This is a genomic window from Cyanobium sp. BA5m-21 (assembly GCF_024346235.1).
Taxonomy (GTDB): Bacteria; Cyanobacteriota; Cyanobacteriia; order PCC-6307; family Cyanobiaceae; genus Cyanobium_A; species Cyanobium_A usitatum.
The window spans coordinates 1-54,345 of the sequence record NZ_JAGQCO010000004.1; the positions used below are offsets into that span (position 1 = coordinate 1).

The 54,345-nt window shown below is 65.2% G+C and carries 54 protein-coding genes, 1 tRNA gene, 1 other RNA gene, 2 pseudogenes and 1 riboswitch (1 of these 59 only partly in view); of the genes and pseudogenes, 33 read left to right on the forward strand and 25 right to left on the reverse strand.

Annotation, left to right across the window (positions count from 1 at the left end; genetic code table 11):
• Together KBY72_RS01980 and KBY72_RS01985 are read left to right on the forward strand one after the other, a co-directional pair.
• Window positions 1-917 (forward strand): toprim domain-containing protein (locus KBY72_RS01980; RefSeq protein ID WP_254992989.1); only part of this gene is annotated, 917 nt, incomplete at its 5' end.
• Entirely contained in the window at window positions 917-1,240 is a 324-nt protein-coding gene (locus tag KBY72_RS01985; protein ID WP_254992990.1) for an SH3 domain-containing protein, read from the forward strand. The genes KBY72_RS01980 and KBY72_RS01985, both read left to right, overlap by 1 nt.
• Window positions 1,241-1,335: 95 nt before the next feature.
• On the opposite strand, the gene KBY72_RS01990 is transcribed toward KBY72_RS01985, so the two are convergent.
• A complete protein-coding gene (locus KBY72_RS01990) occupies window positions 1,336-1,806 on the reverse strand; it encodes a glutathione peroxidase (RefSeq protein WP_261361127.1) in 471 nt (156 codons plus the stop codon).
• A gap of 87 nt (window positions 1,807-1,893) precedes the next feature.
• On the opposite strand from KBY72_RS01990, the gene mgtE reads away from it, so the two are divergent.
• Window positions 1,894-3,276 (forward strand): magnesium transporter, encoded by a 1,383-nt coding sequence (mgtE, locus tag KBY72_RS01995; RefSeq protein WP_254992992.1) that lies wholly within the window; start codon window positions 1,894-1,896, stop codon window positions 3,274-3,276.
• A gap of 165 nt (window positions 3,277-3,441) precedes the next feature.
• Complete coding sequence (locus KBY72_RS02000) at window positions 3,442-4,410, forward strand: RpoD/SigA family RNA polymerase sigma factor (RefSeq protein ID WP_254993014.1); 969 nt, start codon at window positions 3,442-3,444, stop codon at window positions 4,408-4,410.
• Here KBY72_RS02000 and KBY72_RS02005 read toward each other — a convergent pair.
• The gene (locus tag KBY72_RS02005) at window positions 4,395-6,047 is read right to left on the reverse strand and encodes a dihydroxyacetone kinase family protein (RefSeq protein WP_254992993.1); all 1,653 of its coding nucleotides are present in this window, start codon (window positions 6,045-6,047) and stop codon (window positions 4,395-4,397) included. The two genes, KBY72_RS02000 and KBY72_RS02005, sit on opposite strands and share 16 nt — an antisense overlap.
• 86 nt (window positions 6,048-6,133) lie before the next feature.
• Here KBY72_RS02005 and mutT point away from each other — a divergent pair.
• A pseudogene (mutT, locus tag KBY72_RS02010) lies at window positions 6,134-6,568 on the forward strand (8-oxo-dGTP diphosphatase MutT); the annotation flags it as partial.
• A 50-nt stretch (window positions 6,569-6,618) separates the two neighbouring features.
• Here mutT and tsaE read toward each other — a convergent pair.
• Window positions 6,619-7,206: a tRNA (adenosine(37)-N6)-threonylcarbamoyltransferase complex ATPase subunit type 1 TsaE gene (gene tsaE / locus KBY72_RS02015; RefSeq protein WP_409995475.1), complete on the reverse strand. Its 588-nt coding sequence runs from the start codon at window positions 7,204-7,206 to the stop codon at window positions 6,619-6,621.
• Between tsaE and ahcY the strand changes: the two genes are divergently transcribed.
• Entirely contained in the window at window positions 7,194-8,633 is a 1,440-nt protein-coding gene (gene ahcY, locus KBY72_RS02020; RefSeq protein WP_254961017.1) for an adenosylhomocysteinase, read from the forward strand. The two genes, tsaE and ahcY, sit on opposite strands and share 13 nt — an antisense overlap.
• Before the next feature lie 10 nt (window positions 8,634-8,643).
• Complete coding sequence (locus KBY72_RS02025) at window positions 8,644-9,303, forward strand: DedA family protein (protein WP_254961018.1); 660 nt, start codon at window positions 8,644-8,646, stop codon at window positions 9,301-9,303.
• 12 nt (window positions 9,304-9,315) lie between these two features.
• Here KBY72_RS02025 and KBY72_RS02030 read toward each other — a convergent pair whose 3' ends face one another.
• Complete coding sequence (locus tag KBY72_RS02030) at window positions 9,316-9,705, reverse strand: single-stranded DNA-binding protein (RefSeq protein ID WP_254961019.1); 390 nt, start codon at window positions 9,703-9,705, stop codon at window positions 9,316-9,318.
• A gap of 129 nt (window positions 9,706-9,834) precedes the next feature.
• Here KBY72_RS02030 and KBY72_RS02035 point away from each other — a divergent pair, with 129 nt between their 5' ends.
• Genes KBY72_RS02035 through KBY72_RS02065 form a run of 7 tightly spaced genes read left to right on the forward strand, consistent with a single transcriptional unit; the run spans window position 9,835 to window position 16,212 of the window.
• Window positions 9,835-10,881: a rod shape-determining protein gene (locus KBY72_RS02035; RefSeq protein ID WP_254992994.1), complete on the forward strand. Its 1,047-nt coding sequence runs from the start codon at window positions 9,835-9,837 to the stop codon at window positions 10,879-10,881.
• Between the two features lie 5 nt (window positions 10,882-10,886).
• Window positions 10,887-11,627, forward strand: coding sequence for a rod shape-determining protein MreC (gene mreC, locus KBY72_RS02040; protein WP_254961021.1), 741 nt, complete (start codon window positions 10,887-10,889; stop codon window positions 11,625-11,627).
• Window positions 11,624-12,127, forward strand: coding sequence for a rod shape-determining protein MreD (locus KBY72_RS02045; RefSeq protein WP_106632917.1), 504 nt, complete (start codon window positions 11,624-11,626; stop codon window positions 12,125-12,127). Before mreC ends, KBY72_RS02045 begins: the two co-directional genes overlap by 4 nt.
• Before the next feature lie 4 nt (window positions 12,128-12,131).
• A complete protein-coding gene (locus tag KBY72_RS02050; RefSeq protein ID WP_254961022.1) occupies window positions 12,132-13,481 on the forward strand; it encodes an ABC transporter substrate-binding protein in 1,350 nt (449 codons plus the stop codon).
• A 54-nt stretch (window positions 13,482-13,535) separates the two neighbouring features.
• Window positions 13,536-14,345 carry a response regulator transcription factor RpaB gene (gene rpaB / locus KBY72_RS02055; RefSeq protein ID WP_396121833.1) on the forward strand — a complete coding sequence of 270 codons (810 nt, stop codon included), beginning with the start codon at window positions 13,536-13,538 and terminating at the stop codon, window positions 14,343-14,345.
• Between the two features lie 39 nt (window positions 14,346-14,384).
• Window positions 14,385-15,905 (forward strand): lysine--tRNA ligase, encoded by a 1,521-nt coding sequence (lysS, locus tag KBY72_RS02060; RefSeq protein ID WP_254961023.1) that lies wholly within the window; start codon window positions 14,385-14,387, stop codon window positions 15,903-15,905.
• A gap of 43 nt (window positions 15,906-15,948) precedes the next feature.
• Window positions 15,949-16,212 (forward strand): hypothetical protein, encoded by a 264-nt coding sequence (locus KBY72_RS02065; protein ID WP_094559041.1) that lies wholly within the window; start codon window positions 15,949-15,951, stop codon window positions 16,210-16,212.
• 48 nt (window positions 16,213-16,260) lie between these two features.
• On the opposite strand, the gene KBY72_RS02070 is transcribed toward KBY72_RS02065, so the two are convergent.
• The 5 genes from KBY72_RS02070 to egtB all read right to left on the reverse strand — a co-directional run bounded on the left by KBY72_RS02070 (window position 16,261) and on the right by egtB (window position 20,048).
• On the reverse strand, window positions 16,261-17,088 hold the full coding sequence (locus KBY72_RS02070; RefSeq protein ID WP_254961024.1) for a YdcF family protein: 828 nt from the start codon (window positions 17,086-17,088) through the stop codon (window positions 16,261-16,263).
• Between the two features lie 129 nt (window positions 17,089-17,217).
• The gene (locus tag KBY72_RS02075; RefSeq protein WP_254992995.1) at window positions 17,218-17,688 is read right to left on the reverse strand and encodes a hercynine metabolism protein; all 471 of its coding nucleotides are present in this window, start codon (window positions 17,686-17,688) and stop codon (window positions 17,218-17,220) included.
• Window positions 17,685-17,921, reverse strand: coding sequence for a hercynine metabolism small protein (locus tag KBY72_RS02080; RefSeq protein WP_254961026.1), 237 nt, complete (start codon window positions 17,919-17,921; stop codon window positions 17,685-17,687). The genes KBY72_RS02075 and KBY72_RS02080 overlap by 4 nt, the downstream gene beginning before the upstream one ends.
• 17 nt (window positions 17,922-17,938) lie before the next feature.
• Entirely contained in the window at window positions 17,939-18,904 is a 966-nt protein-coding gene (egtD, locus tag KBY72_RS02085) for an L-histidine N(alpha)-methyltransferase (protein ID WP_254961027.1), read from the reverse strand.
• On the reverse strand, window positions 18,894-20,048 hold the full coding sequence (egtB, locus tag KBY72_RS02090) for an ergothioneine biosynthesis protein EgtB (protein ID WP_254961028.1): 1,155 nt from the start codon (window positions 20,046-20,048) through the stop codon (window positions 18,894-18,896). Before egtB ends, egtD begins: the two co-directional genes overlap by 11 nt.
• A gap of 81 nt (window positions 20,049-20,129) precedes the next feature.
• Between egtB and KBY72_RS02095 the strand changes: the two genes are divergently transcribed.
• Both KBY72_RS02095 and KBY72_RS02100 read left to right on the forward strand, forming a co-directional pair.
• A complete protein-coding gene (locus KBY72_RS02095) occupies window positions 20,130-21,131 on the forward strand; it encodes a cysteine synthase A (protein ID WP_254961029.1) in 1,002 nt (333 codons plus the stop codon).
• Window positions 21,131-23,143: a serine/threonine protein kinase gene (locus KBY72_RS02100; RefSeq protein ID WP_254961030.1), complete on the forward strand. Its 2,013-nt coding sequence runs from the start codon at window positions 21,131-21,133 to the stop codon at window positions 23,141-23,143. The genes KBY72_RS02095 and KBY72_RS02100 overlap by 1 nt, the downstream gene beginning before the upstream one ends.
• A gap of 52 nt (window positions 23,144-23,195) precedes the next feature.
• Here the strand turns inward: KBY72_RS02100 and smpB are convergent, their stop codons facing one another.
• Window positions 23,196-23,693, reverse strand: a complete 498-nt coding sequence (gene smpB, locus KBY72_RS02105) for an SsrA-binding protein SmpB (RefSeq protein WP_254929619.1) — start codon at window positions 23,691-23,693, stop codon at window positions 23,196-23,198.
• 62 nt (window positions 23,694-23,755) lie between these two features.
• Between smpB and ruvB the strand changes: the two genes are divergently transcribed.
• The 7 genes from ruvB (at window position 23,756) to katG (ending at window position 31,502) form a co-directional block, all read left to right on the forward strand.
• Window positions 23,756-24,838 carry a Holliday junction branch migration DNA helicase RuvB gene (gene ruvB, locus KBY72_RS02110; RefSeq protein ID WP_254961031.1) on the forward strand — a complete coding sequence of 361 codons (1,083 nt, stop codon included), beginning with the start codon at window positions 23,756-23,758 and terminating at the stop codon, window positions 24,836-24,838.
• 13 nt (window positions 24,839-24,851) lie between these two features.
• The gene (locus KBY72_RS02115; RefSeq protein ID WP_254961032.1) at window positions 24,852-25,610 is read left to right on the forward strand and encodes a tetratricopeptide repeat protein; all 759 of its coding nucleotides are present in this window, start codon (window positions 24,852-24,854) and stop codon (window positions 25,608-25,610) included.
• A gap of 14 nt (window positions 25,611-25,624) precedes the next feature.
• A complete protein-coding gene (locus KBY72_RS02120) occupies window positions 25,625-26,857 on the forward strand; it encodes an amidohydrolase (protein WP_254961033.1) in 1,233 nt (410 codons plus the stop codon).
• Window positions 26,854-27,072 (forward strand): DUF3188 domain-containing protein, encoded by a 219-nt coding sequence (locus KBY72_RS02125; protein WP_254961034.1) that lies wholly within the window; start codon window positions 26,854-26,856, stop codon window positions 27,070-27,072. Before KBY72_RS02120 ends, KBY72_RS02125 begins: the two co-directional genes overlap by 4 nt.
• Window positions 27,069-27,659, forward strand: a complete 591-nt coding sequence (locus KBY72_RS02130; protein ID WP_254961035.1) for a HEAT repeat domain-containing protein — start codon at window positions 27,069-27,071, stop codon at window positions 27,657-27,659. The genes KBY72_RS02125 and KBY72_RS02130 overlap by 4 nt, the downstream gene beginning before the upstream one ends.
• A 5-nt stretch (window positions 27,660-27,664) precedes the next feature.
• A riboswitch (TPP riboswitch) is annotated at window positions 27,665-27,783 on the forward strand.
• Between the two features lie 42 nt (window positions 27,784-27,825).
• Window positions 27,826-29,208: a phosphomethylpyrimidine synthase ThiC gene (gene thiC, locus KBY72_RS02135; protein ID WP_254961036.1), complete on the forward strand. Its 1,383-nt coding sequence runs from the start codon at window positions 27,826-27,828 to the stop codon at window positions 29,206-29,208.
• A 98-nt stretch (window positions 29,209-29,306) separates the two neighbouring features.
• Window positions 29,307-31,502 (forward strand): catalase/peroxidase HPI, encoded by a 2,196-nt coding sequence (katG, locus tag KBY72_RS02140; protein WP_254961038.1) that lies wholly within the window; start codon window positions 29,307-29,309, stop codon window positions 31,500-31,502.
• Between the two features lie 100 nt (window positions 31,503-31,602).
• On the opposite strand, the gene tkt is transcribed toward katG, so the two are convergent.
• The 3 genes from tkt to acpP are packed head-to-tail and all read right to left on the reverse strand — an operon-like array spanning window position 31,603 to window position 35,142.
• Window positions 31,603-33,609, reverse strand: coding sequence for a transketolase (gene tkt / locus KBY72_RS02145; protein ID WP_254961039.1), 2,007 nt, complete (start codon window positions 33,607-33,609; stop codon window positions 31,603-31,605).
• 34 nt (window positions 33,610-33,643) lie between these two features.
• Window positions 33,644-34,891 (reverse strand): beta-ketoacyl-ACP synthase II, encoded by a 1,248-nt coding sequence (gene fabF, locus KBY72_RS02150; RefSeq protein ID WP_254961041.1) that lies wholly within the window; start codon window positions 34,889-34,891, stop codon window positions 33,644-33,646.
• Window positions 34,892-34,899: 8 nt separating this feature from the next.
• Window positions 34,900-35,142 (reverse strand): acyl carrier protein, encoded by a 243-nt coding sequence (acpP, locus tag KBY72_RS02155; protein ID WP_106632933.1) that lies wholly within the window; start codon window positions 35,140-35,142, stop codon window positions 34,900-34,902.
• A 151-nt stretch (window positions 35,143-35,293) separates the two neighbouring features.
• On the opposite strand from acpP, the gene psaC reads away from it, so the two are divergent.
• Window positions 35,294-35,539, forward strand: coding sequence for a photosystem I iron-sulfur center protein PsaC (gene psaC / locus KBY72_RS02160; protein ID WP_006042515.1), 246 nt, complete (start codon window positions 35,294-35,296; stop codon window positions 35,537-35,539).
• An 82-nt stretch (window positions 35,540-35,621) separates the two neighbouring features.
• Window positions 35,622-37,541 carry a glutamine--fructose-6-phosphate transaminase (isomerizing) gene (gene glmS / locus KBY72_RS02165; protein ID WP_254961043.1) on the forward strand — a complete coding sequence of 640 codons (1,920 nt, stop codon included), beginning with the start codon at window positions 35,622-35,624 and terminating at the stop codon, window positions 37,539-37,541.
• Here the strand turns inward: glmS and KBY72_RS02170 are convergent.
• Together KBY72_RS02170 and rimM are read right to left on the reverse strand one after the other, a co-directional pair.
• Window positions 37,528-39,024: a mannose-1-phosphate guanylyltransferase/mannose-6-phosphate isomerase gene (locus KBY72_RS02170; RefSeq protein WP_254961045.1), complete on the reverse strand. Its 1,497-nt coding sequence runs from the start codon at window positions 39,022-39,024 to the stop codon at window positions 37,528-37,530. The genes glmS and KBY72_RS02170 overlap by 14 nt on opposite strands.
• A 72-nt stretch (window positions 39,025-39,096) precedes the next feature.
• Complete coding sequence (gene rimM, locus KBY72_RS02175; RefSeq protein WP_254961046.1) at window positions 39,097-39,669, reverse strand: ribosome maturation factor RimM; 573 nt, start codon at window positions 39,667-39,669, stop codon at window positions 39,097-39,099.
• A gap of 52 nt (window positions 39,670-39,721) precedes the next feature.
• Between rimM and KBY72_RS02180 the strand changes: the two genes are divergently transcribed.
• Window positions 39,722-39,901 carry an NAD(P)H dehydrogenase subunit NdhS gene (locus KBY72_RS02180; protein ID WP_106632954.1) on the forward strand — a complete coding sequence of 60 codons (180 nt, stop codon included), beginning with the start codon at window positions 39,722-39,724 and terminating at the stop codon, window positions 39,899-39,901.
• Here KBY72_RS02180 and KBY72_RS02185 read toward each other — a convergent pair.
• Entirely contained in the window at window positions 39,879-40,598 is a 720-nt protein-coding gene (locus KBY72_RS02185) for a ribonuclease III family protein (RefSeq protein ID WP_254961048.1), read from the reverse strand. The two genes, KBY72_RS02180 and KBY72_RS02185, sit on opposite strands and share 23 nt — an antisense overlap.
• Before the next feature lie 18 nt (window positions 40,599-40,616).
• Window positions 40,617-41,027, reverse strand: an RNA gene (gene rnpB, locus KBY72_RS02190) — RNase P RNA component class A.
• Window positions 41,028-41,072: 45 nt separating this feature from the next.
• Between rnpB and KBY72_RS02195 the strand changes: the two genes are divergently transcribed.
• The 3 genes from KBY72_RS02195 (at window position 41,073) to KBY72_RS02205 (ending at window position 42,067) form a co-directional block, all read left to right on the forward strand.
• Window positions 41,073-41,146 (forward strand) — tRNA-Arg (locus tag KBY72_RS02195).
• A 132-nt stretch (window positions 41,147-41,278) separates the two neighbouring features.
• Window positions 41,279-41,551: a hypothetical protein gene (locus KBY72_RS02200; protein WP_254961049.1), complete on the forward strand. Its 273-nt coding sequence runs from the start codon at window positions 41,279-41,281 to the stop codon at window positions 41,549-41,551.
• A 36-nt stretch (window positions 41,552-41,587) separates the two neighbouring features.
• Complete coding sequence (locus KBY72_RS02205; RefSeq protein ID WP_254961050.1) at window positions 41,588-42,067, forward strand: hypothetical protein; 480 nt, start codon at window positions 41,588-41,590, stop codon at window positions 42,065-42,067.
• Here KBY72_RS02205 and KBY72_RS02210 read toward each other — a convergent pair.
• From KBY72_RS02210 to KBY72_RS14495, 3 genes and pseudogenes are all read right to left on the reverse strand, one after another.
• Complete coding sequence (locus tag KBY72_RS02210; RefSeq protein WP_254992997.1) at window positions 42,064-44,586, reverse strand: glycogen/starch/alpha-glucan phosphorylase; 2,523 nt, start codon at window positions 44,584-44,586, stop codon at window positions 42,064-42,066. The two genes, KBY72_RS02205 and KBY72_RS02210, sit on opposite strands and share 4 nt — an antisense overlap.
• A pseudogene (locus KBY72_RS02215) lies at window positions 44,583-44,999 on the reverse strand (phosphoketolase); the annotation flags it as partial. The pseudogene KBY72_RS02215 and the gene KBY72_RS02210, both read right to left, overlap by 4 nt.
• The gene (locus KBY72_RS14495; protein WP_396121835.1) at window positions 44,927-45,118 is read right to left on the reverse strand and encodes a hypothetical protein; all 192 of its coding nucleotides are present in this window, start codon (window positions 45,116-45,118) and stop codon (window positions 44,927-44,929) included. The gene KBY72_RS14495 and the pseudogene KBY72_RS02215, both read right to left, overlap by 73 nt.
• A 206-nt stretch (window positions 45,119-45,324) precedes the next feature.
• Here KBY72_RS14495 and KBY72_RS02220 point away from each other — a divergent pair, with 206 nt between their 5' ends.
• A complete protein-coding gene (locus KBY72_RS02220) occupies window positions 45,325-46,680 on the forward strand; it encodes a cation:proton antiporter (RefSeq protein WP_254992998.1) in 1,356 nt (451 codons plus the stop codon).
• The gene (locus tag KBY72_RS02225) at window positions 46,661-47,194 is read left to right on the forward strand and encodes a methyltransferase family protein (protein ID WP_254961054.1); all 534 of its coding nucleotides are present in this window, start codon (window positions 46,661-46,663) and stop codon (window positions 47,192-47,194) included. Before KBY72_RS02220 ends, KBY72_RS02225 begins: the two co-directional genes overlap by 20 nt.
• On the opposite strand, the gene KBY72_RS02230 is transcribed toward KBY72_RS02225, so the two are convergent.
• A complete protein-coding gene (locus KBY72_RS02230; protein ID WP_409995476.1) occupies window positions 47,154-47,501 on the reverse strand; it encodes a hypothetical protein in 348 nt (115 codons plus the stop codon). The genes KBY72_RS02225 and KBY72_RS02230 overlap by 41 nt on opposite strands.
• A gap of 15 nt (window positions 47,502-47,516) precedes the next feature.
• Between KBY72_RS02230 and KBY72_RS02235 the strand changes: the two genes are divergently transcribed.
• Window positions 47,517-48,476: an alpha/beta fold hydrolase gene (locus KBY72_RS02235; RefSeq protein WP_254992999.1), complete on the forward strand. Its 960-nt coding sequence runs from the start codon at window positions 47,517-47,519 to the stop codon at window positions 48,474-48,476.
• Here KBY72_RS02235 and KBY72_RS02240 read toward each other — a convergent pair.
• Window positions 48,388-49,578 carry an FAD-binding oxidoreductase gene (locus KBY72_RS02240; RefSeq protein ID WP_261361128.1) on the reverse strand — a complete coding sequence of 397 codons (1,191 nt, stop codon included), beginning with the start codon at window positions 49,576-49,578 and terminating at the stop codon, window positions 48,388-48,390. The two genes, KBY72_RS02235 and KBY72_RS02240, sit on opposite strands and share 89 nt — an antisense overlap.
• Window positions 49,579-49,595: 17 nt before the next feature.
• On the opposite strand from KBY72_RS02240, the gene KBY72_RS02245 reads away from it, so the two are divergent.
• Window positions 49,596-50,933: a four-carbon acid sugar kinase family protein gene (locus KBY72_RS02245; protein ID WP_254993001.1), complete on the forward strand. Its 1,338-nt coding sequence runs from the start codon at window positions 49,596-49,598 to the stop codon at window positions 50,931-50,933.
• Here the strand turns inward: KBY72_RS02245 and KBY72_RS02250 are convergent.
• The 3 genes in view from KBY72_RS02250 to KBY72_RS02260 are tightly spaced (each overlapping or abutting the next) and all read right to left on the reverse strand, a layout consistent with a single transcriptional unit that may run on beyond the window.
• On the reverse strand, window positions 50,930-52,318 hold the full coding sequence (locus tag KBY72_RS02250; protein WP_254993002.1) for an APC family permease: 1,389 nt from the start codon (window positions 52,316-52,318) through the stop codon (window positions 50,930-50,932). The genes KBY72_RS02245 and KBY72_RS02250 overlap by 4 nt on opposite strands.
• On the reverse strand, window positions 52,315-53,613 hold the full coding sequence (locus KBY72_RS02255) for a (Fe-S)-binding protein (RefSeq protein ID WP_254993003.1): 1,299 nt from the start codon (window positions 53,611-53,613) through the stop codon (window positions 52,315-52,317). Before KBY72_RS02255 ends, KBY72_RS02250 begins: the two co-directional genes overlap by 4 nt.
• Window positions 53,610-54,345, reverse strand: the 3' portion of a protein-coding gene (locus KBY72_RS02260; protein ID WP_254993004.1) for an NADP-dependent isocitrate dehydrogenase. 710 nt of this gene lie beyond the right edge of the window; only the last 736 of its 1,446 coding nucleotides appear in the window; the start codon falls outside the window, past its right edge; its stop codon occupies window positions 53,610-53,612. The genes KBY72_RS02255 and KBY72_RS02260 overlap by 4 nt, the downstream gene beginning before the upstream one ends.

Genomic DNA, 54,345 nt, shown 5'->3' on the forward strand with positions numbered 1-54,345 from the left:
AGGGTCAGACCAAAACTAAGCTGGGCAATACGGAAGTTCGCGGCATTGTTGACACGCTGGTGGGTGAAGCCCTCAGCGAATATCTTGAATTCAATCCCTCGGTGATCGATCTGATCCTCGAGAAGGCTATTCAGGCCTTCAATGCAGCCGAGGCTGCCCGCCGCGCCCGCGAGCTGGTGCGACGCAAGAGCGTGCTCGAGAGCTCCACCCTGCCTGGCAAGTTGGCAGATTGCTCCTCCCGCGACCCGGCCGAGTCTGAGATCTACATTGTGGAGGGGGATTCAGCTGGTGGTTCGGCCAAGCAGGGGCGCGACCGTCGCTTCCAAGCGATCCTGCCATTGCGAGGCAAAATTCTCAATATCGAGAAAACAGACGACGCCAAGATTTATAAAAACACCGAGATTCAGGCGCTGATCACTGGATTAGGTCTGGGGATCAAGGGCGAGGAGTTTGATGAGAAAAATCTGCGCTACCACCGGATCGTGATCATGACCGACGCCGACGTCGACGGCGCCCACATCCGCACCCTGATTCTCACCTTCTTCTTCCGCTATCAGCGGGCGCTAGTTGAGGGTGGCTACATCTACATCGCTTGCCCGCCCCTCTATAAAGTGGAGCGGGGCAAAAACCACACCTACTGCTACAACGAAGACGACCTTAAGACAACGATCGCATCGTTTGGCGAAAAAGCGAATTATACGATCCAGCGTTTCAAGGGCTTGGGCGAAATGATGCCGAAGCAGCTATGGGAAACCACCATGGATCCCACCACTCGCATGATGAAGCGAGTCGAGATTGAAGATGCCCTCGAAGCCGATCGCATCTTCACAATTCTGATGGGCGACAAAGTGGCCCCGCGCCGGGAGTTTATCGAGGCCCATAGCGCCACCCTCGATCTAGCCCAGCTCGATATTTGATGGCGGACACCCGCATGATGCAGTCGTCTGCAGCTTGGCGCTGGGCAGCCCTGCTTGGTTTCGCGCTGATCACCCCCGTGGGCTTGCCTGCCGGAGGGGCTGATAGGAGGCCGCTTGAGGTGCGCCGGCGTTGTGCCGGAGATCCCTTGCTATCCACCCAGGCCGTGGCGTTGCGGGCAGCACCGGAGCAGCGCGCCCCTGCCCTGCAGCAGCTGGGACCCGGCGAGCCCATGCGAGTGCTGCGCAGCTGGCGGGGCAGCTCCGGCCAGCGCTGGCTTCAAGTGCAGGCCGCAGATCGCCGCGGCTGGTTGGCTGCTGGTTGAGTGAGTTGCTTGAGGGCACACTCGATATTGGTATCTCATTGAGTTTGTACAGATGTACAAACTCAATGAGAGCCAACAGACCAACGATCCGCCGGTTAGGCGGCTAGGGCAGCTTCGATGGCGCCCTTTAATTCAGCTGAATCGGGCTCCACATTGCTCTTGTAGCGGCCCAACACGGTGCCGTCTTTGCCCACCAGAAACTTCTCGAAGTTCCAGTCCACGGGGCCAGCGGGCTCGCTCTGGATGAGGGTGGCGTAGGGCTCTTCGGCCATCACCACTTTGTCGAGCAACTCAAAGTCGGCGCCGTAGGTGGAGGAGCAGAACTGCTGGATCTCTGGCAGCGTGCCGGGCTCCTGGGCGCCGAAATCGTTGCAGGGGAAGCCGAGCACGGCCAGGCCCTGGGGGCCGTAGCTCCCCTGGAGGGCCTGCAGGCCTGCGTATTGGCGGGTGAATCCGCAGCGGCTGGCCACGTTCACGATCAGCAGCACCTTGCCGGCCCAGTCGCCCAAATTGCGCTCGTCGCCTTTGGCATCGCGCACGGCCACATTGGTCACGGAGATAGACATTGGTGCGGTTGTCATCAGGTGGCCGGACGATAGCGAGCCGAGGGCAGCCGCGACCCATAAACTCAGCATTGCGGCGTCGCGGGGCCAATGGGCGAAGCCAACGGTATCCAGGTGGCCGAGGTGGTCGCCCAACAGCTGGAAAGCCTGCTTGAGGCAGGTAACTACGACGGCGCCAAGTTGCTGCTCGGCCCCGTGCAGGAGGTGGACGCCGCTGAAGCGATCGGTAGCCTGCCGCGCACCCTGCAGGCCCTGGCCTTTCGGCTGCTGCCCAAGGACGAGGCAATTGAGGTCTACGAATACCTCGATGCGTCAGTGCAGCAGACCCTGCTGGAGCGGCTGCGCTCCGGCGAGGTGCTGGAGCTGGTGGAGGAAATGTCACCCGACGATCGGGTGCGGCTTTTTGATGAGTTGCCCGCCAAGGTGGTGAGGCGCCTGCTTGCCGAACTCAGCCCGGCGGAGCGGCGGGTCACGGCCCAACTACTCGGCTACGAGGCGGAGACGGCGGGCCGGCTGATGACCACCGAATTCGTCGACCTCAAGGAGTTTCACAGCGCCGCCCAGGCCCTGGCGATCGTGCGCCGCCGTGCCCGCGACACAGAAACCATCTATTCCCTCTATGTCACCGATGGCTCGCGCCACCTCACCGGCATCCTGTCGCTTCGGGATCTGGTTACGGCCGACCCCGAGGCCCGCATCGGCGATGTGATGACCCGCGATGTGGTGAGCGTTGGCACCGACACCGACCAGGAGGAGGTGGCGCGCGCTATCCAGCGCTACGACTTCCTGGCCGTGCCGGTGGTGGACCGGGAGCAGCGGTTGGTGGGGATCGTCACCGTGGACGACGTCATCGACGTGATTGAGCAGGAGGCCACCCGCGACCTCTACGCCGCCGGCGCCGTGCAGGCTGGCGATGAAGACGACTACTTCCAGAGCAACTTGTTCACCGTGGCGCGGCGCCGGGTGGTGTGGCTGCTGGTGCTGTTGGTGGCCAACAGCGGCACCTCGGCGGTGATCGCCTCCCAGGAGTTGGTGCTCAAGCAGGTGGTGGTGCTCGCCGCCTTTATTCCGCTGCTGATCGGCACCGGCGGCAATGTGGGAGCCCAGAGCTCCACCGTTGTAATTCGGGGCCTGAGCACCCAGCGCATTCAGGCGATGGGCGCCTGGCGGGCGATCTGGCGTGAATCTGTGGCCGGCGCCCTGCTGGGCTTGTTGATGGTGCTGGCGGTGGTGCCGTGGGCCGCCTACGTGGCAGGCAGCTGGTTAGTGGCTATGGCCGCCGGCCTGAGCCTGGTGGCGATCACCACCCTCGCTGCAACGGCCGGCGCGGCCCTGCCGCTGCTGTTTGACCGTCTGGGCCTGGATCCGGCCTTGATGTCCGCGCCTTTTATTGCCACCGCTACAGACGTCGCTGGGGTGTTCATCTACCTGCAAACCGCCTCTTGGCTGCTGCAACGCGCCGCGCCTGGCTAGGTCGCTGCTGGGAGTGGCTTAAGTCGCAGTAGCAGTTTTGGGGTTTCTGAGAGGAGTTAACACTTCTTCAGGTTAGGCTTTACACATCTTCAAAGCCCCAACGCCGTGGTCGTCGCCATCGCTACTGCACCCACCGCAGCTGCTCCCGACAAGGCTGCCCGCTCCATGCCCGCGGCGGACGGCGACCTAGTGCGCAGCTACCTTCGGGACATCGGGCGAGTGCCGCTGCTGTCCCATGAGCAGGAGATCACGCTGGGTCGCCAGGTGCAGGAGCTGGTGGGTTTAGAGGAGCTGGAGCTGGAGCTGGAGGTGCGACTGGGCAACAAGCCAAGCCAGGCGGAGTTGGCCCAGGCTGCTGGTCTGAGCGCGCCATTGCTTAAGAAGCGCTTGCAGGCGGGCCGGCGTGCCAAGGAGCGGATGGTGGCTGCGAATTTGCGGCTGGTGGTGAGTGTGGCCAAGAAGTACACGCGGCGGAATATGGAGCTGCTGGACCTGATCCAGGAGGGCACGATCGGGCTGGTGCGCGGCGTTGAGAAGTTCGACCCAACGCGTGGCTACAAATTTTCAACGTATGCGTATTGGTGGATTCGGCAGGGGATCACGCGGGCAATCGCTGAGAAGAGCCGGACGATCAGGCTGCCAATCCACATCACCGAAACGCTGAACAAGCTGAAGAAGGGTCAGCGTGAACTGAGCCAGCTGCTGGGGCGCACGCCGACGGTGACGGAGCTTGCCGAAGCGGTGGAACTGCCAGAAGAAGAGGTGAAGGATCTGCTGTGCCGTGCGCGCCAACCGGTGAGCTTGGAGACGAAGGTGGGCGACGGTGATGACACCGAACTGCTGGACCTGCTGGCAGGAGATGCGGAGCTGCCGGAGGAGCGGGTGGATGGCGAGTGCCTAAAGGGCGACCTGCGAGCGCTGCTGGAGCAACTGCCGGAGCTGCAGGGGCGGGTGCTGAAGATGCGTTATGGCATCCCCTGCGCTGACAACCCTGAGGGTGGCGAGCCGATGAGTCTCACCGGTATCGGCCGCATTCTCGGGATCAGCCGCGATCGGGTGCGCAACCTGGAGCGTGACGGCCTGGCCGGCCTGCGCCGCATCAGCGATGCCGTAGAGGCCTACGTAGCAGGTTGATCCTGGGTTGCTGCGATCAAGCAGTAGGCCAGCGACATGGCACCAGGGTCCGGATGTCCCAGGCTGCGACTGCCATGGGGGCGTGCTCGCCCCAGTTTTGGCAGCATTTCTGCGGTTGCTTTTGCTGCCAGTAGGCAGGTTTCCGCGGCGATGTGCAGGGCTTGATCAAGGGGCACTCCGGCTTGCAGCTCCGAGTGCAGCTTTTGGCAGTAGGGCTGGAGGGCATCCACCATGGTTTTGTCGCCGGGAGCCGCCTTGCCGAGGCCGACCACGGCCTGCAGGGCGGCGTCGAAAGCTGCTGCAATCTCTGTAGTTCCAAGTTCACTGGCTTGAGCTATCGAGTTGCCGGCAGCCAGCAGGGCTCCACCCCAGAGGGCTCCAGAGGTGCCCCCGCCGTGGTCAGACCAGGCTTCTCCAGCCTCCATCAGCACTTCCCCGGTGCTGCAGCCCCGGGTGCAGGCGCGGATGGCGCTCTGCCGGGCGCCCCGAATGCCCCGCAGCATTCCGAGGCCATGGTCACCATCGCCGGCCACGGCATCGAGAGCCCCGAGCTCCTCAACCCGCTGCTCCAAGGCCTTTTCCACAGCCTCGAAGCGGCCCAGTAGGGCGTTTTGGGCCTGGGGGAGTGGGGTAAGGGCGCCGCGGCGGTAGGCAGCGCTGTCGGCGGGGGCGCTCCAGAAGCCTTCCAGCTCCGCATCCAACCAGCAGAGGCTGAGGGACACCCCGGCCATATCCAGGCTGGTGACCAGCTCGCCGCACTCACAGTCGGCCAGTACCACCCCCCTGGCCAGGAGCTCCTGGTTCACGGCCCCGAAGAGCACAAACAGCTCCTCGTATTTGAAGCTGCCCAGCCCGTTCAGCAGCACCACCAGCCGTTGCTGGTCCTCGGGCACATCCGCCGGCCGTTCCGTCAGCAGCCGTTCCACGAGTAGGGCCGCCAGGCTGTTGGGATCGGTGAGGGGCCCTTCCGACAGGCCCGGTTCGCCGTGCAGCCCCATGCCAATGGCCATGCGGCCGCTGGGCACTTCAAATAACGGCTGGCTGGCTCCCGGCAGGGTGCAGCCACTGAAGGCCACCCCCAGGCTGCGGGTGCGCCCATTGGCTTTGCGGGCCAGCCGCTCCACCTCGTCGAGGGGCAGTCCGGCTTCGGCGGCGGCACCTGCCACCTTGTACACAACCAAGCCACCGGCAATGCCACGCCGCAGTTCCGGTTGGTCGATGGGGGCGCTGGCGATGTCGTCAGTGACCGTCACGATGCGCACGTCGATTCCCTGGCGGCGCAGCCTTTCGGCTCCGAGCGTGAAGTGCAACACGTCTCCTGCATAGTTGCCGAAGCTCAGCAGCAGGCCCGCTCCCCGTTCCACGGCCGATCCCACCCGCAGCACCTGACCTGCCGAGGGCGAGGCAAAAATGTTGCCGCAAACGGCGCCGGCGGCCAGGCCCCGGCCCACCAGACCGGCAAAGGCTGGATAGTGGCCGGAGCCGCCGCCCACGACGACACCCACCTGGCCTGCGGGGATCGGTGCTAAGCGGATCACGCCGCCATCGGTGCGCTGAACGTGGCGGGGATGGGCAGCTACAAAGCCGTCGATGGCTTTGCTGGCGAAGTCGGAGGCGTCTGTCGGCAGGTAGCTCATGGCTCCAACTTATTCAGGCTCAATTGGGCAAGCTATAAAAGTTCACCGGGCGCTGTCTACGCTGCCGCCGAAGTCGCTCGTGCGTAGTGATGGATGCCCCCAGCGAGTTGCCGATCCAGGTGATCGGCGTGGGGGTGGTGCGCAACGGCGCCGGTGAGGTGCTGATCGATCAGCGGCTCAATGAGGGTTTGCTGGGGGGGTTGTGGGAATTCCCCGGCGGCAAGCAGGAGCCGGGTGAGCTGATCGATGAAACGATCCGCCGTGAGTTGGAGGAGGAGTTGGCGATTGAGGTGGAGGTGGGCGAGGAGCTGATCGTGGTGGAGCACGCCTACAGCCATAAGAAGTTGTGCTTTGTGGTGCATCTCTGCACCTGGTTGAGCGGCGAGCCCCAGCCGCTGGCCTCCCAGCAGGTGCGCTGGGTGCGGCCTGAGCAGCTGGGCGAATATCCCTTCCCGGCGGCCAACGCCCAGATCATTGCTGCGCTGCTGGGGGCGGGCACTTCATTCGCGGCAGCTAGCTAAGCCAAGACTTAGCTAGCCAAATAAAACAGCAAGCTGCCCCGGCCGGTCGTTCAGCTCGGCGAACGCACCTCGATCAGGCGTCCAGCTTCTGGGTTGAAGGGGTCGCTCAAGCTGAGCTGGATTTGCCAGCAGCCGGCCGGTGCGCTGCTGAGTCGCTCGGGCCACTCCACTGCCAGCAGGGCGCCTAGGGCTCGGGCTTCCTCCTCCTCCTGGGCAAATAGTTCGTCGGCGGCGGCGGGCAGCTCCAGCCGGTAGAGATCGAGGTGCACCAGCCCGCCGCCCTTCGGCAGCGGGTAGTGCTGGGCGAGGGCGAAGGTGGGGCTGGTGATTGGTTCTTCAATGCCGAGGCCGGCGGCCAGGCCCTGTACCAGGCAGGTTTTGCCGGCCCCCAGGTCACCTGCCAGCAACAGGATGCTGCCAGCGGGTAGACGCAGCGCCAGTTGCCGCCCGAAGGCCTGGGTGGTGGCGGCATCACTCAGGGCTTGCATCACGGGGCTTGCATCACGAGAGTTGAGGTGCTCCTTGTAGATTGCATTTTCAGCGAGCCCGAAGCCTCGGCGTCTCCGCAGATATTTCAAAACCACGCCCTCCCAGCCGGGAGCGAGCAGTACCCCAAACAAAACCCATGGTGGCTTCACCCGCCTCAACGGCTTCCGCGCCCGTGCTGCAAAGCACTAATACCTACGTGATTGCCGATCTCGGTCTGGCCGATTTTGGCCGCAAGGAGATTGCAATTGCCGAAACAGAGATGCCTGGCCTGATGGCCCTGCGCTCCAGGTTTGGCGCTGAGCAGCCCCTCAAGGGCGCCCGCATTGCAGGTTCCCTGCATATGACGATTCAGACTGCGGTTCTGATTGAAACTTTGGTGGCTCTCGGCGCCGAAGTGCGCTGGGCCAGCTGCAACATCTTCTCAACCCAGGATCACGCTGCCGCCGCGATTGCAGCGGCCAATGTGCCGGTGTTTGCCTACAAGGGCGAAACCCTTGATGAGTATTGGGCCTTCACCCACCGCATCCTTGAGTGGGGCGATGGTGGCACACCTAACATGATCCTCGACGACGGTGGCGATGCCACTGGACTCGTGGTATTGGGTACGAAGGCTGAGAGCGATCCTTCAGTTCTAGATAACCCCTCCAACGAAGAGGAAACCGCCCTCTTCAACAGCATTCGCCAAAAGCTGGCCGCCCAGCCTGGCTTCTACTCCCGCATATACGCCGAAATTCAGGGCGTTACCGAGGAAACCACCACCGGTGTGGCCCGCCTCTATCAAATGCAGAAGAGTGGCGAGCTGCCCTTCCCGGCGATCAACGTCAACGATTCGGTCACCAAGAGCAAGTTTGACAACCTTTATGGTTGCCGCGAATCCCTGGTTGACAGCATCAAGCGCGCCACTGATGTGATGGTGGCCGGCAAGGTTGCCCTGGTGCTTGGCTACGGCGATGTGGGTAAGGGCTCAGCTCAGTCGCTGCGCGGTCTTGGCGCCACCGTGATGATCGCCGAAGTTGATCCCATCTGCGCCCTGCAGGCCGCGATGGAGGGCTATCGCGTCGTGCGTCTTGACGACGTGGTGGGCGACGTGGACATCTTCGTGACTGCCACTGGCAACTTTAAGGTGATCCGCCACGAGCACCTGATTCAGATGAAGGATCAGGCGATCGTCTGCAACATCGGTCACTTCGATAATGAGATTGATGTGGCATCCCTCAAGCAGTACACCTGGGACAACATCAAGCCTCAGGTTGATCACATTGTGCTGCCCAGCGGCAACAAAATCATCCTGCTGGCTGAAGGCCGTTTGGTGAATTTGGGTTGCGCTACCGGCCATCCCAGTTTTGTGATGAGCGCCTCCTTCACCAACCAGGTGCTGGCTCAAATTGAGCTGTTCACCAAGGGCGACCAGTACGCCAAGCAGGTGTATGTGCTGCCTAAGCACCTCGATGAGATGGTGGCCCGCTTCCATCTCGACAAGATCGGCGCCAAGCTCACTGAGCTCTCTCAGGAGCAGGCTGATTACATCAACGTGCCGGTAGCCGGGCCCTACAAGCTCGATCACTACCGCTACTGAGAAGAGCCCGATGGGGATTGGCGAACTGGTGCAACAGCTGCCTCAGCTGATTGGTGCGGCAGTGGAGGCCAATCCCTGGCTTGGCTATGGAGCGATCTTTGCGGCGATGTTCCTTGAGAATCTCTTCCCGCCGATCCCCTCCGAATTGATCATGCCCCTCGGGGGCTTTTATGTGCAGCAGGGCCAATTGGCCCTGCTGCCAGTAGTAGTGGCGGGGCTGCTCGGCACGGTGCTGGGGGCTTTGCCTTGGTATGGCATCGGTCGTCTGATCAACGAGCAGCGCCTGGAGCAATGGCTGGCTCGCCACGGCCGCTGGATTGGCATCAGCCCTATGGAGCTGCATCGCAGCCGCGATTGGTTTGCCAAATACGGCACCGCTTTGGTTTTTTGGGGCCGGCTGGTGCCTGGCATCCGCACCTTGATTTCGGTGCCCGCGGGCATCGAGATGATGCCCATAGCGCCTTTCCTGCTTTGGACCACAGCCGGCAGCCTTATCTGGACCCTGCTTCTCACCTTGGCGGGCCTGGCACTGGGTGAGGGCTACGCAAATGTGGAGCACTGGATAGAGCCGGTGGCCAAGGCTGTGAAGCTCGTGCTGGTGCTGGCCTTGGCCGCCGGCGCCGTCTGGCTGGGGCTGCGCATCTGGAAGAAGCGCCGCGATTCCCACTGATCCAGACCCGGCTTAGAAGGGCACTTCCTCCTCGCTTGGAGAGCCACCACCGAAGCCTGCCCCCATGCCACCGCCACCTTCAGCGTCGCGCTTGGAGCCGAGCAATTCCAGCCGGTCTACCCGGATCACGGGCTTGGTGCGCTCCTCACCGCTGGCCCGGTCGGTCCAGCGGTCAAGCTTGAAGCTGCCGATGATGCCCACCAGGGCCCCTTTGCGGACATAGTCGGCGGCTACCTGGGCTTGTTTGCCCCAGATTTCGAGGTTGAACCAGTCGGGCTCGTCGTCACGGCTGCGGCGGTTGACGGCGAGGGTGAGGTTGGCGACCACACTGCCTGATTCGAAATAGCGGACTTCGGGGTCGCGGCCGGCCCGGCCGACAAGGGTGATGGAATTCACGCCCATGGTTGATGTCTCCTGTTGCTGATGGATCAATGATGCGGCACCCGGTTCGGCTGCCACCTTTCATCAGTTCCACCGTTAGAGCCGTCTGTAACACCCTCGTATGATTCGGCCCTTGCAGGCCGGGCGTCCGTGTTTTTCCGTCGTTTCCAGTTTTCGCGCGATATCGGCATTGATCTGGGCACCGCCAACACCCTCATCTTCGTGTCGGGCAAAGGCATCGTGCTCCAGGAGCCCTCTGTGGTGGCCATGGATCTGGAGCGGGGCGTGCCCCTGGCCGTGGGCGATGAGGCCAAGATGATGCTGGGCCGTACCCCCGGCAACATTCGCGCCGTGCGGCCCCTGCGTGACGGCGTGATCGCCGACTTCGACGCCGCTGAGCAGATGATCAAAACCTTCATTCGCAAGGCCAATGAAGGCCGCGGCATCGTGGCGCCCCGGTTGGTGATCGGCATCCCCAGTGGAGTTACAGGTGTGGAGCGCCGTGCTGTGCGGGAAGCCGGCCTGGCTGGCGCCCGTGAGGTGCACCTAATCGATGAGCCGGTGGCGGCCGCCATCGGCGCCGGTCTGCCCGTCACCGAGGCGGTTGGCACCATGATTGTTGATATCGGAGGCGGCACCACTGAAGTGGCGGTGCTCAGCCTGGGTGGCACCGTGCTGAGCGAGTCGGTGCGGGTGGCTGGCGACGAACTCAGTGACGCCATCGGCGTCTATCTCAAGAAGGTGCACAACCTGGTAGTAGGCGAGCGCACCGCTGAGGACATCAAGATCCGCATCGGCTCCGCCTTCCCTGACGATGCCCACGACAACACCTCCATGGATGTGCGCGGCCTGCACCTGCTCTCCGGTCTGCCCCGCACAATCAACATTCGCGCTGGCGATATTCGCGAGGCCATGGCCGAACCCCTCAACGTGATCGTGGAAGCCGTTAAGCGCACATTGGAGCGCACGCCGCCTGAGCTAGCCGCCGATATCGTCGATCGCGGCATCATGCTTGCCGGTGGTGGTGCCCAGGTGCGCGGCATTACCGACCTGATCAGCCACGAGACCGGCATCCTTACCCATGTGGCAGAAGAACCGCTGCTCTGCGTGGTGAACGGCTGCGGCATGGTGCTTGAGGACTACAAGCGGCTGCAGCGCGTGCTCGACACCCCTGACTTCGTGCGTCAGCACGCCTGATCCCGATGCAGGCCGGCCGCAGGCTTCGCCTTCCCGCCCTGGGCCCTGTAGTTCAGGCCTGGCCCTGGGCCTTGCTGGTGCTGGCCCTGCTGGCAGTGCGGCTCAGTAAAGGAGTGGGTTTTACCGATGCTTACGCCCTGTTGAGCCGGCCTTTCTGGCCCGGTAGTGCCCAGGGTGAGTGGGTGCGTAGCGGCCAGGCTCTCAACGATCAAACCCGCTTGCGCCAGCTGGATGCCGACAACCGGCGGCTGCGCAGCTTGCTGCAGCTGCAGGGTCAGGGGGGCCGCGAATTGGCGGCAGCGGTGATCTCGCGCCAGACAGGGGGCTGGTGGCAGCAGCTCGTGATTGGCCGCGGCGAGTTGCAGGGCCTACGGCCCGGCATGGCGGTGACGGCGCCGGGGGGGCTGATTGGCAGGATTGCCGGCGTTACTCCCACTACTGCCAGCGTCACCCTGCTCACCGATCCCGGCAGCCGGGTTGGCGTCTGGGTGGGACGGGTTCGGCGCCATGGTTTGCTCACGGGCATTGGCACCAGCCGCCCCTTGCTGCGCTTTCTGGAGAAGGATCCAGGCGTGCGCCCGGGGGATGTGGTCGTCACCTCGCCCGCCAGCACCCTGGTGCCTCCCAACCTCACGGTGGGTGTGATCGAGTCGGTCGACGACCGGGCCGTACCGGCGACCGAGGCCGTGGTGCAGCTGAGTTCTCCGCTTGAGGCGGTCGACTGGGTGCAGGTGCGGCTGCCATGAGTCGGCTGGCCCGCCACGGTTGGTGTGTGGCTACGGCTTTAGTAGTGCCCTGGCTGGTGCTTGCTGCGCCCGGGCCCCTGAAGCTGGCGGGCATTCCCCCGGCTTGGTCCGTGCTTTGGCTGCTGCCCTGGGCCCTGGCCGATGGACCCCTCTCCGGCGCCCTGGCTGGGGCCGGGCTGGGACTGCTGCTTGATGCTTTGCACCCCGGGTCTATTACGCAGATTCCTGCCCTGGCCCTGCTGGGCTGGTGGTGGGGTCGGCTGGGCCGCCAGGGGCCGCCGATCGAGCGCAGCTTCAGTCTTGGCCTGCTGGCCCTGTTGGGTGCGGCCCTGCTTGGCGGCAGCCTGATTTTGCAGAGCCGGTTGCTGGGCCCCTGGCCCCTTGAGCCCGCATTGCACACCTGGCTGGCCCAAACCCTGCTCACGGCCCTGCTGGCACCGCTGCTTTGCTCCCTGCAGCTGCTGCTCTGGCGCCAGCAGATCCAGGGCGGGCGAGGCTGAGTAGATGGCATTGATCCAGACCCGGCGGCGTTTCCTTGAGCTTCTTGGCGGCGGCTCCGCTGCTGCCCTGCTGGCAGCGGGCCTGGGCAGTTGTGGCAGGACTGGTCCGGGGACTGATTCCGCGGCGGCCCAGGTGCTGAATTTCTGGACCCTGGACCTGGCCCCCAAGTTCAACGACTATTTGCGGGAGCTGATCGCAGCCTGGGAGGGCCAGAACCCCGGGCTGCAGGTGCGCTGGACCGACGTGCCTTGGAGCTCGGTAGAGCGCAAGTTGCTGGCGGCTGTGTTTGCCCGCACCGCCCCGGACCTGGTGAATCTCAACCCCCCTTTCGCGGCAAACCTGGCCAGCAAGGGGGGGCTGCTTGATCTAAGTGATGTGCTGCCGGCGGGGGCTGCTGATGCCTATTTGCCAGCGATCTGGGAGGCAGGCCGCCAGGGGCAGGGGGGCCAGCAATTTGCCATTCCTTGGTATTTGACCGCGCGGATAACCATGGCCAACCGCCGGCTGCTTGAGCGGGCCGGCTACAGCGCCCCACCGGCTTCCTGGGACCAGGTGCCGGCCTTTGCCGAGGCCGTGCGCCGCCGCACGGGCCGCTACGCCTTGTTTGTCACAGTGGTGCCCGACGACTCCGCCGAGCTGCTCGAGACCCTGGTGCAGATGGGGGTGAAGTTGCTAGATGGGGAGCAACGGGCGGCCTTCAATAGCCCCGCGGGGCGGCGGGCCTTTGCCTTCTGGAGTGACCTCTACCGCCGCGGCCTTTTGCCACGGGAGGTGGTGAGCCAGGGCTACCGCAGAGCCATCGAGCTCTACCAATCGGGCGACCTGGCCCAGGTGGCCACGGGCCCCGACTTCCTGCGCAACCTGCAGACCAATGCTCCTGGCGTTGCAGCGGTTACGGCGCCCTTTGCGCCGCTCACGGGTGCCAGCGCTGAGGCCAACGTGGCGGTGATGAATCTGGTGGTGCCCAAGCAGAGCGTCCTGGCGGCCGAGGCGGCCCGCTTCGCCCTATTTCTCACCAATGGCCCCAACCAGCTGGCCTTCGCCGAGCAGGCGCGGGTGCTGCCCTCCAACCGCCAAGCCCTGCAGCAGCTGGAGGCAAGCCTGGCGACTCCTCCTGCCCCTGTTTCTGGGGCTGGGGCGCAGGAGGCTCTGGTGCAGGGGGCCCGGTTGCTGTCGGCCCAGGCTCTTCGCCAGGCCAGGGTGCTGGTGCCGGCGAGCCCGGGGGTGAAACGACTGCAGGCGATTGTGTATACCCAGCTGCAGCGCGCCATGCTCGGCCAGGTGGCCAGTGATGCGGCCTTGACTGCTGCGGCTGACGAGTGGAACCGCTACTCCCGGGCCCGTTGGGGGTGACCCAAGGGAGCATCGAGCGTTATGGTTGCGATTCTTCATCCCGGCGCACCGCCCATGCCTTCGGAGGACAGGCCCATTTCAGACGCCTTCTCCGATTCCCTGGGGCCTGCCCCGGTCGAGCCCAAAGCCACCGTGATGGTGGTAGACGACGAAGCCGCCGTGCGCCGGGTGCTGGTGATGCGCTTGCAGCTGGCTGGCTACAGGGTGATCTGCGCTGAAGACGGCGAGGAAGCCCTCAGCCTGTTTCACCAAGAGCAGCCCGATCTCGTCGTGCTCGATGTGATGCTGCCCAAGCTGGACGGCTTTGCGGTTTGCCGCCGGCTACGGGCTGAATCCTGCGTTCCCATCATTTTCCTTTCGGCCCTTGATGCGATCGCCGAGCGGGTGTCGGGCCTAGACCTCGGGGCTGACGACTATCTGCCCAAGCCCTTCAGCCCCAAGGAGCTCGAAGCCCGGATCGCCACAATTTTGCGACGGGTTGGCCGCGGTTCAGCTTCTGCCGAGCCTCGCGAGGTGCCCAGCGGCAGCGGTCTGCTGCGGGTGGGTGATCTGGTGGTGGACACCAACCGCCGCCAGGTGACCCGCGATAGCGAGCGCATCGGGCTTACCTATACCGAATTCAGCCTGCTTGAGCTGCTGTTCCGAGAACCGGGTCGGGTCGTGCCCCGGGCCGAAATCCTTGAGCAGCTTTGGGGCTATCCCCCCCGCCGCGCCGCCGACTTGCGGGTGGTGGACGTGTACGTAGCTCGCCTGCGCGGCAAACTCGAGCCCGACCCCCGCAATCCGGAGCTGATCCTCACGGTGCGCGGCACTGGCTACGCCTCCCAGCGGATGGCTGAAGCAAGCCTGGCTGCTAACGGCTAGCGCTCCTGCAGGATGGGCCGATTCAGCCCCCTGTCTGCCTTGTCGGATCTGCGCGAGACCCGTCTGGAGAAAGCCGCCGCCCTAGCCGCCCTCGGCCAGGGTCCCTACGCCCTGCGCTTTGAGCCCAGCCACCGCACGGCTGCTTTGCAGCAGGACCATGCCGACCTAGCCAACGGAGAGGAGCGGCAACTGGAAGTGGCCGTGGCAGGCCGGGTGATGACTCGCCGCGTGATGGGCAAGCTCGCCTTCTTCACCCTGGCTGATGAAACCGGTCCGATTCAGCTGTTTATTGAGAAGGCCACCCTCGAGGCGTCCATGCCGGAGGATCCCGAGGCTTTCGCCCACCTCACCTCCTTGGTGGATGCCGGCGACCTGATCGGCGTGCAGGGCAGCCTGCGCCGCACCGATCGCGGTGAGCTTTCGGTGAAGGTGAAGGGCTGGACCATGCTCTGCAAGAGCCTCCAGCCCCTGCCCGATAAGTGGCACGGCCTGGCGGATGTGGAGAAGCGCTACCGCCAGCGCTACTTGGATCTGATCGTGTCGCCCCACACCCGCGAAACCTTCCGGCGCCGGGCCGTGGCGGTGAGCTCCATGCGTCGTTGGCTCGATGAGCGCGACTTTTTGGAGATCGAAACGCCGGTGCTGCAGAGCGTGCCCGGTGGTGCTGATGCCCGCCCGTTTGAGACGCACCACAACGCCCTCGATCTACCCCTCACCCTGCGCATCGCCACCGAGCTACACCTCAAGCGGCTGGTAGTGGGCGGCTTTGAGCGGGTCTACGAGCTGGGGCGCATCTTTCGCAACGAGGGGATCAGTACCCGCCACAACCCCGAGTTCACCTCGGTGGAGATCTACCAGGCTTATGCCGACTACACCGACATGATGGCGCTCACTGAGCAGCTGATTGCCCACGTGTGCCAACAGGTGTGCGGTAGCACCCAGATCAGCTATCAGGGCACCGACATCGACCTGGCGCCCCCTTGGCGGCGGGCCACCATGCACGAGTTGGTGCAAGCCGCCACTGGCCTTGATTTCAATTCTTTTGATAGCCGAGAGGCAGCGGCTGCAGCCATGGGAGCCCAGGGGCTGGAGGTGCCAGCCCTGGCCGATTCCGTCGGCCGGTTGTTGGTGGAGGCCTTCGAGCAGCGGGTCGAGGCTGAGCTGATCCAGCCCACTTTCGTGGTCGATTACCCGGTGGAGAACTCACCCCTGGCCCGGGCCCATCGCAGTAAGCCCGGCATGGTGGAGCGGTTTGAGCTGTTCATCGTGGGCCGTGAAACCGCCAACGCCTTCAGCGAGTTGATTGATCCGGTGGACCAGCGCCAGCGGCTTGAGGCCCAGCAGGAGCGCCGTGCTGCCGGCGACGACGAGGCCCAAGGCGTTGACGAGGACTTCATCCAAGCACTGGAGGTGGGTATGCCCCCCACCGGCGGCCTGGGAATTGGCATTGATCGACTGGTGATGCTGCTCACCGACAGCCCCTCGATCCGTGATGTGATCGCCTTCCCCCTCTTACGTCCGGAGGCCCGTCAGGAGGTTGGGCCTGGCGCAATGGGATAATCCCTCTAGTAGGCAATCTCCCCCATCCGGGGTCAGCGATTCCATGAGTGGCGAGCGCGTTGGTTTTCGCTTCAAACACGCGGATGCTGTGGTGAAGCGCAACCCCCAGGGTCGCTCGCGCCGGGGCTGGGTGATGGAGCCGGTGGAGCAGACCACCAGCCGTGGCACCAAGATGCCCGCCTACCGAATTCGTTGGCGGGACAGTGAACGTCCCGAGATCGTGCTGCAGCACATGCTGATCGCCGATCCCGACCCCACTCCGCCACCCGATGGTGTCAGCCTGGTGCCCCCGGCGCCCAAGGCTTGAACGCCAAAAGGCTTGAAGGTCAACAGGCTGGACCACAAGCCAGCTCGATCAACTCCAGCCCCGTAGCCGATAGATCGCCAGCCCCAAGTGCTCCTTCAGGGCCAAGGTGCTCAGGTAGAGAGCTTCGGCATCGGGCAACAAACTCTTGAGCGTGTTGCCCAAGGTGGGTTTGCCGTAGTGGGCACGATCCGGCAGCTGGTAGTCGCAGGCGACCGGCACCACCGTCAGGCCGCTGCGCTGTTGGAAGGTGGCCAGTGAGCGGGGCATGTGAAAGGCACTGGTGACCAGCAGAACCCGGCTCCAGCCCCGCCGCTGGCCCAAGGCACCGATATCGCGAGCCTCCTCGGCGGTGGTGCGGGAGCCGGGGTTGATCAGGATCCGATCGGCTGGCAGCCCTAGCTCCTGGGCCAGATCCCTGGCCCAGAGCGCTTCAGGTGGGGCGGGATCATGGCCCGTGAAGCTCACCCGTCCGCCGCTGGTCACCAGCAGGGGAGCCAGGCCCCTGCGCACCAGTTGCAGGCCGCGCAGCAGCCGGTCGCCCCCTTCCGCCACTTCGACACCCTGGCGGGGTGGCAGGGCCGGCCGCAAGCCGCCGCCCAGCACCACCACAGCGTCGGCACGGGGCAGCTGCTGCGGGGTGAGCGCCGCCGCCCGATCCTCCAGGCCCCAGATCAGCTGGCGGCTGCTGAGCGGCATGGCACACAGCCAGATCAGTCCCACCCCCGTTCCACTCAGCCAGAGGCTGGCCTGACGTCGCCGGCGACTGCCTTGCTCACTGCTTTTGGCCGCCGCAGCCAGGCCCAGGAGTTGCAGCAGCAGCCCTAGACCCAGCGGGTAGAGCAGCAACGGCAGCAGTTTGGACAACAGAAAACCCATGGCGGCAGGTGGTTGGGCTGGGCGTAAGCGGCTGTGATTGTGGGCTCTCCAGGATTCTGTACAGCCTGTACGGAATACAGCAGGGCTTGGGCTTGGGACACGTCGACCGGCGGAGCTCTGCCTTTGTTTTCAGCCCTGACGCCGGCGCAGCTGCTCTAGAGCCTGTTCGGCCTCGAAGCTGGCCCAGTCCTGCTCCAGGCTGGAGGCCTTTGGCGGGCGGGGACGGCTCTCCAGTTCGCGCAGATCGCGCTCCACGGCCGCGAAGCTCACCCCCAGTTCCCCGAGGCGTTGCCAGCGCAGCCGGCCCTGTTCCATCAGGCCCAGTTGGTGGGCTTCAGCTCGCTCGGCCAGGGCTGTGGCGCCGGCGGCGCGGGCCTTGGCAAGCCGTTCCTGCCAGCAGCGGATTTCAGCGGCCAATTGCAGCAGGGCCTGGCGCTCCTGTTCCGCCTGCCTTTGCAACTGGCGCCGCTGCCCCACCAGCCGGGCCTGGCGATCCCGCGCTTCCTGCTCGCCAAGCAGGGCTTCCTGGCTGGGGTTGGCGGCGAGAAAGGCCGCAAGTTGCTGATCCAGCTGCGCCTCCAGCTCGTCGAGCCAGCTCACGGGGCGGGCTGCCCGGCCGGCGTGGTGATCAACGGCGCCTCGATCTCTTGCTGGAGCGGTGTGATCGCCGCTTCGCGGGAGCGCAGCAGCAGCTGGGTGAGTCGGGCGATTGCCCCCTCGCCTAGGTCCTGGCTGCCGATGCGATCAAAGGCGCCCCGATACAGCTCCTCCAGTTCGGCGATCAGACCCTCGCGCACCTGGCGCATGGTGGCCCGTTGCTCTTCGCGACCCATGGTTCTCCTGCCTGATGTCAGGAGTCTGCCGTCACCAGCAGGTGCAGCGAAAGGTCGTCGACTGGATCGCTCCAACGGCCAGCGCCCCGCCAGCCGGCGCGGGCGGCGAGGGCGAGGAAGGCCACCGGGTCGTACTTGACGCTGTACTCAGTGATCAGCGGCTCGCCCACCGCAAAGCTCCAGGCCTCCCCCGCCAGCTGCACGGTTTGCGCTTCGCGGCTCACCAGGGCCATGGCGATGCGGCTGTGCTCGGGTTGCCACCGGGCGGAGTAGGCGAAGGCGTCGGGGTTGAAGCTGCCCGCCAGGTCGCGGTTGAGCCGTATCAGCAGGTTGCGGGCAAAGGCCGCCGACACGCCGGCGGCATCGTTGTAGGCGGCCTCCAACCGTGCCACGGCTTTGGGCTGGTCGATGCCGATCAGCAGCCTGGCGCCAGGGCCCAGCAGTTGGCCCAGCTGCTGCAGCAGCGCCTGCGCTTCCTCGGGGCTGAAGTTGCCGATTGAGCTGCCGGGATAGAAACCCAGGCGCCGCCGGCCGCTGAGTAAAGGGTGCTCGGGCAGCTGCCGCAGGGCGCTGTAGTCGCAGCAGATGCCGAGCACGGGCACTGCCGGGTGGCGCGCCTGCAGGGCCACGCAGCTCTGCTGAAGATGATCGGCGCTGATGTCAAGGGCTACATAGGCCGGTGGCTGCAGCGCCTCGAGCAGGGGCCCCACCTTGCGGGCATTGCCGGCGCCAAACTCCACCAGCACCCCTTCCCCCAGGGCCGCCGCCAGCTCAGTCGCCCGCGCTTCCAGGAGGGCCGTTTCGGTGCGGGTGAGCCCGTATTCGGGCTGCTCGCAGATCGCCTCAAACAGCCGTGAGCCTTCGGCGTCGTATAGCAGCCAAGCCGGCAGCTGACGCGGTTGCTGGGCCATGCCCTCGCGCACCAGCCGCCGCATGTCGGCCGGTTCGGGGTGGAGGTCGATCAGTTGCATGTCAGCCGCCATCGCGGGCTAGGCGTAGACCAGCGGCTACCCAGCGGCTCGCCGGTGGGTAGAAGTTGCGGTAGGTGAGCCGTTCGTGGCCAGGCGGGGTGAGGAAGCAGCTGCCGCGCAGCACCATCTGGGAACTCATGAACTTGCCGTTGTATTCCCCCACCGCCCCGGCCGCTGGCGCGAAGCCCGGATAGGGCCGGTAGGGGCTGGCGCTCCACTGCCAGAGCACCCCGAAGGCCTGGTCAAGTTGGGGTGCCAGCAGCTCCCATTCGGCTTCGCCCGGCAGCCGGGCACCCGCCCAGCGGGCGTAGGCATCGGCTTCAAACCAGCTCAGGTGCCGCACCGGCAACTCGGGGCGCCGCGGCTGACGCCCCGCCAGTGAAAACTCCTCGTCGCCGTCGCGCCAGTAGCGCGGTCCCCGCCAGACCCGGGCCTGCACCACCGCCCAGCCCTCGCTCATCCACAGCTCCGGTCTCTTGTAGCCGCCATCGGCAATGAAGGCTGCAAATTCGCCGTTGCTCACCAAACGGGAGCTAAGCGCAAAGGGTTCGAGCCATTGGCGGTGCTTGGGCGCCTCGTTGTCGAAATGAAAGCTGCCACCTGGATGGCCGATCTCCACCAGCCCCCCCTCGTGCTGCAGCCAGGTGGGCTCTTGGGCAACGCTCGCCTGATAAGCAGCCTCCGGCTCTGGGCCATATGCCGGCTCGAGCGGGTTGCGGCTGAAGCCATCCAGCAGGTCCATCAGCAGCAGCTCCTGGTGCTGATGCTCGTGCTGCAGCCCCAGTTCCACCAGCTCCAGCCGGGGATCGCCCGGCTCCAGCTGCTCCAGCAGGCTGAGCAGGGCCCCATCTAGCCGCTGCCGCCAGGCCAGCACCTCGGCCAGGGCCGGCCGGCTGAGCAGGCCCCGCTGGGGCCGGGGGTGGCGGGCTCCTACTGAGTCGTAATAGCTGTTGAAAAGAAAGCCCCAGGCCTCTGGCGACACGGGGCTGCGCAGCACAAACTGCTCAAAAAACCAGGTGGTGTGGCCCAGGTGCCACTTGGGCGGGCTGGCATCGGCCATGCCCTGCAGGCAGACGTCTTCGGGCTGCAGGGGAGCCACAAGCTCGAGGCTGCGTTGGCGCACCTGCGCATAGCGCGCCTTCAGCTCTTGCCCCATGCCGCTGCCGCCAATCTGGGGCTAATTCAGGTCCGACCTTAGGGACCTTGCCTACGATCCCGCCACGCATTGCACGCGGATATGGCCGGCATCACTTCAGGGTTCGTGGGCGCCGTTGGCAACACGCCCCTGATCCGGCTCAATGCCCTGAGCGAGCAAACGGGCTGCGAGATCCTCGGCAAGGCCGAGTTCATGAATCCTGGGGGGTCGGTGAAGGATCGCGCCGCCCTAGGCATCCTGCTGGAGGCGGAGGAGCAGGGGCTGCTGCAGCCTGGAGGCACGGTGGTGGAAGGCACCGCTGGCAACACCGGCATTGGCCTCACCCACCTCTGCAACGCCCGCGGCTACCGGGCCCTGATCGTGATTCCCGACACCCAGTCGGCTGAGAAGATCGGTCTGCTGCGCAGCCTCGGCGCCGAGGTGCGCACGGTGCCGGCGGTGCCTTACCGCGACCCCAGCAACTACGTGCGGCTTTCGGGCCGTATTGCCGCCGAAACGCCCGGGGCCGTGTGGGCCAACCAGTTCGACAACCTGGCTAACCGCCGCGCCCATTTCAACTCCACCGGTCCGGAGATCTGGCAGCAAACCGATGGGGCGGTGGATGCCTGGGTGGCGGCCACTGGCACCGGCGGCACCTATGCCGGGGTTGCCCTGTACTTGAAGCAGCAGAACCCAGCCGTGCGCTGCGTGCTGGCCGACCCCCACGGCAGTGCCCTACACAGCTGGGCCAGCCGGGGTGAGCTGGTCAGTGAGGGAAGTTCGATTACCGAGGGGATTGGCAACAGCCGCGTTACCGCCAACCTGGAGGGTGCTCCCATCGATGATGCCGTGCGCATCGACGACCAGACCGCGCTCGAGACGATCTATCAGCTGCTGTGGCAGGAGGGCCTCTTTTTGGGCGGCTCGGTGGGCATCAATGTGGCCGCGGCGGTGGAAACGGCCCGGCGGCTTGGTCCTGGTCACACGATCGTGACCGTGTTGTGCGATAGCGGCGATCGCTACCGATCTCGGCTCTATGAAGCCGATTGGCTGGCGGGCAAGGGGTTACACCAACCCCTGCGGCCCTCGCTGGAGGTGGGCTGATGGCGGTGCAGGTGGGTCAGTTGATCGGCGAGCGCTACCGGCTCGAGCAACGCCTCAGCTCCGCCCCGCCGGCAGAGGCTCCCCAGGGGGAACTCTGGCGCGCTAGCGATCAGCTAGCCGCCGAGGCGCCGATGGCCTTGCGGCTGCTGGGCCCAGCTATCGACCCGGCTCGGGCGCGCCAGCTCTGGGGCCAGCTGCAGGGGCTGCTCCATCCCCAGGTGCCCCGGCTCGGGGCGGCCATCCAGGCCCAGGAGGGTTTGTGGCTGGTGCGCGAATGGCAGGCCGGCCGTACCTACCAACTGCTGCTGCAGGCCCGTGCCGAGCGCCAGTTGGTCTTCGGTGCCGGCGAGGTGCTGTTGCTGCTGCGCCAGCTGCTGCCGGTGCTGGCCGTGTTGCACAGCCAGGAGCTGGTGCACGGCGACCTCAGCCCCGCCAACCTGTTGCGCCGCGACACCGACGGGCTGCCGGTGTTGCTTGATTTCGGCCTGGTGGCAGGCACGGCCGTCGCCACCCCGGGCTACGCCCCACCCGAGCGGGTTCGAGTCGCAGACCCCGAGCCCTCCCCGCCGGAGCCCTGGATGGACCTGCACGCCCTTGGGGTGGTGGCCCTGGTGCTGCTCAGCGGCGAGGAGCCCGCCCGGCTACTGGATTCGGTCACCATGGACTGGCGCTGGCCGGCGGCCCTCACGGCTGAACCGGCCTTGCAGGCCCAAATCAAGCGCCTGCTGGAGCGCCAGCCCGGCGAGCGCTTCGCTTCCGCCTCCCAGGCCCTGGCCGCCTTTCAGGCCATACCTATGCCAGAGAGCACCGGTCCGGTGCCCCGCGCCGATCGCACCGTCGCCCTGGTGCCCCCACCACCTCCCGCACCTGCACCTGCACCTCCAGCACCTGCACCAGCACCCGCAGCACCTGAAGCTCCTGCTGAACCCGCACTGGAGCCGCCCCAGCCGCCTTCGCCCTCGTTGCGTAGCCGCTTGGAGGAGCGCGAGGAGGTCGCTGAAGGCGGCGTCTGGCCGGTGGTGATTGCCCTGGTGCTGTCGGCGGTCGTGGGCACTGCCCTGGGCTGGTGGTGGCTGAGCCGCGGTCGCTTGACCATGCCCATTCCCGATGCGGCCCTGCAGTTGCCCAACAGCCTGCCGCCGGCGGAGGTGGATCAGCGCCAGCAGCTGCTTAACCGGCTGAGGGCTATGCAGGTGGATCGGGGCTGGTTCTTGAAGTTGGTGGATGCCAGCCTGCTGGCCCAGTTTCCAGAGCGGGGCGGCCGCCTGCCCAGCGATTCCCTCGACGACTCCCCTCTGCGCAAGGTTTGGAATGAGCTTGCAGAGGAGTGGCTGGCTCGGGTGGAGCAGCTACCCCTCGAGATTCGGCGCCGCTTGGGTTCCTACACAAACGGTGACTGGGAGAGGCGTCAGCAGGCCCTGGTTAGCCAGGGACTCAGCTCGGCGGTGTTGCGCCAGCTGGTGTCGGGCAGTGCCCAGAGCCTGCTGCCGGGCCGCCCCGGCGCTGACATCCCTGCCGAGCCATTTCGCCAGCTGTGGTTTGCCGCGGCGGAGCAGGGCCTGGCCAACGTGCAGATCGAGGCGATTCAGGCCCAAGCCCAGGCAACCCAGGTGATTTCAGCCCAGGTGGAGGCTGGTGGTGCCCGGCTGTTCCCGGTGCGGTTGCCGCCGGGCTATCGCCTGGTGCTGGGCGTGAACGGCTCGCCCTTGATGCAGATGAGTGTGTTTGGTGCCGATGGCGAGCTGCTGGAAGCCAAGGGGCCCCTGCGGGTGGTCAGTTTGGGGGTGCAGAAGAACTCCCCAGTGCAGTTGCTGGTGACCAACGAGGGCGTGGCGCCAGCTCTGATCACCCTGTCGTTGCGGGCCGATCCGCCCCCTGTCGAGACGCCGCCGGTGGCCGTCCCCGAACCCTCACCGCCGGCGCCGGCGGCCCAGCCAGAGCCTCCCCAGGCTCCGGCAGTGCCCGAACAGCCCGCCGCCCCGCCACCACCCGTGCCACCGCCAGTGAATTGACTCCAGCCGGAGGCATATGGGCGGGTAGGTCGAGCGCTCCGGCCCCCCAATTTCAGAGCCGGGCGATTGCGGCCTTGGCGTCCTTGATGTCCTGCTTGCGCCGCTCTTCGTGACGCTTGTCGTGCAGCTTGCGGCCCTTGGCCAGACCGATTGTCAACTTGATCCAGGAGCCCTTGAGATGCAGGTTCAGGGGGATCAGGGTGAGGCCTTTTTGATCTAGGCCAATCCGCAATTTGTCAATTTCGCGGCGGTGGGCCAGCAATTTGCGCACCCGCAACGGCTCGTGGTTAAAAAATGCGCTGGCATGGCTGTGGGGCGAAATGTGCACGTTGTGCAGCTGCAGTTCTCCCTTGCGAATCAGGCAGAAGCCATCGCGCAGGTTTGATTGCCCGGCCCGGATCGACTTCACCTCGGTGCCAAATAGCTCCAGGCCACACTCCAGGGTTTCCAGAATTTCGTATTGATGCCGGGCAAAGCGGTTGTCGGCCAGCAGCTTGTTGGCGGCATCGCGCTGGGCCTTAGCGCTCTTCTTGCCCCCGCCCTTGGCCATCGCTGCTCCGCAACCGTCCCCTTGATCTCCCGACCCTAGGGAGCCCCCGGTACCCTCGCTGCATGGCCATCGTCTCCTCGGGATCTTCGGCGCCCCGCGGCCGCCCCAGCCGCGACGAGCCACCAGCGCGCCTTGTGGACCCCGCTCCCGTGCTCGAGGAGGTCCCCGCCGCAGCCAGTGGCCTGCATCGGGAGGACAGTCTCCGTCCCAAGCGCCTTGCCGATTACATCGGCCAGAGCGAGCTCAAGCAGGTGCTGGCCATCGCGGTGGAGGCCACCCGCGCCCGCCAAGAGGCCCTCGACCACGTGCTGCTCTACGGCCCACCGGGCCTGGGCAAAACCACCATGGCTTTGGTGCTGGCTGAGGAGTTGGGCGTGCGCTGCCGCATCACCAGCGCCCCGGCTCTAGAGCGCCCTCGCGACATCGTTGGCCTGCTGGTCAACCTGCAGCCCCATGAGCTGCTGTTCATCGACGAGATTCATCGGCTCAACCGGGTGGCTGAGGAAATTCTTTATCCAGCGATGGAGGATTACCGCCTCGATCTCACCGTGGGTAAGGGCACGACGGCCCGCACCCGCAGCCTGGATCTGCCCCCTTTCACGCTTGTTGGCGCCACCACCCGGGCGGGATCGCTGAGTTCACCGCTGCGGGATCGCTTCGGCCTGATTCAGCGGCTTGAGTTTTACGGACTCGATGAGCTTCAGCAAATTGTGGAGCGGGCGGCTGGCCTGCTCCAGATCAAGCTGGAGGGTGGGGCCGCCTTGGAAGTTGCCCGCCGCTGTCGGGGCACCCCCCGCATTGCCAATCGCCTGCTGCGTCGGGTGCGCGATGTGGCATCGGTGCGGGGCCATGGCCGCATCGGCGCGCCCCTGGTTGCGGAGGCCCTCAGCCTGCATCGCGTTGACGACCGCGGCCTCGATGCCAGTGACCGGCGTTTGCTCACCTTGATGCTCGAGGGCTACGGCGGCGGCCCCGTGGGCCTCGATACCCTGGCTGCCGGGCTCGGGGAAGATTCCTCCACCCTCGAAGCGGTGGTGGAGCCCTACCTGTTGCAGCTGGGTTTTCTGCAGCGCACCCCCCGGGGCCGGCTGGTTACTCCGGCGGGCCGCAACCACCTGGGCTGGCCGGCTAATGCGGCCGCATGACCAGCAGCCAACAATGATTCCTACGTTATTTTCCTTGCTGCTGGGGCTGCAACTGCTGCTGCCCCAGCTGTTTGATCAGGCCCTCAGCGCCAGCCGGCAGGGGCGCTTTGATGAGGCTCTACCCCTCTGGAACCAGGTGCTGGAGCTGGCCCCGGACGATGCGGCGGCCTGGAGCAATCGGGGCAATGTGCAGCTCGCCCTGGGCGATCCCCGCGCCGCCATCGCTGACCAGACCAAGGCGATGCAGCTAGACGGCGAGAGCCCCGATCCCCACCTCAATCGCGGCACAGCCGAGGAGGCTTTGGGCCAGTGGGCTGCCGCCGAAGCCGACTACCGCTGGATCTTGGAGCGCGCTCCGAGCGACGAGGGTGAACCGCGCGCCTCAGCCCTTTACAACCTCGGCAACGTGCAGGGCTCCCTGGGCGACTGGCAGGAAGCGCGCCGTTGCTTTGAAGCCGCTTCCCTTGCTAGGCCAGGCTTTGCCATGGCCCGCTCCAGCTCCGCCCTGGCGGCCTTCCAGTTGGGCGACCGAGCCGAGGCCGAGCGGGAGCTGCGCAACCTGATCCGCCGCTATCCCCTGTTTGCCGATGCTCGAGCTGGTCTCACGGCGCTGCTCTGGCAGAAGGGGGCTCGCGGTGAGGCTGAAAGCAACTGGGCCGCGGCCTCTGGCCTCGATCCCCGCTACCGGCAGCGAGAATGGTTGCTTGCGACGCGGCGTTGGCCCCCCGAGCCGGTGCAAGCCCTGGCGCAATTCCTCGCTTTGGCCCCTTGAACGATGGCCCTCGAATGACGGCAACACCCTGCAGCTTGAGTTGGCAGGCCTTGGGGATTGAGCAGACCCTGGCCGCGGTGCTGCCGGAGCTGATCCAGTTGCGGCGTCATATCCATCGCCATCCCGAGCTCAGTGGCCATGAGCAGCAGACAGCTGCCCTGGTGGCAGGTGAGCTGCGGCGCTGGGGTTGGCAGGTGCGCGAGGGTGTCGGCCGCACCGGCGTGCTGGCGGAGTTGGGGCCAGAGCAGGGGCTTGATGGCTTGCCCGCGCCCCTAGTGGCCCTGCGGGTGGATATGGACGCCCTGCCGGTGGAGGAGCGCACCGGCCTCGACTACGCCTCCACCCAGCAGGGCCTGATGCACGCCTGCGGCCACGACCTGCACACCGCCGTGGGGCTGGGGGTGGCTTACCTGCTGGCGGAGCTTGCCGAGCGCCACCCCGAGCTGCTCACGGCCCGGGTGCGGCTGTTGTTTCAGCCCGCTGAGGAAACGGCCCAGGGGGCGGCCTGGATGAAGGCCGATGGCGCTATGGACGGCGTGGCAGCCCTGTTTGGTGTGCACGTGTTTCCCAGCCTGGCGGCGGGCACGATCGGCGTGCGCAGCGGCAGTCTTACGGCGGCGGCCGGTGAGCTGGAGGTGGAGGTGCTGGGCGAGGGCGGCCACGGCGCCCGGCCCCACCAGAGCACCGACGCCATTTGGATTGCGGCGCGGGTGGTGAGTGGTTTGCAGGAGGCGATCAGCCGCCGCCTTGATGCCCTGCATCCGGTGGTGGTGAGTTTCGGGCGGATCGAGGGCGGTAAGGCCTTCAACGTGATCGCCGACCATGTCCGCCTGCTCGGCACGGTGCGCTGTCTCGACACCGAAGTGCACGCCCAGCTGCCAGGCTGGATCGAAGACACGGTGCAGGCCCTCTGCCGCGGCCATGGCGGTGAGGCCCGAGTGCGCTATCGGCTGATTTCACCGCCTGTGCACAACGACCCTGCCCTAACCGAGCTGGTGGCGGAAGCTGGGGTGGAGTTGCTCGGTCGCCCGCAGGTGCAGTGGCTCGAGCAGCCGTCTTTGGGAGCAGAGGATTTCGCCGAACTGCTCGATGGCACCCGCGGCACCATGTTTCGCTTGGGGGTGGCGGGGCCTCAGGGCTGCATGCCTTTGCACAGCAACAGCTTCGCTCCGGACGAAGCGGCCCTGCCGGTGGGCATTGGCGTGCTCACCTTGAGCCTGTTGCGCTGGATGGAGCGGCGCCCGTGAGGCAAAGGCCCTGGCTGCGGGGGTTGCTGGCCCTCTCCTCGCCCCTTTTGATCCTGCTGGCATTGCTTGTGCTGCTGCAGCGCCGCGGCGTCGATCGGATCCCAGCTCTGCCGGCCCTACTGATCGGCACCGGCCTGCTTGTTACCAGTGCCGTGGGGTGGCGGCGGCGACGGCGTGAGCTGCTGGCGGCCCTGCGCCACGATGGGGATGTATGACCAATCCCTCCCCCGATCTTGCGGCCCTGCGAGAGGCCATCCTTTGCGGAGACCCCAGCCGGGCCATGCCCGCCCTAGTGGGTTTGCGGGAGGTGGCGGTGGAGCAGGCCGTGCCCTTACTGCTGCTCGGGCTGGAGCAGAGCATGTTCATGGTGCGCTCGCTCAGCTGCGCCGGCCTTGGGGTGAAGCAAAACGAGGCCGGCTGGCAGGCGCTGGTGGCCGCGATGCAGGGCGATGAGGACGCCAATGTGCGGGCGGAAGCGGCTAACTCCCTGGTGAGCCACAGCCTTGAGCGGGCCTGGCCCCTGCTGCGTGATGGGTTTGCAGCCGATCAGCAGTGGCTGGTGCGCTGCAGCATCCTTTCGGCTCTTGCTGAGCAGCCAGCCATTGATCCGGCCTGGTTGCTGGAGCTGGCGTCGATGGCGATCACAGACGCTGATGGCACGGTGCGGGTGGGCGGCGCCGAAATCCTGGCCCGCTTGGTGCGGGAGCAGGGCGCTGCCGAGGCCCGGGTCCTGTTGCAGCAGCTTCAGGCCGACCCCGACCACCGGGTGGTGGCCGCGGCGCTCAATGGTCTGCAGAGCTAGGTTGGATAGGTCACTAGGGGTGCCCCGCTGCCAGCCTTAATCAGTTGTGCAGCTTCGGGCTGAGATCACACCCTCCGAACCTGATCCGGGTCATGCCGGCGCAGGGAAGTGGAATTGGATTGTGAAACCACTCTCAGGCTGCGCCCCGCCCTATCTGCAGCCTCAAATGCGTAGCGCCTGGATTGAGAAGCGTCGCGGTACCGCGAACTATTCCCAGATGTATTACGCCCGCCAGGGCGTAGTGACTGAAGAGATGGCCTATGTGGCCAAGCGGGAAAACCTGCCCGAATCGTTGGTGATGGAGGAGGTGGCTCGGGGCCGCATGATCATCCCGGCCAACATCAACCACCCCAATTTGGAGCCGATGGCGATCGGCATCGCCAGCCGCTGCAAGGTGAACGCCAACATCGGCGCCTCCCCCAATGCTTCCGATCTCGATGAGGAGGTGGCCAAGCTGCGCCTAGCGGTGAAGTATGGCGCCGACACGGTGATGGATCTTTCCACCGGCGGCGTCAATCTCGATGAGGTGCGCACGGCGATCATCAATGCCTCTCCGGTGCCGATCGGCACGGTGCCCGTATATCAGGCGCTCGAGAGCGTGCACGGCTCCATCGAGAAGCTCGACGCCGACGACTTCCTGCACATCATCGAGAAGCACTGCCAGCAGGGCGTTGACTACCAAACGATTCATGCCGGCCTGCTGATTGAGCACCTGCCGCTAGTGAAGGGTCGCCTCACCGGCATCGTCAGCCGCGGTGGCGGGATCTTGGCCCAGTGGATGCTTTATCACCACAAGCAGAATCCGCTGTTCACCCATTTCGATGACATCATCGAGATCTTCAAGCGCTACGACTGCAGCTTCTCCTTGGGCGATTCGCTGCGGCCGGGTTGCCAGCATGACGCCTCCGACGCCGCCCAGCTGGCGGAGCTGAAAACCCTTGGCCAGCTCACCCGCCGCGCCTGGGAGCACGACATCCAGGTGATGGTGGAGGGTCCGGGCCATGTGCCGATGGATCAGATCGAATTCAACGTTAAAAAGCAGATGGAGGAGTGCAGTGAGGCGCCTTTCTACGTGCTGGGCCCCTTGGTCACCGACATCGCCCCCGGCTACGACCACATCACCAGCGCCATTGGCGCGGCGATGGCTGGTTGGTATGGCACGGCCATGCTCTGCTATGTGACGCCGAAGGAGCACCTGGGCCTGCCTAATGCCGAGGATGTGCGCGAGGGCCTGATTGCTTACAAGATCGCTGCCCACGCCGCCGACATCGCCCGTCACCGCCCCGGCGCCCGCGATCGCGACGACGAACTCAGCCGGGCTCGCTATGCCTTCGATTGGAATAAGCAGTTTGATCTCTCGCTGGATCCTGAGCGGGCTCGTGAGTATCACGACGAAACCCTGCCCGCCGATATCTACAAGCAGGCCGAGTTTTGCTCGATGTGCGGCCCCAAGCACTGCCCAATGCAAACCAAGATCACCGATGAGGATCTTGCTGGGCTGGAGCAGGTGCTGGCGGAGCAGAAAGCAGGGGTCGCCGCAGCCGTCTGAGCCAGGCGGGCTACCTCCGCTAAGGACTGTGACCCTCGCTGGTTGCCCCTGATCGCCCTGACTACGGTTCAGACAGTGCGATCAGGTAAGCAAGCGCCATGACCGAACTCGGCAAGTGCCCCTTCAACCATGGCGGAACTGCGGTGGCGGGCCACGGCCCCGCGCCGCGCGACTGGTGGCCCCAGCAGCTCAGCCTGGGGATCCTGCACCAGCACAGCCCGGTCGCCAATCCGTTGGGGGAGGCTTTTCACTACGCCGAGGCCTTCCAGGAGCTCGATTACCCGGCCCTCAAGGGCGAACTGATCGCCCTGATGACCGACTCCCAAGACTGGTGGCCCGCCGACTGGGGCCACTACGGCGGGCTGTTCATTCGCATGGCCTGGCACAGCGCCGGCACCTACCGCACTGCCGATGGCCGCGGTGGTGGTGGCACCGGCAACCAACGCTTCGCGCCGATCAACAGCTGGCCCGACAACGGCAACCTCGACAAGGCCCGACGGCTGCTCTGGCCGATCAAGCAGAAATACGGCAACCAGATCTCCTGGGCCGACCTGATGATCCTGGCCGGCAACTGTGCCCTCGAATCGATGGGGCTGCGCACCTTCGGCTTCGGCGGCGGCCGCGCCGACATCTGGCAGCCGGAGGAAGACATCTACTGGGGCAACGAAAAGACCTGGCTCGGCGATGAGCGCTATAACGACGATCGCCAGCTGGAAAACCCACTGGCCGCTGTGCAGATGGGGTTGATCTACGTGAACCCAGAGGGCCCCAATGGCGTGCCCGATCCGGTGGCGTCGGGGCGCGACGTGCGAGAGACCTTCGCGCGCATGGCGATGAACGACGAGGAGACCGTGGCGCTCACCGCCGGCGGCCACACCTTCGGCAAGGCCCACGGCGCCGGCAGTGAAGAGCTGGTGGGCCCCGCTCCCGAAGGGGCGCCACTGGAGGAGATGGGGCTGGGTTGGCGCAACCGTCACGGAAGTGGCAAAGGAGCCGATGCCACCACCAGCGGTATCGAGGGCGCCTGGAAACCCAACCCCACCCGCTGGGACATGGGCTATTTCGACATGCTGTTTGGTTATGAGTGGGAGCTGATCAAGAGTCCCGCCGGTGCTTGGCAGTGGCAGGCCAAAGACTGCCGCGAGGAGCACCTGATCCCCGACGCCCATATCCCCGGGCTCAACCACCCGCCGATGATGACCACGGCGGATCTGTCGCTGCGCTTCGATCCGATCTACGAGCCGATCTCGCGCCACTTCCACCAGCACCCGGAGGCCTTCGTCGATGCCTTCGCCCGCGCCTGGTTCAAGCTCACCCATCGCGACATGGGGCCCAAAAGCCTCTACCTCGGCCCCGAGGTGCCCGCCGAAGACCTGATCTGGCAAGACCCGATCCCGGCGCTGGATCACCCCCTGGTGGATGGGGCCGCCATCGCCGATCTCAAGGCGCGCGTACGGGCCTCCGGGCTGAGCGTGGCTGAGCTGGTGAGCACCGCCTGGGCCTCGGCTTCCAGCTTCCGCGGATCAGATAAGCGCGGCGGCGCCAACGGCGCCCGGGTGCGCCTGGCCCCGCAAAAAGACTGGGCCGTCAACCAACCCGAGCAGCTGCAGCGTGTGGTGGCCGTGCTCGAGGGCATCCAGCAGGCCTTCAACGCCTCCCGCACAGATGGCGTGAGCGTCTCACTGGCTGATCTGATCGTGCTAGGCGGTTGTGTGGGGGTGGAGCAGGCCGCCGCCGCCGTTGCTCAGCCGGTGGAGGTGCCTTTCACTCCGGGCCGGATGGATGCCAGCCAAGAGCAAACGGATGCAGCCTCGTTTGCGGTGATGGAGCCCGAGTCCGATGGCTTCCGCAACTGGCAGAGGGGGCCGATGAGCGTGACGGCCGAGCACCTGCTGCTGGACCGTGCCCAGCTGCTCGGTCTAAGTGCACCCGAAATGACCGTGCTTGTGGGCGGCCTGCGGGTGCTGGGCGCCAACAGCGGTGGCGTGCCCCATGGGGTGTTCAGCGAGCGGCCGGGGGAGCTGAGCAACGACTTCTTCGTCAACCTGCTCGACATGGCCACCACCTGGAGCCCCACCGATGAGAGCGGCGAGCTGTTTGAGGGCCGCGATCGCCGCAGCGGTGAGCTGCGCTGGAGCGGTACCCGGGTGGATCTGGTGTTCGGCTCCAACTCCCAGCTGCGGGCGATCGCCGAGGTGTATGCCCAGAGCGATGGCGCCGTGCGCTTCGTGGGCGATTTCGTGGCCGCCTGGGTGAAGGTGATGGGGGCCGATCGCTTCGACCTCAAGGCTTGATCGGTAGCTGCACCCCAGCAGCACTCCTGCCCAGCTTTCATCAAAAAAGCCCCGCCAAATTGGCGGGGCTCCTGGCTAAGTAGGGCTCAGCCGTTAGGAATCAGCCCAGCGCTTTGGCAGTTGCCACCACGTTGTCGACGGTGAAGCCAAACTTCTCAAGGCAGACCGGGCCAGGTGCCGAAGCGCCGAAGCGGTCGATAGAGATGCAGGCGCCATCGAAGCCGGTGTATTTGTGCCAGCCGAAGGAGCTGGAGGCTTCCACCACAACGCGCTTGCGCACGGCGGCGGGCAGCACGCTTTCGCGGTAGGCGGCATCCTGCTCTTCGAACAGCTCAATGCAGGGCATCGAAACTACGCGGACGTTCTTACCTTCGGCGCGCAGCTGGGCTGCGGCTTTGGTGCAGAGCTCCAGCTCGGTGCCGGTGCCGATCAGGATTAGTTCCGGGGTGCCATTGCTGTCCTCCAAGATGTAGCCACCTTTGGCTACATGGGCCGCAGCCGAACCGGGCTGGTTGGCCATGGCTTGGCGGCTGAGGGCCAGCACGGTGGGGCGCTTGCGGTTGGTGACAGCCACTTGATAAGCACCCATGGTCTCGTTGCCATCGCCGGGGCGCATCACCAGCAGGTTGGGGATGGCGCGCAGGTTGGCGAGGGTTTCCACCGGCTGGTGGGTGGGGCCGTCTTCGCCCAGACCGATCGAGTCGTGGGTGAGCACGTAGATCACGCCCAGCTCGCTCAAGGCCGAAAGGCGCATGGCGCCGATCATGTAGCCGGCGAAAACCAGGAAGGTGCCGCCGTAGGGGATCAGGCCGCTGCCGTGGTAAGCGATGCCATTCATGATCGCCGCCATGGCGTGCTCGCGCACGCCGAAGTGCAGGTAGCGGTTGGCTTCGGCACCCTTCTGGAAGCTCGCCTCGCCTTTGATATCGGTGAGGTTGGAGTGGGTGAGGTCGGCCGAGCCGCCGATTAGCTCGGGCAGGTTGGGGCCGAAGGCGTTAAGGGCGTTGTAGGAGTGCATGCGGGTGGCCAAGCCCTTGTCTTCTGGGCTGAAGCTCGGCAGGGAAGCGTCCCAACCCTGGGGCAGCTCGCCGCGAAGCTGGCGCTCGAATTCAGCCGCTTCAGCGGGGTACTGGCTGCGATAGGTGGCCAGGCTGGCGTTCCAGGTGGCTTCAAGTGCTTCACCGCGGCTGATCGCTTGGCGCCAGTGGTCGTAGGCATCCTGGGGAACCTCAAATTCGCCGTAGCTCCAGTCGAGGGCTTTGCGAGTGAGCTCTGCCTCGTCGGCGCCTAGGGCTGCGCCGTGAACTCCAGCGGTATTGGCCTTGTTTGGCGAGCCGTAGCCGATCGTGGTGGTCACCTTGATCAAGCTGGGCTTGTCGGTGACGGCCTTGGCTGCCTCGATGGCTTGGGCAATGGCGGCCACATCGGTGTTGCCATCCTTGACGTGGATGGTGTGCCAGCCATAGGCCTCGTAGCGCTTCAGCACGTCCTCGGTGAAGGAGACCGAGGTGTTGCCGTCGATGGTGATGTGGTTGTCGTCGTAGAGGGCAATCAGCTTGCCCAAGCCCAGGTGGCCGGCCAGGGAGGCGGCTTCACCGCTCACGCCTTCCTGGTTGCAGCCGTCGCCCATGATCACGTAGGTGTAGTGATCAACCAGGTCGCAACCTGGCTTGTTGAACTTGGCAGCCTGGTGCGCTTCGGCGATAGCCAGTCCCACGGCGTTGGAGATGCCCTGGCCTAGGGGTCCGGTGGTGACCTCAACGCCGGGGGTTTCGAAGGTTTCAGGGTGACCAGGGGTGCGGCTGCCCCACTGGCGGAACTGCTTGATGTCTTCGATGGTCACCGAGTCGTAGCCGGTGAGGTGCAGCAGCGCGTAAAGCAACATGCAGCCGTGGCCAGCCGAGAGCACGAAGCGGTCCCGGTTGAACCACTTGGGGTTCTTGGGGTTGTGCTTAAGCACCTTGTCCCACAGGGCGAAGGCCATCGGGGCGCAGCCCATAGGCAGGCCGGGGTGGCCCGAATTGCTCTTATTAATCGCGTCAATCGCTAAGAAGCGGATGCTGTTGACGCAGAGCGATTCGACGGATGTGGAGGGAGCGGCGACCATGGCTAAGGCAGGTGGAGGAGTGGGAGGAGGAGGCTCACGCCATGCGGCGGAACGCCAGGCAGACGTTATGACCGCCAAACCCGAAGGAATTGGAGAGCACCACGTTGAGGGTGTGTTCCCTGGCCTGGTTGGGAACCACATCCAGATCACAGGCCGGATCCGGATTTTGGTAATTGATGGTAGGTGGCACCAGGTTGTGCTCAATAGCCAGCACCGCGGCGACCGCCTCAATGCCGCCGCTGCCTCCAAGGAGGTGGCCGGTCATCGATTTCGTGGAGCTCACGGGTATCTGGTAAGCCCAATCCCCGAGGGCACTCTTGATGGCGGAGGTTTCGTTGCTGTCGTTGGCCTGAGTACTGGTGCCGTGGGCATTGACGTAGTCGACGGCTTCTGGCTCAAGCCGGGCATCCTTGAGGGCAAGTCGCATGGCTTCAGCACCGCCACCCCCTCCCGGGGTAGGTGAGGTGATGTGGTGGGCGTCGCAGGTCATGCCGTAGCCCACCACCTCCGCCAGGATCTGGGCACCGCGAGCCTGGGCGTGCTCCAGGCTCTCGAGCACAATCACCCCGGCGCCTTCGCCGATCACGAAGCCGTTGCGCTCGGCGTCGAAGGGGCGACTGGCCGTGCTGGGATCGTCGTTGCGGAAGGACAGGGCCTTAGCGCTGGCAAATCCCGCCACCCCCAAAGGGGTAATGGCCGATTCAGCGCCACCAGCGACCATCACGTCAGCCAGGCCCAGCTGGATCAGCCGGTAGGCATCACCTATGGCATTGGAGCCGGCGGCGCAGGCGGTGGCCACCGCGCTGCTGGGTCCCTTGGCGCCAAGGGCAATGGCCGTCAGGCCAGTCGCCATATTGGGGATCATCATCGGCACGCAGAACGGACTCACCCGATCGGGGCCCCGATCTTTGAGCACGTGGGCCTGGGTTTCCATCATCAGCAGGCCGCCAACGCCGGAGCCAATGGCTGTGCCCACCCGGTGTTGGTTGGACTCATCAATGGTGATGCCCGCATGGGCGACGGCTTGCTTGGCGGCGATTACCCCAAACTGGCAAAAGCGATCCCAGCGCTTGGATTCCTTCGGCTCTAGCCAGCCGGAGGGATCAAAATCTTTTACTTCAGCTGCGAAGCGACAGGCATGCCGACTGGCATCAAAAAGAGTGATACCCGCCACGCCGTTGCGCGCCGTGCTCAGACCTTCCCAGTAGCTGGAGACGTCGTTACCGATCGGTGTGATCGCGCCGAGACCGGTGACGACGACGCGTTGGAGACCCTGCACCATGGGGTGGCTCAGGCCTGCTTGTCCTGGATGAACTTGACGGCATCGCCAACTGTGGTAATGCCTTCGGCAGCTTCGTCAGGGATTTCGATGTCAAAGGCTTCTTCCAGAGCCATTACCAGCTCGACGGTGTCGAGGGAATCGGCACCCAGATCATTCTGAAAGTTTGATTCGGGCTTCACTTCGCCAGCGTCAACGCTGAGCTGCTCGGCAACGATCGAGCGCACTTTCTCGTAGATCGCTTCCTGGGACATGACTGCTTTGAGAGTCGCGTCACTCTACGGGTCACCCCGCTGGGCTCCCCCCGGCGTATGAACAAGGGTGACGGGCTGCGGGCTTCGTTGCTGCGGGTCCGGACCCTGTGGGTACGTTGGGCTCCACGCCGTTTGTTCCCGGCTCAGGCCCATGTCCCACGCCGTCAAGATTTACGACACCTGCATCGGTTGCACCCAATGTGTGCGCGCCTGCCCACTCGACGTGCTCGAGATGGTGCCCTGGGATGGCTGCAAAGCCGGCCAGATTGCATCCTCTCCCCGCACTGAAGATTGCGTCGGTTGTAAGCGCTGTGAAACCGCTTGCCCCACCGACTTCCTCAGCATTCGCGTTTACTTGGGCGATGAAACCAGTCGCTCGATGGGCTTGTCCTACTGAAGATCATTGGCGCTATTGCCAATAAGCTCAAGCCCGGCCCTTCGCCGGGCTTTTTTGTTGCGCTCCTCGCTGGCCCAGGCCTATGTGCGGCATCGTTGCCCTGATTGGATCGCGGGAGGCGGCTCCCCAACTGCTGGAGGGGCTGCGCCAGCTGGAATATCGCGGCTACGACTCCGCCGGTATTGCCACGGTTGACGGGGCGGGGCTCCATTGCCTCAAGGCAGAGGGCAAGCTTGTAAATCTCACGACCCGCTTTGAGGCCCAGGGAGCTCCGGGGCAGTGCGGCATTGGCCATACCCGCTGGGCTACCCACGGCAAGCCGGAGGAGCGCAACGCCCACCCCCACCTAGATGGCTCTGGTCGTTTGGCGGTGGTGCAAAACGGCATCATCGAGAACTACCGCCGCTTGCGGGAGGAGCTGCAGTCGCAAGGGGTGCTGTTCCGCTCCGAGACCGATACGGAGGTAATTCCCCACCTGCTGGCTCGGGAGCTGGAGCGCCGCCGGGCGGCAGGTGAGCAGGCTTCAGCGGCGCTGCTACTGGCTGCTTTGCAGTCGGTGTTGCCGTTGCTGCAGGGGGCCTATGCCCTGGCGGTGGTGTGGGCAGAGGCCCCTGGCGCCCTAGTGGTGGCCCGTAAGGCTGCGCCCCTGCTGATCGGCCTTGGGGAGGGGGAGTTTCTTTGCGCCAGCGACACCCCGGCCCTGGCGGGCTTCACCCGCACGATTTTGCCGATGGAAGACGGCGAGGTGGCCCTGCTCACCCCGCTTGGCATCGAGCTTTATGACGCTGCGGGCCAGCGGGTTCAGCGCAGCCCCAGCCTGCTTAGCGGCACCGAGCACGTGGCGGATAAGCGCAGCTTCCGCCATTTCATGCTCAAGGAGATCCACGAGCAGCCTGAAACGGCCGCCCTTTGGGTGGCTCGGCACCTGCCAGAGGTTGTGGCAGGGGAAGCGACTCCATTGGTGGCACTACCTCTGGCGGCTGAGGTGTTTGAGGGTGTGGAGCGGATCCAGATCCTGGCCTGCGGCACCAGCCGCCACGCCGCCCAGGTGGGCGCCTATCTGCTGGAGCAGCTGGCAGGTATCCCCACAAGCGTTTTTTATGCCAGTGAATTTCGTTATGCGCCGCCGCCGCTGAGCCCCCACACGCTCACGATCGGCGTGACCCAGTCGGGGGAAACCGCCGACACCCTGGCGGCCCTTGCAATGGAGCAGGAGCGTCGCCGGCTGGTGGCCGATCCGGCCTATCGGCCGCGGCTGCTGGGCATCACCAACCGGGCCGAAAGCTCCCTGGCCCGGATGGTGGACCACATCCTTGACATTGGCGCCGGCATTGAGGTGGGCGTTGCGGCCACCAAGACCTTCCTTGGCCAGCTGCTGGCTTTCTACGGGTTGTCCCTGGCATTTGCGGAGCGGCGAGTGGGCCAGCGGCAGGGTGGCGTTAGCTCGGGCCGCAGCCGCGAGGAGCTCAAGGCGCTGGTGGCCCAGTTGCGCCAGTTGCCCCAGCAGCTGGAGGCCCTGGTGGCAGACCACGACCAGCGCTGCGCTTCCCTGGCCCACCGCTTTGAGGGCACTCAGGATGTGATCTTTCTGGGCCGTGGCATCAACTACCCGATTGCCTTGGAGGGTGCGCTCAAGCTCAAGGAGATCAGCTACATCCACGCCGAGGGCTATCCGGCCGGCGAGATGAAGCATGGGCCGATCGCCCTGCTTGATGCCAAGGTGCCTGTGGTGTCAATCGCCATGCCAGGTGCGGTGTTCGACAAGGTGCTCAGCAATGCCCAGGAGGCCAAGGCCCGCGATGCCCAGCTGATCGGTGTGGCACCCGAATGCCCAGACGCTGAGTTGTTTGATGTCTTGCTGCCGGTGCCGGCGGTAGACGAGCTACTCAGCCCGCTGCTAACGGTGATTCCCATGCAGCTGCTCAGCTATCACATCGCCGCCCACCGGGGCCTGGATGTGGACCAACCCCGCAACTTGGCCAAGAGCGTCACTGTGGAGTGAGGGTCGGAGTGAGGGTTGGAGCTGGGCTGGCGTCGCTGCGTCCGTAGCGATCTTCAAAGCGGACTATGTCGTCTTCGCCTAGGTAGGGGCCGCTCTGCACCTCGATCAGCTCCACCGGAATCTTGCCCGGGTTGGAGAGGCGGTGGCGGCAACCCAGGGGGATGTAGGTGCTCTGGTTTTCACCTACTAGCTCCAAGTTTCCATCCTTTTCAACCACCGCCGTTCCCTGCACCACGATCCAGTGCTCGGCGCGGTGGTGGTGCATCTGCAGCGACAGGCTGGCACCGGGGTTGACCACGATCCGCTTCACCTGCCAGCGCTCACCCTCGGTGACGCCGTCGTAGGAGCCCCAGGGGCGGTAGATCTTGCGGTGAGCCTTGCTCTCTGGTGCCCCTTCCCTCTCCAGCCGCCCCACTATTGCTTTGACCTCCTGGGCTCGGTCGCGGTGGGCTACCAGCACGACGTCATCGGTTTCCACCACCACCAGATCCTCTACACCGAGCCCCACCACCAGCCGATGCTCGCTGCGTAGATAGCAATTGCTGCTTCCCTCGCTAATCACCCGGCCCCGCAGCACGTTGCCGTCGCTGTCTTGATCGGCGGTTTCCCACAGGGCGCTCCAGCTGCCCACATCACTCCAACCTGCCTCCAGGGGCAACACGGCGCCGCGGTCGGTGCGCTCCATCACCGCCACATCCAGCGCCACGCTGGGGCAGCTGGCAAAGGCCTCCCGCTCCAGCCGCAGAAAGTCGAGATCGGCGCTGTCGTGCTCCAGCGAGGAGCGGCAGGCGCTCACAACCTCAGGTGCCAGCCGCTCCAATTCGGCCAGGATCGCGCTGGCCTTGAACAGGAACATGCCGCTGTTCCAGGTGAAGCGCCCCGTCGCAAGAAATTGCTCCGCGGTGGCCCGATCCGGCTTCTCCACAAACCGGGCGATTGGTACCGGTTCGTTGGCACCGAGCAGCGACTGGGCGGCTTCGATGTAGCCGTAGCCGGTTTCTGGCGCCGTGGGCACGATTCCAAATGTCACCAGCTGGCCGGCTTCAGCTGCTGCCATCCCCGCAGTCACCGTGGCGCGGAAGGTGGCGGCATCACGGATCACGTGGTCTGCCGCCAGCACCAGCAGCAGGGGATCTTCCCCATGGGCGGTGGCCTGCAGCGCTGCTACCGCCACCGCCGGAGCGGTATTGCGGCCGATCGGCTCCAGCAGGATCGCTTGGGGCTCCACGCCGATCTGGCGCAATTGCTCGGCCACGATGAAGCGGTGGTCTTCATTGCAGATCAGCAGAGGGGCTCCTAAACCCGGCAAACCCGCCAGGCGCTGCTGGGTCTGCTGCAGCAGCGTGTCTTCTCCCGTGCCTGCCAGGGGCCAATACTGCTTGGGGTAACTAGCTCTCGACAGCGGCCACAGCCGCGTGCCCGTGCCGCCGCACAGGATCACCGGCACAAGTGCACTGCTTAGGGAGCTAGGGCTAGTTGCCATGGACCGGACTGGGTTGAACCCATTCAAGGTCACCTTTGGCTAACCAGCAAACGGCTGCCTTCTAAGAGTCGCCTAAAGCTCCAGCAGCCCGGGGGGCGGGGTGATGCCGATCCAGCCTTCCTCGAGATGGACTTCTGGCACGATTGCAGTCACGAAGGGGATCAGCAGTCGCCGCGGGCCATCGGGGGTTTCCTGCTCTACCTCCAGCAGGTCGTTGCCAGCGTGGATCAGGTCGCGAACCTTGCCAATGGGCCGTTGATCCTCCAGCAGCCGCACTTCGGTGCCCACCAGGTCGAGCAGGTGAAATTCACCTTTGGCCAGCTTGGGGCGGTCGGCTAGGGGCACCAGCAACTGGTCACCCACCAGGGCTTCGGCCGCTTCCCGGCTGTCGATGGCGGCGAGTCGCACCACAAACAGTTCCTTGCCTGGCAGTTGCCTGCCGCTCAGCAGCTCCACTTGCCGCGGCGCCTCTTCCCGCCGCTGCAACCAGCGCCGGCCTGCCCGGGTGAACCGCTCCGGGAAATCGCTCATGGGCAGCACCCTCAGCTCGCCCTGGAGCCCTTGGGCTGAAACCACTTTGCCGACCACAAGTAGATCGTCGGGGGCAGGAGTGGCGCTCTGGCTGCTGCTGGTTTGATCGGCCATGGCCAGCTACATCCCGCGTCACCCGATAATGGCCCTACGCCTCGCCTAAATCATGGCTGACCTGCCGATCCTGCCGGGCTCCACCGTGGTGGTGCGTGACGGCCGCTCGATTTACAACGGCTATCGGGGCTTCGTGCAACGGATCAGCGGCCAGCAGGCCGCCGTGCTGTTTGAGGGCGGCAACTGGGACAAGCTCGTCACCATGCCGCTCAAGCTCCTGGAGCAGGCTTGATCACAGCGAGGGCGGCCCGGGCTGCCTCCTGTTCGGCGCTGCGCCTTGAAGGCCCCCAGCCGGTATGGCTTGCCTGGCCCGCAATCGCCACGCTGCAATAAAAGCGGCGCGGGTCAGCGTGGACTTGGCTGCGCTCCTGGCAGTCGTAGTGCGGCAGGCCCAGCCCGGCCGCCTGGGTCCACTCCTGCAGGGCCGACTTCCAGTTGTGGCGGTCTGGATCGGCCAGCAATTCGCTGCTGCTGCCCTGCCAGTGGGGAGAGAGCCAGCGGTGCACCGGCTCCAGTCCGCCCTGGCCGGCGCCCCAGGCTTCATAGAGTCCACCTAGCAGGGCTTCACAGCATTCCGCCCGCACCGTGGCTCGTCCGGCCTGATCACCACTGGCCATTGGGCCTAGGTGCAGCACGGATTCGATCTTGCAGTGCTCGCCCAGTTCGGCCAGCCAGCGGTCGCTTACCAATTGGGCTCGCAGGGCAGAGCAGCGCCCCACGCTCAGGTTTGGATAGTGCCGTTGCAGAAACTCCGCTGCGGCTAGGCGCAGCACGGCGTCGCCAAGGAATTCCAGGCGCTCGTGGTTGCGGGCCAGACCCGCTGAGGTGTGGCTGAGAGCCTCCTCTATGGGGGCAAGGTCACGGTCGCCAACCTCCAGGCCCAGGGAGCGCAGGAAGGCAACCAGCTGCTGGTGGCGTTCGGGCCGCATGGGCTGGCGGGAAAAAAGTGGTGAAAGCAGGACGTAAGCCGGGTTCTGTTCTCCCACCAGCGAGCCGGTGGGGGGTGATCATCTGTCTGGGACCGCCGTTGCCGGCGGCCTCGAGCGGCGCACTTGAAACGGGACGGGTGTCATGGCCAACCGTTGTCCCTGGGCCTTGCTCCTAGCTGGGGTTTACCTAGCCAGCACCTCTCGATGCTGCTGGTGCGCTCTTACCGCACCCTTGCACCCTTACCTGTGCGGGGGGCGAGCCCCCTGCCATCGGCGGTGTGTTTCTGTGGCACTGTCCTCACGGTCACCCGCACTGGGCGTTACCCAGCAAGCCTGGCCATTGGGGAGCCCGGACTTTCCTCAACCAAGGGCTCCAGCTTCCTCCGTGGAGGTGCCGCAGCCCTGATCGCGATCACCTCGCCTGCTTTCGCATTCCATAATGCCGACACGGACGTCTTGCGGGATGGCCGGGATGGGGCTGTAGCTCAGCCGGATAGAGCGACGGTTTCCTAAACCGTAGGTCGTGGGTTCGAGTCCCGCCAGCCCCGTTCTTTAAAACCTCAGTCACGCGATGAAGCTTCGCCAAGCCAGCCTTCACGGCTAGGGGTAGCGAGCGCTACAGGTGGTGCCCTACCCATTCGCACCACCGGGGCTAGCGTGGTCCCAGTCGTTTGACCGCGATGACCCAGCTTCACGATCTGCGTCTGCGTCTGCTGGTGCAGCAGGAGAGCGAACGCATCGCCGATAGCCAGCCCGATGAGCTCGACCTTTCGGTGGTTCAAGCCCGCTGCCTTTGCTGGCTGGCCCTGCTAGCTGAGGCTCACGAGGAGCAGGCCACCGATGCTGAGCGCAGTGGTGATACCGAGCAAGCCATGGGCTGGTTTGCCGATTCGATGCGGCTGCGCGACGCAATCAACGTGGTGACCTCGATCGAGATCCCCTTGGCGGCGTGAGTGCCATGATGGTGATTGAGATCCAAAGGGAGTGCGGTGCCAGAAGAGCCCTGCCAATGCCCTGATTGCCAGCGGTTCTATCGGGAACATGACCGATTGATCCGTGAAAACCCCACCCTGCGTCAGCAGCAGGAGCTGAATTGGGCTGCACTGCAATCTTTTCGCACCCTGGCAGGCCGGGTGATGGAAGAGTTGCAAAAGCAGCAGGAGGCAACAGAAGCTGCCGCCAGTCAGGCCAATGCCGCTCCTGGCGGCCAAGGGGCAGGTACAGGGGCTGTTGAGGATGAGGGCGCTGAGCCCGATGCCTTCCAGCAGGCCATGGCGGACCTGGAAAACATCAATGCCCACCTCTTCTCCATTGAGGCGCTGATGGAGCGCATCTTTGACGTGCGGGTGCCCGACGAGGTGGAGCAAAAGTTTCGGGAAGTGGCCGGTGAGCTGGCCCCTGATCCGCTTAATGCCGATCGCCTAAGGCTGAATCGGCTGCTCCACCAAACTCCAGACCTGCCCGGTTAATCGAGCTCGCAGGTGATCGTGACTGGGAAGCTTTCGGCTTTCCAGATCCGCTCGGCGTAGTCGCGGATTGAGCGATCTGAAGAGAAGAAGCCACTGCGGGCTGAATTCAGCAACGACATGCGGTTCCAGCGACCCCTGTCGGCCCAGGCCAGGTCGACCTCGGACTGGGCCCGCAGATAGTCGTTGAAGTCGGCCAGCACGAAGAAGGGATCCCGGCCGGTGAGGTTTTGCAGCAGCGGCCTAAATAGGTCGCCATCCCCATTGCTGAAGTGGCCCTGCTCCACCAGTCGCAGGATCTCGGCCAACTCGGGCATTCCCCCGATCAGCTCCCAGGGGCGATAACCCGACTGGGACAGCTCGGAGATCTCCTCAGCGGTCTTGCCAAACAGGAAGAAGTTCTCGGCACCCACCTGTTCGCGGATTTCCACGTTGGCGCCATCGAGAGTGCCGATGGTCAGCGCCCCATTCATGGCGAACTTCATGTTGCCGGTGCCGGAGGCTTCCTTGCCGGCGGTGGAGATCTGCTCAGAGAGGTCGGAGGCGGGATAAACCCGCTCACCCAGCTTGACGTTGTAATCAGCCAGGAAGATCACCCGCAGCCGGCCCTCCATGTCGGGGTCTGCGTTGATCGTTTCGGCGATGCCGTTGATGAAACGAATAATTAGCTTGGCCATGTAGTAGCCAGGTGCTGCCTTGCCGCCGAAGATCACCGTGCGCGGGGCCATACCCTCAGCCTGACCATTCTTGATGCGCAGGTACTGGGCCACCACCTGCAGGGCGTTTAGGTGTTGGCGCTTGTATTCGTGGATCCGCTTCACCTGCACATCGAACAGGGAGGTGGGATCTACCAGCACACCCGTGTGGCGATGGATGTAACGACTCAGCTGGCCCTTAACGCCCAGCTTGGTGGCCTCCCAGCGCTCAAGGAAGCTGCTGTCGTCGACAAACTGCTCTAGGCGGCGCAGCTCATCGAGGCGGTTAATCCAGCCGGTGCCAATTGATTCGTTAAGCAGGGCTGAGAGCTGGGGATTGGCCAGGGCCACCCAGCGCCGGGGGGTGACGCCGTTGGTGACATTGGTGAATTTCTCGGGCCATAGGGCCGCGAATTCAGGAAACAGTTCGGTTTTGACCAGTTCGCTGTGCAGGGCTGCTACGCCGTTGATGTGGTGGGAAGCAACGGTGGCCAGATTGGCCATACGGACGGCTTTGTCGCCCTCCTCATCGATGATCGAGACCTTGCGCAGGATCTGCTCGTTGCCCGGATATTTCAAACGCACCTGTTGCAAGAAGCGGCGGTTGATTTCGTAGATCAGCTCCAGGTGGCGGGGTAGCAGGGAGCCAAATAGCCCCAAGCCCCACTTCTCGAGGGCTTCCGGCAGCAGGGTGTGATTGGTGTAGGAGAGCGCGCGACTGGTGATGTTCCAGGCAACCTCCCAGTCCAGGTGCTTGTCATCGAGTAGCAGGCGCATCAGCTCCGCTACGGCGATGGCCGGGTGGGTGTCGTTTAGCTGCACCGCCCAGTGATCGGGGAAATCCGTGATCGGGATGCCGCGGGCATCGAGGTTGCGGATCATGTCCTGCAGGGAGCAGCTCACGAAGAAGTGCTGCTGCTTCAGGCGCAGGCGCCGACCCTCATCCGTGCCGTCGTTGGGATAGAGCACCTTGGAGAGGGTCTCGGAGCCCACCTTTTCCTCTACGGCGCCGTAATAGTCTCCGCTGTTGAAGGCATAGAAGTCAAACGATTCGGCGGCATCGGCTCGCCACAACCTCAGCCGGTCGCAGGTGTTAACCCGGTAGCCCAGCACCGGCACGTCGTGGGGAATGCCGATGGCGTGCTCTGCTGGAATCCAGCGCACCCGGTAGGTGCCGTGCTCATCGCGGTAGCTCTCGGTGTGGCCACCGAAGCCCACGAAGCAGGCTTGATCGGGGTGGGGCAGCTCCCAGGGCCAGCCGCTCTTGAGCCACTTATCTGTGATTTCCACCTGCCAGCCATCGCGAATCAGCTGGTCAAAAATGCCGAATTCGTAGCGGATGCCGTAGCCGGTGGCTGGGATTTCCAGTGAGGCCAGCGACTCCAGGAAACAGGCCGCCAGCCGCCCTAGGCCTCCGTTGCCCAAGCCAGGCTCCTCCTCGACATCGAGGATCTCGTTGATGTCGTTGATGCCGAAACGGCGCAAGGCTTCTGCCGCTTCTTGCTGGATGCCCAGCATCAACAGGTTGTTGCCCAATTGGGGCCCGATCAGAAATTCAGCGGAGAGGTAGGCCACCACTCGAGTCGGGGTGGCACTGAGCGCCTCAATGCCAGCCAGGTATCGGGTCATCAGCCGGTCGCGCACCGCGTAGCTGAGGGCCATGTAGAGGTCGTGTCGGCTGGCTGTGGGGGCGAGCTTGCCGAGCGTGTAAAAAAGGTGTTCGGTCATGCCGTCGAACACGTTTTCCGCGGTCAGGCCACTGCGATCTGGGTCGGCGTAGCAGCCCGGGGTGGGCAGACGCAGGTTGCTGGGTTGGAAGTCGCTCATATGAGTGATTCTCCCGCATGGGCCGCTGCAGGCAGTGGGTTCCATCGCCAGTTGGTGACATCCTCCGCATCCATGCCGTGCTCATGGGCGTGGGCCCGGTTGGCCAAGATCGCCTCCTTCATGCGCTCTTTGACGTGGGCAGCGCGGGAGCCCAGGCCCGCAACCCGGTCGATCACATCAATAACCAAGTTGAAGCGGTCGATCTGATTGTTCATCGCCAGCTCCAGAGGGGTGTTGATGTTGCCTTTCTCCTTGTATCCGCGCACGTGGAAGTTGACGTGGTTGGTGCGGTGGTAGGTGAGTCGGTGGCTTAGCCACGGGTAGCCGTGAAAATTGAAGATCACCGGTCGATTCGTGGTGAATAGGCTGTTGAAGTCCCGATCGCTGAGGCCGTGGGGGTGTTCGCCCGGTTGGCATGGGCCCAGATAAAAGATTGACCCGGGCTCGAGCCCCAATGCCCCAGCAGCCGACTCTTGATATGGGCAGGTTGCAGCGGTTCGCGCAGCAGGGGGTTGTCCTGCAGGTAGATCATCCCCACCGCTAATTAGTTGGCGGCCCGCCACCAGGCATCAAGACGCTGCAGTTGCTCTGCCATTACCCGCGTCATCTACTCGATATTCAGACCGTAGCCACGGTTGCCAAACCCCAACCCCACGGCCTGATAGTGATCAGGGTCCAAACACCGTGGCGCGGGCGGCTTTATGGTCGCGCCTCCCACTACCGCGAACTCACCTATCCATGGTTCTGCCAGCGCTTTTGCTTGAAATCGGCAGTCACCAAGCCGAAGTTGCTGAAACCCTGATTTCGGTAGGGGAGTTTCTAGTGATCTTCGTGGCGGCCAGGCTGCTGGCGGAGCTGATGGTGCGAGTGCAGTTGCCCACGATCCTGGGGGAGCTGGTAGCTGGCGTTCTGATTGGCGTTTCCGGCCTGCATCTGATCGTGCCGCCCGAAACCCAGGTCCAACTCAGCAGTTGGGGCTTGGGCTTGCTCAGCTCTCTGGCCGACCTCTCACCGGAAATGGTTCAGGAGATCTACGCCGAGACCTTCCCGAATCTGCAGGCGGTCTCCCAGATCGGCCTGTTTGCTCTGTTGTTTCTCACCGGACTGGAAAGCGAGCTTGATGAGCTGGTAGCGGTGGGTGCCCAGGCCACCACCGTTGCCGTAACCGGGGTGGTGCTTCCCTTTGCCCTAGGTACTGCGGGCCTGTATTACATCTTCCATGTGCCCCTGATTCCTGCGATCTTCGCCGGTGCGGCGATGACGGCCACCAGCATCGGCATCACCGCCAGTGTGTTTGGTGAGTTGAAGTTTCTGCGCACGCGCGAGGGTCAGACGGTGATCGGCGCGGCCGTACTCGATGACATTCTTGGCATCGTCATTTTGGCTGTGGTGGTGAGCCTGGCTGGCGGCGAGGGCTTCAGCCTTGGCCCGATCCTGAAGTTGGTTGCGGCGGCAGCGGTGTTTGTCGCGGCAGCCCTGTTCCTGAGCCGCACTGCTGCTCCTGGGTTCGACTGGCTGCTCGATCAGCTCAAGGCCCCTGGCGAAGTGGTGGTGGCGGCTTTCGTGGTGTTGTCGCTCTGCTGTTTTGTGGCCCAGGCGATCGGCCTGGAAGCGGCTCTTGGGGCTTTCGCTGCAGGCTTGATTCTCAGCTCTTCTAAGCACACCCATGCGATCCAGGAAACCGTTAAGCCCCTAGTTGCCCTGTTTGCCACGATCTTCTTTGTGCTGATCGGCACCGGCATGGATCTGTCGGTGCTCAATCCCCTGAACCCTGAAAACCGGGAGGGATTGATTGTGGCGGCCTTCCTGCTCACCGTGGCGATTGCCGGCAAGGTGGCAACCGGCTGGAGCTACATCAGCAAGGAGAAAACCAACCGGTTGGTGGTTGGTTTAGGGATGATGCCCCGCGGCGAGGTGGGCTTGATTTTTCTTGGCCTGGGTACCCAGGCTGGGTTGCTGACAAAGCCGTTGGAGGCCGCAATCTTGCTGATGGTGATCGGCACCACCTTCCTGGCGCCGATCCTGCTCAGACTGGTGCTGGGTGGCAGCGCTGGAGGTCCGGATCTTGATCCACTTGCCGAAATTCCAACTTGAGCGCTGGGGCCTGAGTTGGGGGGGCTGGCTAGACAATCGCCACGGTGAGTGGTGGCTGCTCGCCCAGCTGGCTCTGATTGCCGCCCACCTGCTGCCGCCCTGGCCTGCCCCCGGTGCCTGGGGTTATGCCTGGCCCCTGCCGCTGGCCTTAGCCGGTGCCATTTTGCTGCTGCTGGGTCTGGTGTTGGCAGTCCAGGCGTTCTGGGGGCTGGGTTCCAGCCTTACGCCCCTGCCTGATCCGATTCCTGGCGCCCCGTTGGTGACAAGCGGGGCCTACGGCCGTTGCCGTCACCCCCTCTATCAAGCGGTGCTGCTTTGTTCCCTGGGGGTGAGTTTGGCCCTGGGCAGCCTGCTGCATCTGGCCTTGCTGCTCGCCCTGGTGGCCGTGCTGGGCGGTAAGGCGCGCCGCGAGGAGCGGGCCCTTGAGCTTGCCTATCCCGATTACGCCATCTACCGGGCCCGCACACCAGCAATCATTCCCCGTCTTCCCTGGCTCGACTGGCGAGCGCTGTGAACAGCCCCCAGCCTGCGGCGATCAGGCCGAGGCTGCTGGCCCAGTCGGGGCCTAGGGCCCAGCTCAGGCTCAGGTCGGCCAGCACCCCGATGGTCAGGGCCAGCAGCAAGCTGCTAATCACCAGCATCACCTGCTGGACAGGGCTCGGCAGGGAGCCCGCGGCCAGGGCTTCCTCCATGCGCCCCAGGGGGCCGCTCAAGGGGAGGTAAAGGGCCAGGGCCCACAGGGCGATCCCCGGCAGGAAGGGGCTCCAGTCAGGGCTGGTGAGGGGCAATGGCGCGCCGCAGATCTCCCTAGCATCGACCACCCTGGACACATCAAGGTGGCTTCCTTGTCTGTACCCCAGCCCTGGAGCTACGCCGGCCATCCAGTGCACGCCATCGCAGCGGCGCCAGCTGATCCCGATGGCCCCGCGATCCTGCTGGTGCATGGCTTTGGTGCTTCCACCGACCACTGGCGCCACAACATTCCCGTGCTGGCCCAGCGCCATGAGGTGCACGCCATCGACCTGCTGGGCTTCGGTCGCAGCGCCAAGCCGGCCGAGCTTGCCTATGGCGGCCCCCTCTGGCGCGACCAGCTGGCCGTATACGTGAGCGAGCGCATCGGCCGGCCAACGGTGCTGGTGGGTAATTCCCTGGGCGGTTTTTCAGCCCTGGCTGCTGGCGCTGCCCTGGGGGACCAGGCGGCCGGGGTGGTGCTTCTAAATGCGGCAGGGCCGTTCAGCGATGAGCAGGCGCCGCCTAAGGGCTGGGGAGCGATCACCCGCCAGACCATTGCGGGAGCCCTGCTCAAAAGCCCGGTGCTGCAGCGGTTGTTGTTTGAAAATTTGCGCCGGCCGGCCACGATTCGCCGCACCCTCAACCAGGTGTACGTCGACAAGACCAACGTCGATGAAGCCTTGGTGGAGGCGATCCGGCGGCCGTCGCTGGATCCGGGGGCCTTCGGTGTTTTCCGCACCGTGTTTGATATCCCCCGCGGCCAGCCCCTCGATGAGTTGTTTGCCCAGCTGACATGTCCGTTGCTGTTGCTCTGGGGCATCCGGGACCCCTGGATCAATGCCGTGGGCCGGCGGGCTGCTTTCCAGCGCCATGCTCCGGCAGGCACCAGCGAAGTGGTGCTCGAGGCGGGTCACTGTCCTCACGACGAGGTGCCAGATCAGGTGAATGCTGCCCTGCTCGACTGGATCGCGGGCCTTAGCTCGGGGGCGGCTCCACTCCCGGCAGATTCACTCCCGGCAGACGACCGCGCGACAGTTGCTGCTTCGGGTCAAACTGCCGCTTGATCGCTTCGATCATGGGCCGCGATGGGGCATCCAGCCAGGCCGGCAGTTTGCTGCTGGCTGGCTGGCGTAGCACCGTCAGGTAGCCACCAACCTGCTGGCAATGGCGCCTGAGCGCCTCCACCTTGTAGGTCGGTAGGGCTGAGGCAGTTGCCCAGGCGAGACCTAAGCCACTGCCAGCCCCCAGGACCACCGGCAAGCCGGCCAGGGCTGGATCGTTGAGCAGGGCAGTCGTCTGGTTGGGGCGCACCGCCAGCCGCAGCAACCAGTCGCTGGACCCAGTTTCAGACCCTTGGCTTTGGCCTACCAGGCTTGCGAGTTCGGCGGGTTCAAGAGTTTGGGCCGTAATTGCCAAGGCAGCAGCCTTGGCGGCGATGCAGCTGATCTGCTCATTGAGAGTGAGGGCGTTGATGCTGGCCAGGCTGATCAGCAGTCCGGTGCCGTCTTCTTGGGCGGCAGAGGGGCGCCACCAGTCGATCCGCTCCGGGCTGAGGCTTGAGCCCAGCAGCCAGGCGGCCAGTTGGCCGAGGGCTTCTAGCGGCCCTTCCAGCTTCAGTCCGCGCCGCTGGGGTGGCTCCGGCATGGTGCGCAGGGTGAGGCTGCTGATCAGTCCTAAGGACCCCCAGCTGCCCGCCATCAAGCGCATCAGGTCGTAGCCGGCCACGTTTTTCACCACCTTGCCCCCGGCCCGGGCGCGGGTGCCGTCGCTGCGGATTAATTCCAGGCCAATTATCTGGTCGCGCACGCCCAGATAGCGCTGGCGCAGACCGCCGGCCAGGCCTCTTGCCACAAGGCCGCCCAGGCTGCCGCTGGCTTGGCCGCCCAGGCCACTGCCCCAGGGCCAGTCAACGGCTAGCCATTGCCTGTGGCGGGCGAGCTCGGCTTGCAATTCGACCAGGGGCGTGCCGGCCAGGGCCGTCACAGTGAAATCGCCAGGGCTGTGCTCCACGATGCCGCTCAGCCGCCTACAGCTCACGGTGGCGCTGCCGCCCATAACTGGCGGCCCCCAGTTGAGTCGGCTGCCCAGGCCGGCGGGTTGCCAGGGCGCAGCCTGCTGGTGCAGCTCGCGCACCAGCTCCTGCAGCTCCCTGGGCTCCGGAGTCATCACGGCACGATGGTGCCATGGCCGCCTCCTCCAAAATCATCGTCATCGACGATGACCCCACCGGCTCCCAGACGGTGCACAGCTGCCCGCTGCTGCTGCGCTGGGATGCCGCCACCCTGGCGGCGGGGCTGCGGCACCCTTCGCCGCTGCTGTTTCTGCTGGCTAACACCCGGGCCCTGGCGCCGGAAGCAGCCGCGGAGCGGGTGCGCCAGATCTGCCGGGCCCTAGCCGCGGCCCTGCCCCTGGCAGGCATTGAGCGTTGGTGGCTGGTGAGTCGCGGCGACTCCACCCTGCGGGGTCACTTCCCGTTGGAGGTGGAGGTGATAGCGGCCGAGCTCGGCCCCTTTGCGGCCACCTTGTTGATCCCGGCCTTTTTTGAGGGGGGCCGCACCACCGTGGACGGGGTGCATCGCCTGCACGGCCAGCCCGTGCACGAAACCGCCTTCGCCCGCGACCGCCTGTTTGGCTACGCCAGCAGCGATCTACCGGTTTGGGTGGAGGAAAAAAGTGGGGGCCGTATCGCCGCTCACCAGGTCCAGCGTCTGTCGGGCGCCGAGTTGGATTACGCCGCTGGCGATGGCGGCCAGGCCCTGGCGGAGCGACTGGCGGCCCTAGATGGCAGGCCCGTGGTAGCCGTTGACGGGGAGCGACCTGAGCAACTGACCGCCCTGGCCCAGGTGGTGCGCCAGGCTTGGCCTCTGCCGGTGCTGTCCCAGTCGGCGGCCAGTTGGATCCAGGCCTTAGCGGCTTTGCCGCCCCAGCCCCTGGCTGGAGCGGCCCTGGTCCGGTTGCGGCGCCCCAAGCCAGGGCTGGTGCTGGTGGGCTCTCATGTGCCCTTGGCTGATGCCCAGCTCACCCAGCTGCTGACGGAGCCCCGCTGCGTGGGACTGGAGCTGCCCGTCGCCAAGCTGGCGCGGCTGCTGGAAGGCCCCCTGCCGAAGCCCGTGCTGGCTTCCCTGGAGGCCGACTGGCTGGTTCAGTTGCGGAGGGTGCTGGCCCAGGGGCAAACGCCCGTGCTCTACACCAGCCGGGGTGAGCTCCAGTGCGCATCAGTGGCGCAGCGCCGCCGCTTAGGCGACGCTCTGGCGGCGCTAATGGCCCGGTTGGCTGCTGCCCTGGCCCCCCAGTTGGGTTACCTGATCAGCAAGGGGGGCATCACCACCCACACCCTGCTGGCCGATGGTCTGGCTCTGGCGGCGGTCGAGTTGAAAGGACAGCTGCTGCCTGGGCTCTCCTTGGTGCTGGCTGATCTGCCAGAGCCTCTGCCGGTGCTCACCTTCCCCGGCAACCTCGGTGATGGGGACACGCTGCGGCTTGCCTGGCGCTGGATGGAAGGCTTGGAAAGCGCGGATTAACTCGTTGCCTCTGCTAAGGGTCGTCGCTCCGCCAACAGGCAGACGCCGTAGCCCGTGGCCACGAGGGCTATGGCGGCAAGGCTGCTTAGCCAGTCGTTGGCCGTACTGCCCATAAGGAAGGCCAGGGATACCGCCGTAATCAGCAAGGGGGACACGGGATAGCCCCAGGTGAGAAAGGGGCGGGGCAGCTCCGGCTCCCGCTGGCGCAGGGTCACCAGGGAGGCAATGCCCGCCAGCGGCAGGCTCACGTAGAGCACGGCGCCCATGGTCAGCAGCCGTTCGAAGGAGCCTGCCAGCACTAGGGCCGCGGCGGCCGTGCTGGTGAGCAGCAGGGCCGCGCTTGGGGTGCCGCCCCCGTTCACTTGGGCAACAAAGCTCGGTAGCAGGCCGTCGCGGCTGAGACCAAACAAAATGCGCGGGGCGGCCATCACCACGGTGTTGATCAGGCCCAGCAGGGACACCAGCGCTAACGCGGTGATCAGTAGGCCACCCAGCGGCCCAGCCAGGGCGCGTGCGGCGGCGGCCGCCGGCAGGTTTGAGCTGGCCAGCTGGGCGATTGGCAGCACATGCAGCAGTGCCAGGTTGATCAGCAGATAAAGCACCAGCACCGCCAGAACCCCGCCGATCAGGGAGCGAGGCAGATCTCGCCCCGGCTCGCTGAATTCTTCAGCGAAATAAACGGGGCTGGCCCAGCCGTCGTAGGTGGTGATCACTGCCTGTAGGGCCAGCACCACTGCCAGGCTCAGGCTCCGCCAGCCCGCTATCGCGATGGGCGCATGCGGTGGTGGCGCGATGGGGGGTGCCGCCTGGATGGGCAGCAGGAAGCAGGCCGCCACCAGGGCCAGAAAGGCAACCGCCTTGGCGAGGCTGAGTAATTCCTGGCTGGCGCTGCCGGCGCGCAGCCCTCGCAGCTGAATCAGGCTGAACAGGCCGATGGCTAGCAGCGCCAGGATTCGGGCCGTGTAGGGCCCCTGGGGGATCGCGGCGGGTAGCAAGGCCTGGCCGTATTCCCCCACGGTGGTGGCCACCCAGGCCAGGCCGATGCAATGGGCCAGCCAGTCGGTCCAGCCCACCAGAAAGCCCACGCGCTTGCCGAAGGCCCGCTCGGCGTAGACATACCAACCGCCGGCCTTCGGTAAGGCTGCCGCCAATTCGGCTAGGCACACCGCCCCCACCAGCGCATAGAGCCCGCCGGCCAGCCAGGCGGCCAGCACCAGCTCCGCTGAGGGCAATTGGGCTGCCACCAGGCCCGGAGTGCGCAGGATGCCGGCCCCGATCGTGCCGCCCACGGCACCGGCCAAGCCAAAACCCACTCCCAGAATGTTCAGCAGGCGGCCTTTAGGGGCCTTATTGACTGGCTGCTGGTCGGGGATGGGTTGGCTCAACCGCTGTAGCTCTGCTCCAGCAACTGCATCGGATGCAGCACCGGGATCGGCTGGGGCAGCTCCTGCAGGTGGCGCCGGATCTGCAGGCTGCAGCCGATGTTGGCGCTAACAGCCAGCTCGGCACCGGTGCCAGCCAGGTCTTTGGCCTTGAGCTGCCCAAGGGCGGCGGCCTCTTCTGGCTGAACCAGGTTGTAGATGCCGGCGCTGCCGCAGCACACCCCCGCTTCCGTCGCTTCGCGTAGCTGGATGTGGGGGATGGCATTGAGCAGGGCCCGGGGCTGGCTGCTGATGCCCTGGCCGTGCAGCATGTGGCAGGCGTCGTGATAAGCCAGTTGGAGCGGGCGTTTGGCGCTGGCTGGCTCGCCGTCAGCGTGGGTAAGGGGCTTAAGGGCGGCGAGGAATGGCTGGCTTAGGCCGAGCTCGGCGAGGAACTCCTGAATATCCGCGACCGGGGCGGAGAAGCTGCTGCCGGTGAGCCGCCCGTAGGCCTTCATGGTGTGGCCGCAACCGGAAGCTGCCACCAATACGGCGTCGAGAGGCCCGGCCCCGGCGGGCTTGCCTGGGCCCACTACGGCCTCGAAGCTTTGGATCAAGCCGATTGCCAGCTCGTTGGTCTGGCTGAGTTCTCCCTGGTGGTGGGTCACGGCGCCGCAGCAGCCCTGGCTGGGCGGAATCACCACCTCGATACCGTTGGCGCTCAGCACCTGCACGGCGGCCTGGTTCACGGCTGGATCAAATAGACGCTGGACGCAGCCCAGCACCAACCCCACCCGGGCGCGGCGAGGACCCTGGGCGGGCACTACTAGGGGGAAGTCGTCGCGGAAGCTGGCTGGCGGCAAGGGAGGTAGCAGCTGATCGAGGGCCTCCAGTTGGGGGCCGAATAGGCGGGTGATCCCACTGCGGCGGGCCAGGGCCTGCAGGGGGGTGCCGGCGTAAAGGCGCAGCGGCGTGAGCAGGGCCCGAAGTCGCGCAGGGTAGGGAAGCAGGGCAAACAGCAGCTTGCGAAATGCCTGCTGGGCGGAGCTGCGCAGCTCAGGCGCGTTGAGCTGGGGGCGCGTGGCCTCGATCAGTTGGTCGTAGCGCACCCCCGAGGGGCAAGCCGTGACGCAGGCGAGACAGCCCAGGCAACTGTCGAAGTGCTTCGCCACGGTGGCATCGAGGCTCAGTTCACCGTTGGCGATCGCCTTGAGGGTGTAGATGCGGCCCCGGGGTGAATCCATCTCCGTTCCCAGCACCCGGTAGCTGGCGCAGGTGGGCAGGCAGAAGCCGCAGTGCACGCAGGGGTCGGTGTTCATCCGCCGAAGTGGCGGATCACAGCATCAGCAAAGCCACTGCAACTCACCGGCTCCACAGCAGGCTCCATCAGCCGGGCCAGGTCGTAGGTCACCTCGCCATTAGCGATGGCGGCGCTCAGGCCCGCAGTGATTAGGTTGGCGGCCTCCTGCCAGCCCATGAATTCGAGCATCATCACGCCGCTGAGGATCACCGAGCCGGGATTGATGCGATCAAGGCCGGCGTGCTTGGGAGCGGTGCCGTGGGTGGCCTCGAAGATGGCGGCGTTGTCGCCGATGTTGGCGCCGGGGGCCATGCCCAGGCCGCCCACCACGGCTGCGGCGGCATCGGAGATGTAGTCGCCGTTGAGGTTGAGGGTGGCGAGGATCGAGTAGTCGGCGGGGCGGGTCTGGATCTGCTGGAAAATGCTGTCGGCGATGCGGTCGTCGACAAGCACCATCTGCTTCCACATACCACCGCCGTGGCTGGCGCCGATGGCATTGAGCACGCCCTGCACCTCGGCATCAATGGCGGCTTTCTTCTCGGGGGTGAGGCTGTCGTAGCCGGGCTCGATCATGCGGGAATTGGCCTCGATGCTCAGGCCGGGATTGCGCTCGACGTTGTCCAGGATCCAGCTCTCCCGCTCAGTGATGCAGACATCGCGGAATTCGGTGTTGGCCAGCTCGTAGCCCCAGTCGCGGAAGGCACCTTCGGTGAACTTCATGATGTTGCCCTTGTGCACCAGGGTCACGTGG

Coding starts and splice junctions, on each gene's coding strand:
- ahcY (WP_254961017.1), top strand. CDS start 7,194: ATGGTGGCTTCACCCGCCTCAACGGCTTCCGCGCCCGTGCTGCAAAGC.
- KBY72_RS02100 (WP_254961030.1), top strand. CDS start 21,131: ATGGCGGTGCAGGTGGGTCAGTTGATCGGCGAGCGCTACCGGCTCGAG.
- KBY72_RS02240 (WP_261361128.1), bottom strand. CDS start 49,578: ATGACTCCGGAGCCCAGGGAGCTGCAGGAGCTGGTGCGCGAGCTGCAC.
- KBY72_RS02185 (WP_254961048.1), bottom strand. CDS start 40,598: ATGCGGCCCGAACGCCACCAGCAGCTGGTTGCCTTCCTGCGCTCCCTG.
- smpB (WP_254929619.1), bottom strand. CDS start 23,693: ATGGCCAAGGGCGGGGGCAAGAAGAGCGCTAAGGCCCAGCGCGATGCC.
- KBY72_RS02070 (WP_254961024.1), bottom strand. CDS start 17,088: ATGGGTTTTCTGTTGTCCAAACTGCTGCCGTTGCTGCTCTACCCGCTG.
- KBY72_RS01990 (WP_261361127.1), bottom strand. CDS start 1,806: ATGTCTATCTCCGTGACCAATGTGGCCGTGCGCGATGCCAAAGGCGAC.
- KBY72_RS02245 (WP_254993001.1), top strand. CDS start 49,596: ATGGCCGCCTCCTCCAAAATCATCGTCATCGACGATGACCCCACCGGC.
- tkt (WP_254961039.1), bottom strand. CDS start 33,609: ATGGTCGCCGCTCCCTCCACATCCGTCGAATCGCTCTGCGTCAACAGC.
- KBY72_RS02170 (WP_254961045.1), bottom strand. CDS start 39,024: ATGGCAACTAGCCCTAGCTCCCTAAGCAGTGCACTTGTGCCGGTGATC.
- KBY72_RS14495 (WP_396121835.1), bottom strand. CDS start 45,118: ATGATCTACCTGCAGGACAACCCCCTGCTGCGCGAACCGCTGCAACCT.
- KBY72_RS02065 (WP_094559041.1), top strand. CDS start 15,949: ATGAGTGGCGAGCGCGTTGGTTTTCGCTTCAAACACGCGGATGCTGTG.
- katG (WP_254961038.1), top strand. CDS start 29,307: ATGACCGAACTCGGCAAGTGCCCCTTCAACCATGGCGGAACTGCGGTG.
- thiC (WP_254961036.1), top strand. CDS start 27,826: ATGCGTAGCGCCTGGATTGAGAAGCGTCGCGGTACCGCGAACTATTCC.
- KBY72_RS02080 (WP_254961026.1), bottom strand. CDS start 17,921: ATGGGTCGCGAAGAGCAACGGGCCACCATGCGCCAGGTGCGCGAGGGT.
- rimM (WP_254961046.1), bottom strand. CDS start 39,669: ATGGCCGATCAAACCAGCAGCAGCCAGAGCGCCACTCCTGCCCCCGAC.
- egtB (WP_254961028.1), bottom strand. CDS start 20,048: ATGGGGCAAGAGCTGAAGGCGCGCTATGCGCAGGTGCGCCAACGCAGC.
- KBY72_RS02000 (WP_254993014.1), top strand. CDS start 3,442: ATGCCCGCGGCGGACGGCGACCTAGTGCGCAGCTACCTTCGGGACATC.
- mgtE (WP_254992992.1), top strand. CDS start 1,894: ATGGGCGAAGCCAACGGTATCCAGGTGGCCGAGGTGGTCGCCCAACAG.
- KBY72_RS02130 (WP_254961035.1), top strand. CDS start 27,069: ATGACCAATCCCTCCCCCGATCTTGCGGCCCTGCGAGAGGCCATCCTT.
- psaC (WP_006042515.1), top strand. CDS start 35,294: ATGTCCCACGCCGTCAAGATTTACGACACCTGCATCGGTTGCACCCAA.
- KBY72_RS02180 (WP_106632954.1), top strand. CDS start 39,722: ATGGCTGACCTGCCGATCCTGCCGGGCTCCACCGTGGTGGTGCGTGAC.
- KBY72_RS02025 (WP_254961018.1), top strand. CDS start 8,644: ATGGGGATTGGCGAACTGGTGCAACAGCTGCCTCAGCTGATTGGTGCG.
- KBY72_RS02030 (WP_254961019.1), bottom strand. CDS start 9,705: ATGGGCGTGAATTCCATCACCCTTGTCGGCCGGGCCGGCCGCGACCCC.
- KBY72_RS02210 (WP_254992997.1), bottom strand. CDS start 44,586: ATGAGCGACTTCCAACCCAGCAACCTGCGTCTGCCCACCCCGGGCTGC.
- acpP (WP_106632933.1), bottom strand. CDS start 35,142: ATGTCCCAGGAAGCGATCTACGAGAAAGTGCGCTCGATCGTTGCCGAG.
- glmS (WP_254961043.1), top strand. CDS start 35,622: ATGTGCGGCATCGTTGCCCTGATTGGATCGCGGGAGGCGGCTCCCCAA.
- fabF (WP_254961041.1), bottom strand. CDS start 34,891: ATGGTGCAGGGTCTCCAACGCGTCGTCGTCACCGGTCTCGGCGCGATC.
- KBY72_RS02050 (WP_254961022.1), top strand. CDS start 12,132: ATGGCATTGATCCAGACCCGGCGGCGTTTCCTTGAGCTTCTTGGCGGC.
- egtD (WP_254961027.1), bottom strand. CDS start 18,904: ATGGCGGCTGACATGCAACTGATCGACCTCCACCCCGAACCGGCCGAC.
- rpaB (WP_396121833.1), top strand. CDS start 13,536: ATGCCTTCGGAGGACAGGCCCATTTCAGACGCCTTCTCCGATTCCCTG.
- ruvB (WP_254961031.1), top strand. CDS start 23,756: ATGGCCATCGTCTCCTCGGGATCTTCGGCGCCCCGCGGCCGCCCCAGC.
- KBY72_RS02115 (WP_254961032.1), top strand. CDS start 24,852: ATGATTCCTACGTTATTTTCCTTGCTGCTGGGGCTGCAACTGCTGCTG.
- KBY72_RS02220 (WP_254992998.1), top strand. CDS start 45,325: ATGGTTCTGCCAGCGCTTTTGCTTGAAATCGGCAGTCACCAAGCCGAA.
- KBY72_RS01985 (WP_254992990.1), top strand. CDS start 917: ATGGCGGACACCCGCATGATGCAGTCGTCTGCAGCTTGGCGCTGGGCA.
- KBY72_RS02095 (WP_254961029.1), top strand. CDS start 20,130: ATGGCCGGCATCACTTCAGGGTTCGTGGGCGCCGTTGGCAACACGCCC.
- KBY72_RS02120 (WP_254961033.1), top strand. CDS start 25,625: ATGACGGCAACACCCTGCAGCTTGAGTTGGCAGGCCTTGGGGATTGAG.
- mreC (WP_254961021.1), top strand. CDS start 10,887: ATGCAGGCCGGCCGCAGGCTTCGCCTTCCCGCCCTGGGCCCTGTAGTT.
- KBY72_RS02005 (WP_254992993.1), bottom strand. CDS start 6,047: ATGAGCTACCTGCCGACAGACGCCTCCGACTTCGCCAGCAAAGCCATC.
- KBY72_RS02200 (WP_254961049.1), top strand. CDS start 41,279: ATGACCCAGCTTCACGATCTGCGTCTGCGTCTGCTGGTGCAGCAGGAG.
- KBY72_RS02255 (WP_254993003.1), bottom strand. CDS start 53,613: ATGAACACCGACCCCTGCGTGCACTGCGGCTTCTGCCTGCCCACCTGC.
- KBY72_RS02045 (WP_106632917.1), top strand. CDS start 11,624: ATGAGTCGGCTGGCCCGCCACGGTTGGTGTGTGGCTACGGCTTTAGTA.